This window comes from Lactobacillus amylolyticus DSM 11664 (genome assembly GCF_000178475.1).
Taxonomy (GTDB): domain Bacteria; phylum Bacillota; class Bacilli; order Lactobacillales; family Lactobacillaceae; genus Lactobacillus; species Lactobacillus amylolyticus.
Window position 1 is genome coordinate 1 of the sequence record NZ_ADNY01000036.1, and the last position, 51104, is coordinate 51104.

At 38.4% G+C, this 51104-nt stretch carries 51 protein-coding genes and 1 pseudogene; 10 read left to right on the forward strand and 42 right to left on the reverse strand.

The genetic code is table 11. The features are described 5' to 3' along the window. Positions 1-119: 119 nt before the first annotated feature. Positions 120-1133, forward strand: coding sequence for an NAD(P)/FAD-dependent oxidoreductase (locus HMPREF0493_RS04440; RefSeq protein WP_006352101.1), 1014 nt, complete (start codon positions 120-122; stop codon positions 1131-1133). Between the two features lie 8 nt (positions 1134-1141). Continuing rightward, the gene (locus HMPREF0493_RS04445) at positions 1142-1792 is read left to right on the forward strand and encodes a VTT domain-containing protein (RefSeq protein ID WP_006352102.1); all 651 of its coding nucleotides are present in this window, start codon (positions 1142-1144) and stop codon (positions 1790-1792) included. A 19-nt stretch (positions 1793-1811) separates the two neighbouring features. On the opposite strand, the gene HMPREF0493_RS04450 is transcribed toward HMPREF0493_RS04445, so the two are convergent. From HMPREF0493_RS04450 to HMPREF0493_RS04475, 6 genes are all read right to left on the reverse strand, one after another. Continuing rightward, positions 1812-2411, reverse strand: a complete 600-nt coding sequence (locus HMPREF0493_RS04450; RefSeq protein ID WP_006352103.1) for a TIGR01906 family membrane protein — start codon at positions 2409-2411, stop codon at positions 1812-1814. Then, on the reverse strand, positions 2395-3177 hold the full coding sequence (locus tag HMPREF0493_RS04455) for a TIGR01457 family HAD-type hydrolase (protein WP_006352104.1): 783 nt from the start codon (positions 3175-3177) through the stop codon (positions 2395-2397). Before HMPREF0493_RS04455 ends, HMPREF0493_RS04450 begins: the two co-directional genes overlap by 17 nt. A gap of 2 nt (positions 3178-3179) precedes the next feature. Continuing rightward, positions 3180-3758: a YutD family protein gene (locus HMPREF0493_RS04460; protein ID WP_006352105.1), complete on the reverse strand. Its 579-nt coding sequence runs from the start codon at positions 3756-3758 to the stop codon at positions 3180-3182. Beyond that, on the reverse strand, positions 3759-5135 hold the full coding sequence (locus tag HMPREF0493_RS04465; RefSeq protein WP_006352106.1) for a bifunctional metallophosphatase/5'-nucleotidase: 1377 nt from the start codon (positions 5133-5135) through the stop codon (positions 3759-3761). It abuts the gene before it with no gap. An 11-nt stretch (positions 5136-5146) separates the two neighbouring features. Then, on the reverse strand, positions 5147-5479 hold the full coding sequence (locus HMPREF0493_RS04470) for a hypothetical protein (RefSeq protein ID WP_040457211.1): 333 nt from the start codon (positions 5477-5479) through the stop codon (positions 5147-5149). An 86-nt stretch (positions 5480-5565) separates the two neighbouring features. Next, positions 5566-6567 carry a substrate-binding domain-containing protein gene (locus HMPREF0493_RS04475; RefSeq protein WP_006352108.1) on the reverse strand — a complete coding sequence of 334 codons (1002 nt, stop codon included), beginning with the start codon at positions 6565-6567 and terminating at the stop codon, positions 5566-5568. A gap of 169 nt (positions 6568-6736) precedes the next feature. On the opposite strand from HMPREF0493_RS04475, the gene HMPREF0493_RS04480 reads away from it, so the two are divergent. Next, positions 6737-7843: an aminopeptidase P family protein gene (locus tag HMPREF0493_RS04480; RefSeq protein ID WP_006352109.1), complete on the forward strand. Its 1107-nt coding sequence runs from the start codon at positions 6737-6739 to the stop codon at positions 7841-7843. Between the two features lie 78 nt (positions 7844-7921). After that, a pseudogene (locus HMPREF0493_RS08355) lies at positions 7922-9094 on the forward strand (IS3 family transposase). A 61-nt stretch (positions 9095-9155) separates the two neighbouring features. On the opposite strand, the gene HMPREF0493_RS04495 reads toward HMPREF0493_RS08355, so the two are convergent. Next, positions 9156-9512, reverse strand: a complete 357-nt coding sequence (locus tag HMPREF0493_RS04495) for a hypothetical protein (RefSeq protein ID WP_006352112.1) — start codon at positions 9510-9512, stop codon at positions 9156-9158. Positions 9513-9537: 25 nt separating this feature from the next. Further along, on the reverse strand, positions 9538-9963 hold the full coding sequence (locus HMPREF0493_RS04500; RefSeq protein ID WP_040457212.1) for a DUF948 domain-containing protein: 426 nt from the start codon (positions 9961-9963) through the stop codon (positions 9538-9540). A 110-nt stretch (positions 9964-10073) separates the two neighbouring features. Between HMPREF0493_RS04500 and HMPREF0493_RS04505 the strand changes: the two genes are divergently transcribed. Further along, on the forward strand, positions 10074-10922 hold the full coding sequence (locus HMPREF0493_RS04505; protein ID WP_006352114.1) for a mechanosensitive ion channel family protein: 849 nt from the start codon (positions 10074-10076) through the stop codon (positions 10920-10922). A 34-nt stretch (positions 10923-10956) separates the two neighbouring features. Here the strand turns inward: HMPREF0493_RS04505 and HMPREF0493_RS04510 are convergent, their stop codons facing one another. Further along, positions 10957-11577, reverse strand: coding sequence for an XTP/dITP diphosphatase (locus HMPREF0493_RS04510; protein ID WP_006352115.1), 621 nt, complete (start codon positions 11575-11577; stop codon positions 10957-10959). Continuing rightward, positions 11577-12380, reverse strand: a complete 804-nt coding sequence (gene murI, locus HMPREF0493_RS04515; protein WP_006352116.1) for a glutamate racemase — start codon at positions 12378-12380, stop codon at positions 11577-11579. The genes HMPREF0493_RS04510 and murI overlap by 1 nt, the downstream gene beginning before the upstream one ends. Positions 12381-12466: 86 nt before the next feature. Between murI and HMPREF0493_RS04520 the strand changes: the two genes are divergently transcribed. Both HMPREF0493_RS04520 and mscL read left to right on the forward strand, forming a co-directional pair. Then, entirely contained in the window at positions 12467-12877 is a 411-nt protein-coding gene (locus HMPREF0493_RS04520; protein ID WP_040457214.1) for a YslB family protein, read from the forward strand. Positions 12878-12959: 82 nt separating this feature from the next. Then, on the forward strand, positions 12960-13328 hold the full coding sequence (gene mscL, locus HMPREF0493_RS04525) for a large-conductance mechanosensitive channel protein MscL (RefSeq protein WP_006352118.1): 369 nt from the start codon (positions 12960-12962) through the stop codon (positions 13326-13328). A 238-nt stretch (positions 13329-13566) separates the two neighbouring features. Here the strand turns inward: mscL and HMPREF0493_RS04530 are convergent, their stop codons facing one another. The 22 genes from HMPREF0493_RS04530 to HMPREF0493_RS04625 form a co-directional block, all read right to left on the reverse strand. Beyond that, a complete protein-coding gene (locus HMPREF0493_RS04530) occupies positions 13567-14364 on the reverse strand; it encodes a LytR/AlgR family response regulator transcription factor (RefSeq protein ID WP_006352119.1) in 798 nt (265 codons plus the stop codon). Positions 14365-14367: 3 nt separating this feature from the next. Then, the gene (locus tag HMPREF0493_RS09035) at positions 14368-14553 is read right to left on the reverse strand and encodes a GHKL domain-containing protein (RefSeq protein ID WP_006352120.1); all 186 of its coding nucleotides are present in this window, start codon (positions 14551-14553) and stop codon (positions 14368-14370) included. A gap of 15 nt (positions 14554-14568) precedes the next feature. Next, positions 14569-14778: a hypothetical protein gene (locus tag HMPREF0493_RS09040; protein WP_006352121.1), complete on the reverse strand. Its 210-nt coding sequence runs from the start codon at positions 14776-14778 to the stop codon at positions 14569-14571. Positions 14779-14783: 5 nt separating this feature from the next. Beyond that, on the reverse strand, positions 14784-15719 hold the full coding sequence (locus tag HMPREF0493_RS08610; protein WP_006352122.1) for a hypothetical protein: 936 nt from the start codon (positions 15717-15719) through the stop codon (positions 14784-14786). A gap of 121 nt (positions 15720-15840) precedes the next feature. Next, entirely contained in the window at positions 15841-16152 is a 312-nt protein-coding gene (gene trxA, locus HMPREF0493_RS04540) for a thioredoxin (RefSeq protein ID WP_006352123.1), read from the reverse strand. Positions 16153-16241: 89 nt separating this feature from the next. After that, positions 16242-18596 (reverse strand): endonuclease MutS2, encoded by a 2355-nt coding sequence (locus HMPREF0493_RS04545; protein WP_040457228.1) that lies wholly within the window; start codon positions 18594-18596, stop codon positions 16242-16244. Positions 18597-18662: 66 nt separating this feature from the next. Continuing rightward, positions 18663-18977, reverse strand: coding sequence for a DUF1292 domain-containing protein (locus HMPREF0493_RS04550; protein WP_006352125.1), 315 nt, complete (start codon positions 18975-18977; stop codon positions 18663-18665). Position 18978: 1 nt separating this feature from the next. Next, positions 18979-19407 carry a Holliday junction resolvase RuvX gene (gene ruvX, locus HMPREF0493_RS04555; RefSeq protein WP_006352126.1) on the reverse strand — a complete coding sequence of 143 codons (429 nt, stop codon included), beginning with the start codon at positions 19405-19407 and terminating at the stop codon, positions 18979-18981. Then, positions 19408-19665 carry an IreB family regulatory phosphoprotein gene (locus HMPREF0493_RS04560; RefSeq protein WP_004045418.1) on the reverse strand — a complete coding sequence of 86 codons (258 nt, stop codon included), beginning with the start codon at positions 19663-19665 and terminating at the stop codon, positions 19408-19410. It abuts the gene before it with no gap. Positions 19666-19717: 52 nt separating this feature from the next. Continuing rightward, a complete protein-coding gene (gene alaS / locus HMPREF0493_RS04565; RefSeq protein WP_006352127.1) occupies positions 19718-22357 on the reverse strand; it encodes an alanine--tRNA ligase in 2640 nt (879 codons plus the stop codon). A 237-nt stretch (positions 22358-22594) separates the two neighbouring features. Then, a complete protein-coding gene (locus HMPREF0493_RS04570) occupies positions 22595-23956 on the reverse strand; it encodes a DEAD/DEAH box helicase (protein ID WP_040457229.1) in 1362 nt (453 codons plus the stop codon). Next, the gene (locus HMPREF0493_RS04575) at positions 23949-24905 is read right to left on the reverse strand and encodes a DHH family phosphoesterase (protein ID WP_006352129.1); all 957 of its coding nucleotides are present in this window, start codon (positions 24903-24905) and stop codon (positions 23949-23951) included. Before HMPREF0493_RS04575 ends, HMPREF0493_RS04570 begins: the two co-directional genes overlap by 8 nt. Positions 24906-24961: 56 nt before the next feature. Beyond that, positions 24962-26083, reverse strand: a complete 1122-nt coding sequence (gene dinB / locus HMPREF0493_RS04580) for a DNA polymerase IV (RefSeq protein ID WP_006352130.1) — start codon at positions 26081-26083, stop codon at positions 24962-24964. Continuing rightward, entirely contained in the window at positions 26076-27527 is a 1452-nt protein-coding gene (gene zwf / locus HMPREF0493_RS04585) for a glucose-6-phosphate dehydrogenase (protein ID WP_040457219.1), read from the reverse strand. Before zwf ends, dinB begins: the two co-directional genes overlap by 8 nt. Before the next feature lie 108 nt (positions 27528-27635). After that, positions 27636-28094 (reverse strand): preprotein translocase subunit YajC, encoded by a 459-nt coding sequence (yajC, locus tag HMPREF0493_RS04590; protein ID WP_006352132.1) that lies wholly within the window; start codon positions 28092-28094, stop codon positions 27636-27638. Positions 28095-28170: 76 nt separating this feature from the next. Next, positions 28171-29187, reverse strand: coding sequence for a Holliday junction branch migration DNA helicase RuvB (gene ruvB, locus HMPREF0493_RS04595; protein WP_040457221.1), 1017 nt, complete (start codon positions 29185-29187; stop codon positions 28171-28173). A 46-nt stretch (positions 29188-29233) separates the two neighbouring features. After that, a complete protein-coding gene (ruvA, locus tag HMPREF0493_RS04600; RefSeq protein ID WP_006352134.1) occupies positions 29234-29827 on the reverse strand; it encodes a Holliday junction branch migration protein RuvA in 594 nt (197 codons plus the stop codon). A 3-nt stretch (positions 29828-29830) separates the two neighbouring features. Further along, complete coding sequence (mutL, locus tag HMPREF0493_RS04605; protein WP_040457223.1) at positions 29831-31714, reverse strand: DNA mismatch repair endonuclease MutL; 1884 nt, start codon at positions 31712-31714, stop codon at positions 29831-29833. 1 nt (position 31715) lies between these two features. Further along, a complete protein-coding gene (gene mutS, locus HMPREF0493_RS04610) occupies positions 31716-34289 on the reverse strand; it encodes a DNA mismatch repair protein MutS (RefSeq protein ID WP_133286320.1) in 2574 nt (857 codons plus the stop codon). A gap of 271 nt (positions 34290-34560) precedes the next feature. Next, positions 34561-36171 (reverse strand): chaperonin GroEL, encoded by a 1611-nt coding sequence (gene groL, locus HMPREF0493_RS04615; protein ID WP_006352137.1) that lies wholly within the window; start codon positions 36169-36171, stop codon positions 34561-34563. Positions 36172-36222: 51 nt separating this feature from the next. Next, on the reverse strand, positions 36223-36507 hold the full coding sequence (groES, locus tag HMPREF0493_RS04620; protein ID WP_040457224.1) for a co-chaperone GroES: 285 nt from the start codon (positions 36505-36507) through the stop codon (positions 36223-36225). Between the two features lie 197 nt (positions 36508-36704). Next, complete coding sequence (locus tag HMPREF0493_RS04625) at positions 36705-38657, reverse strand: sucrose-specific PTS transporter subunit IIBC (RefSeq protein ID WP_006352139.1); 1953 nt, start codon at positions 38655-38657, stop codon at positions 36705-36707. Positions 38658-38888: 231 nt separating this feature from the next. Between HMPREF0493_RS04625 and HMPREF0493_RS04630 the strand changes: the two genes are divergently transcribed. Together HMPREF0493_RS04630 and HMPREF0493_RS04635 are read left to right on the forward strand one after the other, a co-directional pair. Then, on the forward strand, positions 38889-40394 hold the full coding sequence (locus HMPREF0493_RS04630) for a sucrose-6-phosphate hydrolase (RefSeq protein ID WP_050776637.1): 1506 nt from the start codon (positions 38889-38891) through the stop codon (positions 40392-40394). Then, entirely contained in the window at positions 40366-41352 is a 987-nt protein-coding gene (locus HMPREF0493_RS04635; protein WP_006352141.1) for a LacI family DNA-binding transcriptional regulator, read from the forward strand. Before HMPREF0493_RS04630 ends, HMPREF0493_RS04635 begins: the two co-directional genes overlap by 29 nt. 40 nt (positions 41353-41392) lie before the next feature. On the opposite strand, the gene HMPREF0493_RS04640 is transcribed toward HMPREF0493_RS04635, so the two are convergent. From HMPREF0493_RS04640 to HMPREF0493_RS04655, 4 genes are all read right to left on the reverse strand, one after another. Next, the gene (locus tag HMPREF0493_RS04640) at positions 41393-42373 is read right to left on the reverse strand and encodes a class III bacteriocin (RefSeq protein WP_006352142.1); all 981 of its coding nucleotides are present in this window, start codon (positions 42371-42373) and stop codon (positions 41393-41395) included. A 46-nt stretch (positions 42374-42419) separates the two neighbouring features. After that, the gene (locus HMPREF0493_RS04645) at positions 42420-43160 is read right to left on the reverse strand and encodes a LiaF transmembrane domain-containing protein (protein WP_006352143.1); all 741 of its coding nucleotides are present in this window, start codon (positions 43158-43160) and stop codon (positions 42420-42422) included. Continuing rightward, positions 43157-43615: a LytTR family DNA-binding domain-containing protein gene (locus HMPREF0493_RS04650; RefSeq protein ID WP_006352144.1), complete on the reverse strand. Its 459-nt coding sequence runs from the start codon at positions 43613-43615 to the stop codon at positions 43157-43159. The genes HMPREF0493_RS04645 and HMPREF0493_RS04650 overlap by 4 nt, the downstream gene beginning before the upstream one ends. 144 nt (positions 43616-43759) lie before the next feature. Continuing rightward, positions 43760-44407, reverse strand: coding sequence for a redox-sensing transcriptional repressor Rex (locus tag HMPREF0493_RS04655; protein ID WP_006352145.1), 648 nt, complete (start codon positions 44405-44407; stop codon positions 43760-43762). Positions 44408-44551: 144 nt separating this feature from the next. Here HMPREF0493_RS04655 and HMPREF0493_RS04660 point away from each other — a divergent pair, with 144 nt between their 5' ends. Further along, positions 44552-46483 carry an ABC-F family ATP-binding cassette domain-containing protein gene (locus HMPREF0493_RS04660; RefSeq protein ID WP_006352146.1) on the forward strand — a complete coding sequence of 644 codons (1932 nt, stop codon included), beginning with the start codon at positions 44552-44554 and terminating at the stop codon, positions 46481-46483. 44 nt (positions 46484-46527) lie between these two features. Here HMPREF0493_RS04660 and tsaD read toward each other — a convergent pair whose 3' ends face one another. From tsaD to rsmI, 6 genes are read right to left on the reverse strand one after another with little or no spacing between them, the layout of a single operon-like run. After that, positions 46528-47577 carry a tRNA (adenosine(37)-N6)-threonylcarbamoyltransferase complex transferase subunit TsaD gene (gene tsaD, locus HMPREF0493_RS04665; protein WP_006352147.1) on the reverse strand — a complete coding sequence of 350 codons (1050 nt, stop codon included), beginning with the start codon at positions 47575-47577 and terminating at the stop codon, positions 46528-46530. Continuing rightward, a complete protein-coding gene (gene rimI / locus HMPREF0493_RS04670) occupies positions 47574-48155 on the reverse strand; it encodes a ribosomal protein S18-alanine N-acetyltransferase (protein WP_006352148.1) in 582 nt (193 codons plus the stop codon). The genes tsaD and rimI overlap by 4 nt, the downstream gene beginning before the upstream one ends. Continuing rightward, the gene (tsaB, locus tag HMPREF0493_RS04675) at positions 48139-48876 is read right to left on the reverse strand and encodes a tRNA (adenosine(37)-N6)-threonylcarbamoyltransferase complex dimerization subunit type 1 TsaB (protein ID WP_006352149.1); all 738 of its coding nucleotides are present in this window, start codon (positions 48874-48876) and stop codon (positions 48139-48141) included. The genes rimI and tsaB overlap by 17 nt, the downstream gene beginning before the upstream one ends. Before the next feature lie 27 nt (positions 48877-48903). After that, positions 48904-49422 (reverse strand): folate family ECF transporter S component, encoded by a 519-nt coding sequence (locus HMPREF0493_RS04680; RefSeq protein ID WP_006352150.1) that lies wholly within the window; start codon positions 49420-49422, stop codon positions 48904-48906. A gap of 55 nt (positions 49423-49477) precedes the next feature. After that, the gene (locus HMPREF0493_RS04685) at positions 49478-50209 is read right to left on the reverse strand and encodes an acyl-[acyl-carrier-protein] thioesterase (protein ID WP_006352151.1); all 732 of its coding nucleotides are present in this window, start codon (positions 50207-50209) and stop codon (positions 49478-49480) included. Positions 50210-50214: 5 nt separating this feature from the next. Then, the gene (rsmI, locus tag HMPREF0493_RS04690; protein ID WP_006352152.1) at positions 50215-51069 is read right to left on the reverse strand and encodes a 16S rRNA (cytidine(1402)-2'-O)-methyltransferase; all 855 of its coding nucleotides are present in this window, start codon (positions 51067-51069) and stop codon (positions 50215-50217) included. Between the last annotated feature and the right edge of the window lie 35 nt (positions 51070-51104).

Genomic DNA, 51104 nt, shown 5'->3' on the forward strand with positions numbered 1-51104 from the left:
AACTTTTTTATTCAAATGCAAGTCTTTTTTTATCTTTTCAATAATCAAGATTTGCTTTCTCAAAAAGCTGACTTAATTAATTTACCCTAATTTGAATATTTTGACAAGTATAAATTCAAATGAAATGTTTAGCGAATCATGTTAAAGTTGATATATCAACTTTGAAGGGAGTTTTAAAAATTAAAAAATTTGATTTGGCTATTATCGGTGCCGGACCAATTGGATTATTTGCGGCAAATTATGCTCAGCTTCATGGATTAAAGACTGTCATTTTTGATTCATTAAATGAGGTCGGCGGACAACCGCAAATGCTTTATCCTTTTAAAACAATTAACGACATTCCGGTTTACCAAGCAATTACGGCAACCAATCTTATTACTCAATTGAAAAAAGGATTAAATAAGGACACCTCAATCGTAACTAATCATTCTGTTACTCAGATTGAGAAAAGAAATGAGGAGATTTTAATTGATGATAAATACAGTACTCGCAGTTTAATTATCGCAACTGGTAATGGAGCGTTTGATCCCAAAAAATTGCCACTTAAACTTGATTCTGAAATTGAAAAAAGAATCCATTATTATGTTCGCAATCCTAAAGAATTTTCTGGAAAAACGGTCGCCATCTTCGGTGGTGGCGATTCCGCCCTTGATTGGGCGCTAGAATTATCACATTTCAGCAATATTGTTTTAGTCCATCGGCGCCCACAATTTCGCGGACTCGAATCTACATTGTCTAAATTGCGTCAATTAAAAAATGTTAAAATTATCACCCCGTATCTTCCAAAACAAATTCAAATAGAAGATAATCAGCTATCGGTCACGTTGAAAAGGATGGGCAATACGTATCTGCAGAAAATTTGCTGTGATCAAATTGTAGTAGCTTATGGGTTTAAAGCAAATAACCGCCTCATCAGAAAATGGGGCATAAAATTAACCGATGCTCGTATTGCAGTCAATTCTTCTATGCAAACCAACCTACCTGGTATTTATGCGGTCGGAGACGCTATCTCTTATCCTGGGCGCGTGCCAGTAATTGGAGTTGGCTTTGGTGAAGTACAGATTGCGATTAACGCCATTATGCGCGACCTTTTCCCTGAAAAAACATTAACTATTCATTCAACTAGTATGTAGGAGTCGTCATGCCTTTAATAGATTTTATTCTTCATATCGATGATCACCTTGTCACAATTGTTAATCAATTTGGTGCAGGCAGCTATTTAGTCCTATGTGCAATTATTTTCATCGAAACAGGACTAGTTGTCTTTCCATTCTTACCAGGTGATTCACTTATTTTTGCTGCCAGCGCTATGGCGGCCAACCCGCGTTACTCGCTCAATATTTGGCTGATTTACATTATCGTAGCTTTAACTGCCATCATTGGTGACAGTGTAAATTATCGTATTGGAAAGTGGTCAGCCGCAGCTGGTGAAAAGCACAACTGGTTCAATCGTTTGATCAATCACAACAATCGTTTGGCAGCCGAAAAATTTTTCGAACGTCATGGCCCAATTACAATCGTGATTGGACGCTTTATTCCGTTTATTCGAACTTTCGTACCGTTTATTTCTGGCGGAAGCAAAATGCATTACGGCAAATTTATTACCTACAACATTATCGGTGGTTTAATGTGGACCGGGTTGTTCACAATTATTGGTTTCTTCTTTGGCAATATTCCGGTAGTCAAAGAGCACTTCTCGATGATTGTCTTGGCAATTATCTTTGTTTCAGTAGTACCAATTGCAATTGTAGCTTTAAAGAAGAAGATTTCATTAAAAAAAGAGTTCCATTAGCGGAACTCTTTTTATTTGTTTAATAATTTTCAGCAAAGAATAATTCATAAATAATACCATCAACCGCAAAACAAGAAGCAAAAAAGCCTTCTGTCAAGACATTAATAATCGGATCAGTCGTTGGATCAAACAACCAGTTGCTATTAGAAAAGAACAACTGGTGAAAAACAATAAAAAAGCTATCAAAATTAGCAAATGCAAACGGTAAAATTACAATTGGCAAAATTAAAAATAATAAAGCCCATGTTTTATCCAGCTTAAGCATGGCCTTATTTTTTTGCTTTTTTGCGATAAAGTGCAGAACCAAACATACTATAAAAACGACGACTACCCAAATAAACAATCTTTTGCAGTAGACAAAATGCTCAGCTGCATTCTTAGATGTTGGAAAATTATCCATTTTCAATTTTTGTTTAAATGGCCATAGCAAATACCACATCAGCTGGCTATAGTTATGCATCACTTTAAAAATCGACATATGTACAATCTCATTTGTTTTCTGCACAAGCATAAAAATAAACAGCAGCGGCCAACTCGCGATAATTGCTCCGACCACACTACTAGAGAGACCAAATAAAAAATGATACAAAATAATCAGTGGATTAATATTTCTTCTCATAATTTAATTCATCTAAATTGTTAACTAAAATAGTCGGCTGTTTTTTGCCAACAATGTCCTGTTTTTGCGTAACGCCCGTCAGTGTTAAAAGTTGATCAACATTGCTGTTAAAACCAGCCCGAATATCAGTATCGTAATTATCGCCAACAATAATGGCCTCATCTTTAGTATGACCGACCTTGGCCAATGCCATTTCGACAATAATCGATTCCGGCTTGCCAATATAAAGCGGATTTTGACCACTTGCGGCAGCGACCATCGCACATTGAGCACCGTTGCCTGGAATTAATTCATCCCCGAGTGGCAAATTCAAATCCGCATTGGTACCAATAAAAGTAGCACCATTGCGAATTGCTCTAGTTGCAACTCTAACTTTGTGGTAGGTCAAATCCCTATCCATACCGACGATGACATAGTCTGGATTTTTTTCGTTAATTTCAAATTCAGGATGGCTGAGCATCTCTGACCATAGACCAATCTCACCAATAATGTACAGTCCGATTTTCTTTTGATGATTGCGCTGCAAAATATAGCTTGCAGTGGCCATTGATGGCGTATAAACATGGGCCGTATCTGTTTCAATTCCGTGCCCTTTTAATTTATCAACTACCATCTGCGGTGTACGAGTCGTATTGTTGGTCAAAAAAAGATAATCCTTCTTGGCCTCCGCTAATCGATGAACAAAACGGACTCCAGATTCAACAGTTTCATCTCCGCGATAGACTGTACCATCAAGATCGATTAAAAAAATGCGATAGTCTTTCACTGCTAATCCTTTCTCTTTTTAATTACGAAAGCATGATTACGACCTTTGCCTTTTTGAACGGCAATTGTTTTCTTCTTTGGAAAACGAGTTTGATGAACGCATCGTTTTTTAAAGTTATTCTTCAAGCGCGTCCGATGCCTATTTGAATAACGGTACTTATAATAACGCCCAGGACGTTTTTCCTGCGAGCGACTATAGTTATACTTATGTGTAGGAGAAATCAATTCTAGCACAAAATAAGCGGCCCCAGGATTGCAATATTCAATCAAGTAATCCGCAATTGCTCTCTGCTTACGCTCGATTGCAGTTCTAACAACATTTTTATAAAAACCTTTTAGACGCAAATGTTCACTCGACACATCACCCACAATATAATCGTATTGATCCAAGTAAGGATCATACTTTTTGCGCAGCATCTCTACGTCAAGTGCATTATCTTTATTAACGATAATACGATACAGCTGCTTATTGATTTTTAATTTATCATCATCTTGCGCTACGACAGCTAGTGGGTGGCGCAGAGGCTGTTCTTTTTCAAATTTGTTCTCTGTTTCGGAATTTGATCTGTTCTTTTCTGTCATTTACTTCACTTCTTGCGTTATCGGATATTTTTGTGCGAGATAATCGCCAACAACTTCGCGTAAGAACTGTGGGAATAGAAATTCGTTTTCACCAACGATCGCTAAAGTTGGGAAAAATGGAACCAATACATAATGGTCCAGACCTGCAATTTGATAATCTTTTTCTGGGTTAATCTTTTGACCATTTACATAAACGATCCGGTGGAGCTTGTCCACTTTAATCCCACGATAATACATTTGACCAAAAATTTTTCCCCTAAAGCTCATTCCTTGCAAAGGAAAATGGTCTAAATAATGGCGATTCTTTTCAATCTCCATCACCAAACGCCAAAGATCGCTGCCCTTCAGCTTCGTTCTTACTACATGCATTGGGTGTGGCAAGGCCTTTTGCAAATCAAATTTTGTTAAAGTTCCTACCTTAAAAGATGATAAAAACAGACCCGAACTCAACATTGCCAAGTCAGTATTGGCAAAATGAGCAATTGCATCAAGCGATACTTGAATGGCCGCTACTTTATCATCAGCAAATTTTTCTGGCAAATATGCAACATGATCTTGCTCTAAGATTTGCTTTCCCTGCTCAAGATAACCTTGGATAATTTGTTCATCGCCTGCTTCTTCAGGCATTGAAGCAGTACTAATTGTTGTTGGCGCAATTTTAACTACTTGATGCTGATCATTAACTTCAAGCATAATATCACCAACATAATTTCCCCACTTGCCTGTCTGCGTAATCCAGGTTTGGTTAACTTTTTCACCATTTGGAATTAAATCGTGACTGTGTCCACCAACAATCAAGTCAATTTGTGGATAATTTTTTGCTAGCCACCGATCTTTTTCTAAACCGACATGCGTAATTAAAATCAGCACATCATATTTGCCTTCAATTTCAGGCAAAACGCGATCCATCGTTTCACCCAGCATTTTAATATGCCAGTGATTAGGGCCATAAGTCATTGGATAAGCCGCTGTTAGACCAACCAAAGCAATGCGAGTGCCCTTTTTGGTAGTCAAAATTTCATAGTCTTTTGCCCACTTAGGAAAACTCTCATCTTCTTCACGCAAATTAGACAATAGAATCGGATGGTTAACATGATCAAATAAATCCTCTAAAACGGCATGTGGATTAGAAATACCTTCATTATTGCCGATCGTGCCAGCTGTGTAATGAAAATCATTCATCAATTTGATGTTGATCTGACCTTCAGTTGCATCAGTCAACGGATGTGAACGATCCATAAAATCCCCGGCATCAAAAGTATAAACTTCATCGGCATTCGGTTTTTCTTGCATTTGATGCAAATAACGTCCTATTTTAGGAAAGTGTTCAAAATGAGAATGAAGATCATTTGTGTGTAAAATACGAATATTTTCCATGAGAATTTTCCCTATCCTATCCGGTTGGCCTTTAAAACCATCTTATACGCATCTAAAATTTTACCTTTAGGCTTTTCCCATTCAACCCATTTCGGATTTTTCCAGTCATCTTCATTTAATAAAGTTTGCAGATGATAGTTTTCATTAATATACTTTTCATAAGTAATTAACGGCTTAGTTCGAGCAATATTTACTTTTAAAATCTGCACGCGCTTAATATAACCGCGGTTGGCAGCCAATTCTGCGATCCCATTTTGATCAATATTGGAAATTTCGTAATACTTACTGCCGTCCTTACGTGTGACTTCTTCAATTAAATCCAATGTTTCGTATTGATGATCCATAGCTGACATCCATTCTAAGTGCTAGTATACATGCAATTGTAACACAAAAAAGAGGTCGAACTAATCGACCTCTGCTTGGATTATTATTATTGATTTAAAGTACTTTGCTTTTTAAGCAATTCATATGGCAATTGAACGTGAATGCCGTCTACTTCTTCATTATTCATTAATTTCGTCAACATTCTCATTGCAACTGCACCCATATCGTACAAAGGCTGCTTAATTGTAGTTAAAGCCGGACGAACAACTGAAGCAATTTGCGTAGCACTTGCAGTAATAATTTCCAAATCCTTAGGAATGTTCTTGCCTGCATCCATTACAGAATTCAAAATTCCGACTGCAGTAACATCCCGAGTGACAATAACACCATCTACGCCGTCTTTTTCAAGTTGAGAATAAAGATTATAGCCGTCAGAGTAGTTATTAATTTTGGTATAAATATGCTCTTCTGCAATATCATGATCAGCTAAGAATTTACGATAAGCAGGAATTCTGTTGTCCTTATTAACAACTGTATCAGGATCGCCAACCACAATTGCCAAGTTCTTCTTGCCGTCGTTATACATTAAATTCAAAGCTTCTGTATCGGCCTTCTGATAGTCAATCGTTACTGAAGCAAATTCATCCCGGTTATCCTTAGTCCCTGCTAAAACTACTGGCGTGTTTGTCTGCTTGAAAGCATTAGCTACTTTATCTGGCAGACGATTAGACATATAGATAACGCCATCTACTTGCTTGTTAAGCAAACTTTGGATTACTTCGTCTTCTTTCATTAAACGGTTTTCAATACTGCTGATAATAATATTGTATTTGTAAAGCAATGCAATATCGTCAATTCCTTTGGAAAGTTCAGCAAAATAAAGATTGGTTAATTCTGGAACAATCAAACCAACTGTCGTTGTCTTCTTTGAGGCTAAGCCCTGAGCAACTGCATTGGGTTGATAATGCAAACGATTAATTACTGCTTCAACCCGTTCACGTGTTTCTTTTCTAACATTGCTATTGCCATTAATAACACGAGAGACTGTTGCCATGGAAACTTTAGCTTCTCGAGCAACATCATAAATCGTAACTTCTTGCTTATGCATTCTAAGTTCCACGCTTCTTTATATTTTACATCTCAAAAATACACATAGAGTAATTTAACACCAAAGCTCCGCAATTGCAAGCGCTTACTGCTTTTTTTCATTTTTTCATACTTATTCATGATATACTTGATTGAAAATATTAACAAATTTTCTTTTAGAAAGGAAAAATATGAACCTAGAAAAATTACAACAATGGCTGCAAGACAACAACCAAGATGTAGCTTATATTTCTAACCCAATTACTATTGCTTATTTCACTGGCTATGAAATGGATCCACATGAGCGAATCTTTTCTTTAGTCGCTTTTAAAGATGCTGAACCCTTCGTTTTTACCCCAGCATTAAATGTCGAAGAGGCTAAAGCGAGCGCATGGAACGGTGATGTCTTTGGCTATCTTGACTCAGAAAAACCATGGCAGATGATTGCTGACCATGTTAAGCAAAGAACTAAGGATTATCAAAATTGGGCAATTGAAAAAGACGATCTGTCAGTAGCTCATTATCAACTTTTGCATCAGCAATTTCCAAATGCTGATTTCAACGGCGATGTATCTCCATTCGTAGAAAAAATCCGTCTTTACAAGACTCCAGAAGAAATTGAAAAATTAAAAGGTGCCGGAGCCGAAGCCGACTTTGCATTTAAGATTGGATTCGACGCTATTAAGACTGGGGCTACTGAACGCAGCATTGCTGGACAGATCGATTATCAATTAAAAATTCAAAAAGGCGTTATGCATGAAAGTTTTGAAACGATTGTCCAAGCTGGGAAAAACGCCGCAAACCCTCACTTGGGCCCAACAATGAACCGAGTCAAACCTAACGAATTGGTTTTATTTGATCTCGGAACCATGCATGAAGGCTATGCTTCTGATTCAAGCAGAACTGTTGCCTATGGTGAACCAACTGCCAAGCAAAGAGAAATTTACGAAGTGGATCGTGAAGCCCAGCAAGCTGCAATTGAATCTGCCAAACCTGGAATTACGGCTGAAGAATTGGACAGCGTTGCTCGCGACATTATTACTAAGGCAGGCTATGGTGAATACTTCATCCACCGCTTAGGTCACGGTATTGGTAAAAATGTCCATGAATTTCCATCAATTGTTCAAGGAAACGATCTAGTTCTTGAAGAAGGCATGTGTTTCTCCATCGAACCAGGAATTTATATTCCAGGTTTTGCCGGTGTTAGAATCGAAGATTGTGGCGTTGTCACCAAAGATGGTTTTGAAACCTTTACCCATACTGATAAAGACTTAAAGATTTTGCCTTTAAAAGATTAAAGACAAACAAAAAGACTTCTAGCAACGAGCTAATGTAGTGACCCCCGAAATTCGGACACGGATTTCGGGGGTTTTTCTATGTTTAAATTATCTAAACAAGATAAAATTCATATTTTTAAAGAATGGACTTTAGAAGAGAAACGCGGAACCTATTTAGGTAAAAAATAAGGAGTAAGAAAAGAAATTATAAACTATTTGGTAAAACTGATTAAAATTCATGGCTTTTCCATTCTTGATAAGCCTCATACTTATTACTCCAAGGAATATAAAGAACGTGCAATCTTCGGAGACGAAGCAATTGCTGCAGTAGCTCTTGATCTTGGCTTGTCCAGTATAGGCATGCTAAGCAATTGGATTCGCTCCTACAAAGAAAATGGGTATAATGTCGTTATCAAGAAGAAAGGACGACATACTCTTGAAGAAAAGAACAAGCAAAGAGCTAGAGAAGCTGAAACGAGAAAAAGAAAAGCTTCGTCGCCAGAATTTAAAGCTTACTGTCGAAAACGCATTTATAAAAAAATCGGATGCCTTGGTGCTGAGCTCAAAGGCAGATACACTGCACCCGGATACCGGGTGGTTGCCGACCGTTTGCACAATGAAGGCTTTAAGGTTAACCGCAAAACAGTTTAACGTCTGATGAGCAAGCTGAACTTAATTGGCTATCGCATGAGACGAAGAAAACGTTATGACAGCTATGAGGGAGAGATTGAGGGCAGAATCAAGCCAGATCTGATTAAGCGCAAGTTCTTTGCCGTCAGGCCAAATATGAAGTGGTACGAGGATGTTACCGAGTTCAATTTAAGAGGACATAAGCTTTATCTTTCGCCAATTATCGATGGCTGTGCTAGAGATATAGTTGCCTACAATATTTCTCGTCATCCTAACCTCAAACAAGTAATGACAATGCTTGATGATGCTTTTACTGCTCATCCTGCGCTCAATGGTTTAATCTTTCACTCTGATCGGGGCTGGCAATATCAAAAACGAGCTTACCAGCGCGAATTAGCCATTCATGGAATAGAACAAAGCATGTCTAGAAAGGGCTGCTCTCCTGATGATGGGCTGATGGAAGGCTTCTTTGGCATTCTCAAACGCGAAATGTTCTACGGCAAAGAAACAAATTATGCCAATCCTGATGAATTAGAGCAAGCTATCAAAGACCATATCCGCTTCTACAATACTGAAAGAACCAAGACAAAACTAAAAGGACTGACTCCGGAACAATTTCGGAATCAATCCTTAGCTGCATAATATCAATAAAGTGTCCAATTTTGCTGGGTCACTACATAGAAGTCTTTTTTTAACTTTAAATTTATTCTTCAGGTGCTCCTTCATCTGAAGCAGTATCGTCATCTTTTTCAGCATTATTCAAATCATCTGCTGCTTTTTCTTCATCGTCATCATCATTGTTTGAGTCATCAATGACAATATCATCAAAATCTTTTAATTCAGAATCATCCTCAACGCTCTTTGGGAAGGATGCCAATTGATTCTTAACGATTTCAGTACCGTTATCATACTTCTTTTTAAGATCTTGAAGTTTTTCGTTGTCCTTAATTTTTTTCTTTATATCATCAAGTTGATCATTATCAACTAATAATGAGCCAGCTGCAAAACCAGCGGCAGCACCTAAAACAGCACCAACTAAAAAACTAGTAAATTTACTCATCGGGGTTTCCTCCTTTATCTTCTATTTAATCTTTACCATTGCGACGTTTGCGTCTAGCCAGCATTGCTGTTAACAATGAAGAAACAATGCCTGTTCGACCTAGATGCACATTTTTGATCCGTTTTGCCATCTTTTTAGAAGAAGCGTTAATTTCTGAAACACTTTCCCCAAGATCTGCAGCAGCTTTAACTACTGGATCAATTGTCTTCATTTTACCATTAACATCGGCTAATAAATCGTTTGTTTTATCTAATAAGTCGCTGCTTTGCTTCATCAAGCCATCTACATCTGTTGAAATTTCTTGAATTGACTTGTTAGTTGTTTGCATAGTTTTATTAACTTCTTTTAAAGTTTTTGAAGTACGCACAAGCATTGGAATTGTAAATAAAACTAACAATAGAAATGCTACAGCAGCAATTAAACCAGCGATAGCTCCATAAGAAATTACCATCTTCTGCCTCCAATAATACATCTAAAAAAAGTCTAGCATGAAAATGCTTGTTTCTCAATCAAAAAGTTATTTGTTAAGATAGAAACAAGATTTTACAAGGAGAAACTCTAATGAAAACCGCATTGCATATTGGTAAAAATACTTTTTCACTTAATTGGGATAAAATCGGCAACTATTTAATCACTGTTTTGTGGCAACTGCTCTTAACCACGCTAATTTTTTATCTTATTTCACACTTCGGCAAAAAAATAATTAATCGCTATCTGCAAAGCAAGCCAAAAAGGATCAAAAATAAACGTACTAAAACAATTACTGCATTGATCAACAGTGTTTTTCAGTATACTGTAATTTTCTTTTATCTTTTTGGCATTCTATCAATTATCGGTGTTCCAGTTGGCACCTTGCTTGCCAGCGCCGGAATTTTCTCCCTGGCGCTAGGAATGGGAGCACAGGGCTTTGTTAGCGACCTTGTTAACGGCTTTTTTATTTTGAGTGAAGATCAATTTGACGTTGGCGATACCGTGCTAATCGATTCGCAAACAGGAACAGTTACGCAATTAGGACTCAGAACAACCAGACTTAAGGCCTCCGATGGCTCTACGATTTTTATTCCCAATCGCAATATTTCGATTGTTCAAAATTTAGCTCATAACTTCATCAGCATGACGGTCAATTTGGAATTAGATGCGGGCGATAATTTTGATCAAGTCACTCAGATTATCAAGCAAGTCAATAAGGAAATTAAGCCCAGCAAAAATTTGCTTGCGACCGCACCTACGATCATCGGAGTTACTGGTCAAAATGGGCAGACAATCACTTATGCTGTTTCTTTTAAAGTAAAGCTGGACAAACAAAGCATTGTTAAAAATCTGTACTTGAGTCACTACATTGAAGCTTTGCAAAAAAGTCATATTAAATTTGCGGAGGCTTCAAGCACGATTACTACAAAATCAGCCTAAAAAAGAGTTGGAAATAAAATTCCAACTCTTTTCTCTAATCAAATTGTGCAAGCCAAGCAGGCAATTCTTTAAGCAGTTTTTTAATTGCTCTGCCACGATGTGAAATTTCATTCTTCTCATCGGTAGTCATTTGTGCAAATGTTTTTTCTTTTTCAGGAACATAAAAAAGCGGATCATAGCCAAAACCATCTTCGCCAACAGGACCTGGCATAATTTCACCAGCACATTGACCAGAAACTACTAGATCCTGATCAAAGTGTCCCGGCATTGAAACAACGATGGTCGTATTAAACTTTGCTGTTCTTTCAGCTTGTGGCACTCCGCCTAATTCTGCCAAAAGCTTGGCATTGTTATGGGCATCATTATGAGCTTCGCCGGCATACCTAGCTGAACGTACGCCAGGTGCACCATTTAATTTATCAACCATTAAACCTGAATCATCAGCAATTGTCGGCAGGCCAGAAAATTTTGCCAATTCATGAGCCTTGATTTTGGCATTTGCTTCAAAGGTTTTGCCAGATTCAATTGGATGAGGCGGATTATCCAAATCTGCGTCCGTTTTAACGATTAAATCAACTCCAGCTTGCTTGAATGCTTCCTTAAGTTCTTTTACTTTGCCTTGATTATTTGTTGCAAACAAAATTTCTCTCGTCATCACATATTCTCCGTATCTACATACTTTGCTTTTAAATCAGGCTGATCCAAGAAAGATTGCCCCATACGTTCAAATTTTTCTACGTCTCCTGTCGTGTAATATTCATGTCGAGCCACGCTGCCTGGAGCTGCAAATAAGCCATCGCGGCGCATCACGTTGAAAGTATATTGTGCAACTTGATCTGCTGGATCTACAATTGAAACGTTGTCAGGCAGTGCTTCTTCGAACTCTTTTTGAATTAGTGGATAATGCGTACAACCTAAAACAAAAGTATCAAAGTCTTTTCCTTGGAGTGGCTTCAAACTTTCCTTAACCACCCGCAAATTAGTATTGTAGTCTTCCTCTGCTTCTACAAGAGGTGCCAGCTTGGGCGTAGCCAATTCAGTTACCTCAATCTCTGGATCGCGAACTTGAATTTCATTTTTGTAAGCATGTGAAGCAATAGTCACTGGCGTAGCGGAGACAGCCACTTTTTTATTTTCAGTTGTTCTGACTGCAGCCAAACTTCCAGATTGAATGACGCCGATAATTTGTGGTTTAATTTCTTTTTGAATTGTTGACATAGCAGCTGCAGTTGCCGTATTGCAGGCAAAAATAATCAGCTTAACGTCTCTGCTTAATAAAAAATTAACACTATGCCGCGTCAACTCGATAACTTCTTCTTTGCTCTTGTCTCCGTACGGCATATGAGCATTGTCACCGATAAAAATAGTTGATTCTTCAGGCAGTTTTTTGATAACTTTTTTAACAACGCTAAAACCACCATCACCAGAATCTAGTAGTCCGATCGGACGATTATCCATAATTTTATGCACCTCTAAAGAAAAATTTTATTTTCTACTCCCACTAGTCTACGGTAAAATAAAAAAGAATAAAAGGGATGAAACTTATGCAAGATAAAACAAATCAAACAAACGAACATGTTTACTTTTTAAATCAGCTTTACAGAGACTTCCTTTTACCAGAAATTCTCGGTAAAGATACTGCAAATATCCTTTACTGGGCCGGCAAGAGAATCTCTTGGCACTATGATCTTTCCTCTTTTGACGATTTGGCTGAATTCTTTAAAATGGCTAACTTCGGCAAATTAGAAAAAGTTAAAGAGCGACGGACATCAACTACTTATGAATTAAGTGGTCAAACCGTCACAGATCGTTTAAACAGCGATAGCAAAGAATTCGCTATTGAAGCGGGAATGATCGCCGAAGCAATGCAAAAAGAAAATGGCCGCACAACTGAGTGTGAAATCAATATTTTAGATAAAGAAAACAAGGTCGAACTTGTTGCTCGCTTTAGCTAGGCAAAAAAATAGTTAAACTTTTCTTTCTTCTGTATACTTATTTACAAACAATATTTTGCAAAGAATATATAGGAGAAATAATATGATTAAGGAATTTAAGCAGTTTATTGCTCGCGGCAACGTGATCGATCTTGCTGTCGGCGTGATAATCGGAGCCGCTTTTACTGCAATTGTAAACTCCCTGGTTAAAAATTTGATTAATCCTCTTTTAGGATTAATTATTGGTCGAATAGATTTGTCTAATCTCGTTTTTAAAGTTGGCGGCGCAACATTTAAGTACGGCAGTTTTATTAATTCAATTATTAACTTTATTATTATTGCTTTCGTTGTCTTTTTAATTGTCAAAGCTGTCAATAAAATGGGGAAGGCTAACAAAAAGGCGGCTAAGCCAACTGAAGCTGATTATCTCAAAGAAATTCGAGATCTATTAAAAGAAGAAGAAACACAATAATAAAAAAGATTGAATACCAAATGGCATTCAATCTTTTTTTACGCTTTAAATTTAGGGAATGTAGTAATTAAAAGTCGAATGAGAGTTAATCAAAGTACTGAATTTTATCTCTTCTTTAGGATCTTCTTGTGTGAAGTTGATTATCTATCCCTCTCAACTCACATAAGTATCATACCCGAATTGAACGACGAAAAGTAAAAAAGGACAAATCTCGTTCAAAATTAGACGAATCTCGTAATCAATTGACTTCAATTCCATGAAATTGGTTCAAAATCTGATTAATAATGTTTTTTCTATCTCTTGAAAAACTAACTTCATCCCCATTTGGAAAACTAATTATGCGATTGGATAGATCAATCGCTGCAATATTCTCCGGATTAACTAAGAATGATTGCGAAACTTTCATCAAAAAAGCATTTTCCTGATCCAGATGCGTGATCGTCCCCTTAAACTCACTTTCACCGGTTTCCGTTACCATTTTAACCTTATGCTGAACAGAACTGTTTTCAATATAATAAATTTCATCTGCTCTTACTTTTTGCACGCGATGACCAACTCTATAGATTAAACTCTTTACTTCTACTTTTTCTGCCATTGTTAAATTATCAATAGCATTTTTGAGTGTTTCTTCCAAACGATTAATTATTTGATTCCGCGTTTGGACCTTATTAATATAATCAATTGCCCCAATCCGTCGGCGATAAGTTAACGGAGCATATTTGTCATAAGCAGTCACAAAAATAATTTGTGCATTAGAATCATGTTCTTTTATTTTTTCTGCTAAATCAACTCCATTTTTTGCTTCTGGATCATGACTCAATTCAATATCCAAGAAGTAAATCCCATTTTCGATTGTTTTTTGTTTTAAAAAAGCAATTACTTCATCAAAGCTATTAGCGATTAAGGAAATTTGCAGTTGAATTTGGTCATAGTTAGGACTGTCGTTGCGCATGTTTTGAATAGCAATCTTAGTCTGGTCAGCGAGTCTCTCTGACAACGCTCGATCATCATCGCAAACAATAATCGAATAATTCATTCTTTAATCTCCTTCCGTGTCAATAACTAAATAAAAGTCGAACCAATTATCTTTTACATTATATGAAATCGACATTTCTGCATATTTATCTTCAATCTTGGCAATATTTGCTAAACCCAGGCCAGCATGATTTTTCTTAGTGGTATAACCCTGTTCCTGAATTTTTTTGATAGAAATTTTAGACTGCACTGTTCGATTGCGAATTTAATATTCAAATTCATTATTGCCTTCAGAATAAAACATGATTTGAATCTCTGGCGTTAGGCCGCGTTTTTTTAGCAGTTTGCTTTCTTCAATCGCATTATCGCAGGTAATCCCAATAATTCTAACCAAATCCAAGGCATCGAAGTTTTGCGGCAATTTCGTAATTTCTTGGCGACATTCAAAATTATATTTAATTCCTAAATTATACATTTCTGTTAATTTAGAAATAATGATGCTCTTAATAATTTTAAATGGACATGATTAATATCCTTATACTTCAAAGATGCCTGTGAATTTAAATTGGTTTTAGTATACTGATCCAATTTTTCAATTACTTCGTCAACATTGCCCTCTTTTGCACTCAATTTAAGTGATTCAAACATATTGCGGTAATCATGACGAAAGCTTCTAAGTTCGTCTTCGCTTTTTTCGAGATAAGTCGCGTAATCCTCAAGCTGCTGCTGTTTTTCAAATTCTGCTTTTTGCTCCTGATGATTTAACAAATTACGCTGCGTGTGAACCATTCCAATATAAATCAAGATTGCAAAAATAGTTTGGAAAATCAACAAACCAATTGAAATTTGAATTACTTCAATTGGCCGGTTATCAATTCCCAAATAATAATTGATAACATCGCAGGAAAGGTAAATATAGAACAAGATACCAATGAAAATATTGCTATTTTGATCGATCAATCTTTCGCGTAAAAAACGGCTATATTTTGCAACAATCACCATTGTAATTAGGCTTAGTAAAATATCAAAGGCTTCTTCCCAGATATGCAGCTTGAGAAAGGCGATGAAGGAGCTAATTAAAAACTCACTCGCCAAAAGAAATTGATCAATTACGTAAAAGAAAAGTAGCGAACCTAAAATTAATTTATGGTTATTCTTGCGAATTATCGCAAAATACAGATACAAGACCGCTATTTCGGCATAGGTCAGCCAGGTATTAACGAAATCTGATGGACTAAATACCAAAATCACCGACATAATTAAGCAAAAAATTACCAAAAATAGTTTATCTTTCCCTGTCTTAATCGGCTGCGCTAGTTTAACAAAAACAACGACGTCTACGGCAAGGCTTAACAAGAAATAAAAAAGATCGATAAAAGCTAGAATCATTCCGTAGAAATCGATATAAAAATCCATATTTTCATTTCCTTTTATTGATAAGATAACTAATTTTAGCCCATATTTATAGTAAAAATAAAATAAGCAGTAAAAAAAGGATTAAGCGCACAAACGCTTAATCCTCTTTTTAATTACAAACTTAATCAGTATATTGATCCAAGATTGCATTCAATTTTTCTTTTGGGGTGTAACCAGTCAAACGGTCAACAATCTTGCCGTCCTTCTTGATAAGCAAAGTTGGAATAGCCATAATACCCAACTTCTTAGCAGTATCTTGGTTATCATCAACGTCCATCTTAGTAAATTTAACATCTTGACGTTCTTCAGCCAATTGATCAATAACTGGTGATTGCATCTTGCATGGACCACACCAGGGTGCCCAGAAATCAATTAAAACAACGCCATCTTTAGTTTCATCTTCAAAATTTTGGTCAGTAATTGCATCAACCATCGTTTTTACCTCCCTTAATCAATAATCTTTTTTCTTTACAAAAATACTATAACAAGTTTACTTACTTTTTACAAGTTAATTGCTTGCTTTTATTTTAAATGGACAATCGTTGCACCATTGCCGCCTTCATTAGCCGGTGCATAATTAAAACTTTTAACGTGATTGCTTGAACGCAGGTATTGCCATACGCCTTTACGAATAGCACCTGTCCCGATTCCATGAATAATTGTGACATAGTCAAGTCCGGCTAGCAAAACTGAATCGATATAACGATCCAAGTTCGTCATTGCTTCATCATAACGCTGACCACGCAGATCGAGTTCGCTATGAGCATTATTTCTTCTCAAAGTACCACTGGTTGCACGTACTTGCTTCTTTGGCGTGGTTTTTTCACCCGTTACTTTTTCAATATCGCGATCGGAAACTTTGGTCTTGATAATTCCAATCTGAACTTCATATTCATGCGCAGACAGTTTCTTGGTAATCGTCCCAGTTTGCCCATATGAGAGGACTTTTACCTTATCGCCAACATTCACATGGTGGCGGCGCTTCTCATGCTGCAAGACTTTATTATGGGCTAAATTGTTTGCCTCCTGCTGTTCAAGCTTATTAAGCTGACCTTTAGCATCAATAATCTCATTTTCTTTAATATGCTGCCGGCTGTTTTCGAGCTGCTTAATAATTTGATCAGCTTTTTTACGACGCTTAGCAACAACTTCATTAGCTCGTTCCTGGGCAAAATCAAGCTGCTTTTGAACTCGCTGATTGTACCAGTCCAGTGCCTCTTGCAGTTTTTCTTCTAATTTTTGACTGCGATCCAAACTAGTTTGCAGCCGATTACGGGCCGCCGTTGCAGCCTTTGTTTGTTCATTCAAGCGTTCAATCATCTTATTGATGTCAGAGTCACTATCTTTCATTAATCCTTGGGCATTTTGAACGACGTCTTCACGCATCCCCAATCGACGTGCAATAGCAAACGCATTACTATGCCCCGGAATGCCGATCTGCAAATGGTATGTCGGCGACAGCGTCTTGAGGTCGAATTCCATTGAAGCATTTGTTGTTCGCTCGCGATTGTAGCCATACAGTTTTAATTCAGGGTAGTGTGTGGTAACCATGATTTTGGCATCTTTTTTGCGCAAAAAGTCCAAAATGCTTATTGCCAAACTAGCCCCTTCTTCTGGATCAGTTCCCGCACCAATTTCATCAATTAAAACTAAAGTATCGGCATTGACATGCTTCATAATGTACACGATATCGTTAATGTGTGAAGAAAAAGTACTCAGTGATTGCTCAATCGATTGTTCATCACCGATATCAGCATAGACCTGTTTAAAGACGCCTACCGTGCTGCCTTCTTCAGCTGGAATAAACAGACCAGATTGCGCCATTAATTGCAATAACCCGGCAGTTTTTAAAGTAATAGTTTTACCACCAGTGTTGGGGCCAGTAATCAGCATTGTATCAAACTTATCACCTAAGCGAATATCATTTGGTACTACCTTTTCTGGATCGATTAATGGGTGCCGCGCTTTAAGCAAATTCAAAGAATGATCTTTGCTCAGTTTTGGCTGTGAGGCCTTCATTTGCTTTGCCAACTTTGCTTTAGCCTGCAAAAAATCTAATTCAGTCAGAGCTGAGGCAATCGCATTTAAGCGATCAATTTCAGTCCGTGCTAAATTTGAAAGCGACTTTAAAATGCGGTGAATTTCTTGTCGCTCTTGCGCTACCAGATTTTGCTGTCGATTATTTAAATTCAAAACGGCTTCTGGTTCCACAAACAAAGTTTGACCACTGGCACTTTGATCATGAACAACGCCACCAAATTTTCCACGATATTCTTGCTTGACTGGAATAACATAGCGATCATCACGGATAGTTACAATTCCTTCAGACAAGTACTTACTAGAATTGCCTTTGGTGTAGCCTTCCATTTTTGCTTTAATTTCTTCTTCATTGCTGCGCATATCATGACGCAGTCTGGCTAAAGCAGTAGAAGCTGTATCCAGTACTTCACCGTCATAGTCGACCGACTTTTTTAATTCATGAAACAAAGTCTCCGGTACATCAAGTTCTGTCAAAATTTCGTCAACTGAACTTAGATCAATTTCATCATCGACTTCTTCCATAAAGCCGTTAACATCATTAGCTAAAGTCAAAACCAGCAACAAATTGCCTAATTCTTTTGCATTTAAATTTGCTTTTACACCTAATCTTTTGGTACTTGGACGAACATCTTCAAAGTCTGTTAATGGTAAATTGCCCTTCACTCTCAAAAGACTGCTTAAAGCAAAAGTTTGATCCAATTGTTTTTGTACCTGCTCATAATCACCACTTGGCAATAATTGTTCTGCCCTCTTTTTAGCAGGAGCTGTGATTGCCAAACTCTTTAAACGAGCAGTGATCTGTTGAAATTCAAGTATTTCTAAAATTTTTTTGTTCATCATAGCTATTTATCTTTACATTCCAAGTAAGACAAAAAGAGACTGGCAATGCCAGTCCTTTTTGTTTTATTCACCACTTAAACGATCATCGCTCAAGAATGTATTCAATACTCCTTGAACCATATCCCATTCTTCATCTGATTCAATCTCATGCAAGTCGCTGCTTGTAACGTCGCCTGCATCATCAGCATCATAACTAAATGCTTGCACTTCGATATCCTCATCATCACCTACTGCTGCAGGATACAGAAGTACGTAAGACTTATTGTAGTCATCAGAATGGAAAGTGAATAAGATCTCATATAATTCTTCATTGCCCTGATCATCAATCAAGGTAATTTGACGGTCCTTATCACCATCACCATTAATGTTTGCTGCCATTTTAATCCTTTCGGTGTAAGTCTAAATAATTTTGCAAGATAAGTACTGCAGCCATCTGATCAATTACCTGCTTACGCTTCTTGCGATCATGAACGCCAGCTTCTTCAACTAGAACTCTTCGTGATTCCACTGTTGTTAATCGTTCATCATCATAATAAACAGGCAGATTAAACTTCTTTTTCAGACGTTCGCCATAAGCCTTGCTCCGATCTACTGAATGCCCACTTGTTCCATCCATGTTCTTTGGCAGACCTAAGACAAATCCTGCAGGATCATATTCGCGCACAATTTTCTTCAGTGGACGCATTCCAAAGTTAAATTTACTCTCATCAATTGGAATCGTCTCTAATTTTTGCGCAGTAATCCCCAATTCATCGCTGATTGCAACTCCAACTGTTTTGGAGCCGATATCTAAACCGATTAATCTCATTTACTTATCTTTGCCAAGGTAGCTCTTTACAAGCTCCTCAATAATTTCATCACGCTCATGCTTAAGAATTAAATTACGAGCATCATTATGCCGTGGGATATAAGCAGGATCCCCAGAAAGCAAGTATCCAACAATTTGATTAATTGGATTGTAGCCCTTTTCTTCGAGCGCATTGTAAACATCTTGTAGAGTATCATACACGTTTTTGCCTTTATTTTGGTTAAAGTCAAAATGCATGGTTTTATCTAATGAACTCATAATTATTCCTCCTGTCACAATTCTACTTGAAATAAGAGCCAAACTCAATTATTTAATTCTTAGAAATTTCACTAATTACAGTCTTAATAGCCTCATCGATGCCCTCTGGCTTCTTACCGCCGGCTTGAGCCATGTTTGGCCGGCCACCACCGCCACCACCAAAGATTGGAGCGGCTTTCTTAATCAAATCGCCAGCCTTAAGACCTTTATCAAGAGCCTTCTTATTCAAGCTAATAATCATGTTAGCCTTGCCATCATTCTTGGCAGCCAATACCAAGACATCAGACTTATTGCCACTTTTCCAGCTATCGGCAAGTTCACGCAAGTCGTTCATACCGCTAACGTCTGCTGTTGCAGCAATAACTGTTAAATCGCCAGCCTTTTGAACATTGTCAAAGATTTCTCCAGCCTTTGCTTGGTTGATCTTCTTAGTTAAATCTTCAATTTGCTTTTGGGCATCATGCAAGCTGCTTTCAAGTGAATCAATCTTGTCCATAATGCCATCTGGCTTAGTAGCCTTAACATGTTCTTGAATATCATCAAGTAAAGTTGAGCGGTCAGCTAAGTATTCATAAGCCTTCTTTGAAGTTACGGCTTCAATTCTGCGCATACCTGCACCAACAGCGGATTCAGAAATAATCTTGAAAATACCGATTTGGTTGGTATTGTCACAGTGAGTACCACCACAAAATTCTGATGAAAAGTCACCTACTTGAACAACACGAACTTTATCACCGTATTTGCCATTGAACAAAGCTAAGGCACCCATCTTCTTGCCTTCTTCTGGTGTAGTGACAGTAGTCTTAACTTGAATTGCTTCCCAGATCTTTTGGTTAACCAATTCTTCAACTGATTTAATTTCACGTGGAGTCATTGGTTCCATAGCTGTGAAGTCAAATCTCAAGTAATCAGGTTCAACAAGTGAACCAGCCTGGTGAGTATGTTCACCTAAAACTTGACGAAGAGCTGCGTGCAATAAGTGAGTTGCAGTGTGAGAGTGACGCAAACCTTCACGACGTTCACGATCAATCTTTAAAACATATTCTTGGCCCTTTTCAAGTGGCAAAATGATATCAACAAAGTGCAAGTTTTGATCATTAGGTGCATGTTGAACATCTGTAACTTTAGCAACTAATTCGCCATCTTGGTTGTAAATATTACCATGATCGGCAACTTGTCCACCACGTTCAGCGTAAAATGGCGTCTTATCAAATACTAAAATTGCTTCTTCACCATCAGCCTTGTTGACCAACTTGTCATTAACAACAATGTCAATCAATTTAGCATGGTCTTCTTCATACTTGCCATATTCAAATTCTGACTTGTCCTTGATATTCATCAAGGTTACATCTTGACGACCCATTGATTGCAGGTCACCACGAGCTTTACGAGCACGCTCTTTTTGAGCTTGCATTTCTTTATCAAAGCCCTTCTTGTCAATCTTAAGACCTGCATCTTGAGCTGATTCGAATGTTAATTCATAAGGGAAGCCATAAGTATCAAACAACTTGAAGGCATCCTTGCCTGAAATAGTCTTATTATCTGACTTCTTAGCCTTGGCAATTAATTCATCAAGCAAAGTTAAACCAGAATCAAGAGTTGCTTGGAATCTTTCCTCTTCATTTTGAATAACATTTTCAATGAAGCCTCTTTGATCCATAACTTCTGGGTAATGGCTTTGCATAATTTTACCAACAACTGGAACAAGTTTGTAAAGAAATGCACCTTTAATGCCCAAACGTTGACCATTCAAATCAGCACGACGAATTAAACGACGAAGAACGTAGCCACGACCATTGTTAGAAGGAAGAGCACCGTCAGCAATAGCAAAACTTACGGCACGAACGTGGTCGGCAATGATCTTGAAAGCAGTAGTATCTGCTTTGTTAACGCCGTATTTCTTGCCTGGAGTCATCTCTTCAGTTGCATGAATAATTGGCAAGAACAAGTCAGTTTCAAAGTTTGTTGGTGCGCCTTGCAAAATTGAGAGCACACGTTCAAGACCCATACCAGTATCGATATTCTTATGTGGCTGATCAACATATTTGCCATTTGGAAGGTGGTTGTATTGTGAGAAAACAATGTTCCAAATTTCAAGGTAACGAGCGTTTTCACCACCTGGGAAGTTTTCAGGGTCATCTTCAGCAACATCGTTGTTTTCTTGACCACGGTCATAGAAAATTTCAGTATCAGGACCACATGGACCTTCACCAATATCCCAGAAGTTGTCTTCTAACTTAAAGATATGATTTTTAGGCATTCCTGCCTTTTCCCATACCTTTTGTGAATCAATGTCTTTTGGATAAACAGTACAATAAAGCTTGCTCTTATCAAGACCTAACCACTTAGGACTTGTCAAAAATTCCCAAGCCCAAGTAATAGCTTCATTTCTGAAGTAGTCCCCAACTGAGAAGTTACCAAGCATTTCAAAGAAGGTTTGGTGACGAGCAGTTTTACCAACGTTTTCAATATCATTAGTTCTGATTGATTTTTGTGAACTAGTAATTCTGTGGTTCTTAGGAACAACTGAACCATCGAAGTACTTCTTCATTGTGGCAACACCAGAGTTGATCCAAAGAAGAGTTGGGTCATCTTGTGGAATAAGTGATGCACTTGGCATAATCATATGGCCATGTTCTTTAAAGAAGTCTAAGAACATTTGCCGAAACTCTGAACTTGTTAGTTTCTTCATTTTTATCTCCTAATCCAAAATAAAAAACACCATTACAGTTTCAAGGACGCTACGTGCGCGGTACCACCTTGATTGCAACAGTGTTTGTTACCTCTTGATTATCTTTAAAATTAATACTTAAAGGAGCATCCCCTAAAGCGAATTAAGCTTTTCTCACCAATTAGCTCTCTCTTTGAAATTCAACTTTAAAAGACATATCTTAAGCTGAAAATAATTGTACTACTTAGACGAAGTTTGTCAACGTCCCTGCTCACGCCGACGGCGACGTTGCCGCTTAGCTTTGCGAACCTCATGCCGCTGTTCAAGCTTGCGCTTTTGACGATTGTCTTCTTGAATAGCACGTTTGATTTTCTTCTTGTAGCCTGGCTTGCGTTTACGTTTTTCTTTTTTAACATAACCAACCAGTTTTGTATCAAGCTTGCGATTCTTAGCTTCACGGTTGTCGCGACGGCGATAATGTTTACGAGGAACCAGTTCGCCCTTTTTAATTTCAACAAAATCAAAATGAACGCCCATCTTTTCCAGCTCTTCAATTCGGTTCATCTCTTCTTCGCGAATCAAAGTAACTGCGTGACCTGGCAAACCGTTGCGACCTGTTCTGCCAATCCGGTGAATGACGAATTCCAAATTGCGCGGAACTTCATAATTGATAACTAAACTTACGCCATCAATGTCAAGACCGCGGGCTGCCAAGTCGCTGGCAACTACATATTGGAATTGCCCCTGTTCAACTTGGCGCAAAGTCCGTTTACGCTCACGTTCAGTGATGCCGCCGTGAATTTTAGCGACCTTTAATCCTTGATCCTGCAAAAACTTGGTTAATTCATCAACTTTTTGCTTTGTATTGGCAAAAACCAAGGCCAAATATGGCTGCCCCATCGTTAATAATTGATAAAGAACGTTCTTCTTATCTTTTGAACCAACATCCAAAAGATCGTTTTTTATTGTTGGCGCAATAATTGCTGGATTATCAATGATAATTTCGTCAGGATGCGCCATATACTTACGTAAAAAGTTGGCCAACTTCACTGGAATAGTTGCTGAAAAAGCTGCAAAAAGCACATCCTTTGGCAACTTAGCAGCTACTTGATCGATATCATTTAAGAAGCCCATATCCAAAGTCATATCAGCTTCATCAATGATAAAGTCCTTCACGGCATCAACAGCAAAGATCTTCTTTTGGACAAAATCCAGCAAACGACCTGGCGTTGCAATAACCAGTTGCGGTTTTTTATTTTCGATTTTTTCTAATTGACGTTCCCGGTCAGTTCCTCCAGCCAGGTGCATGATTGAAATATTCAATCCTGAAGCCTTGCGCAGGCTCTTGGCAACCTGATAAAGCTGATCGGCTAATTCACGACTAGGTGCAGTAATAATTGCTTGAACATAGTCAGAAGACAGATCAATATCATTAAAAACCGGTACTAGATAAGCATGCGTCTTACCAGAACCTGTTGCTGACTGTACAATCACATTTTGCCGTGAAAGCATGGTCGGGATAACTCGTTCCTGAACTTTAGTTGGCTTAGTAAAATGAATTTTTTCAAGCCCGGCCTGCAGTTCAGGTTTAATTCTTGAATCAGTAAAAGTATTATTCATGTTCTTCATTGTATTTTTTAGTTACCTCAACAACTTCGGCGAAGATTTGCTTTACTTCATCCATATCTTTGGCATTAGCGCCTGAAGCCAAAGCATGACCACCGCCATCATGTTTTTCAGCTAATTTGTTGATTACAGGACCCTTTGAACGGTAATGAACGCGGAAAGTACCATCTGGTTTTTCAACAAAAACATTCCAAGCTTTGATATCTTTAATTCTTCCTGGAGTAGAAACAGTAACTGATGCTTGATCATCAGTAATGCCAAGTTTCTTCAAATCTTTTTGCATTAAAACAGCATAAGCTGCGCCGCATGGATCAACTGTCATATAGTCAAGAACGGCAGCTTGAAGTTTAGCTTGAGCAAAGGTAACATCACTGATATTACGAGCAATCTCAGTAATATTAATGCCTGTTCTGGCAAGTTGAGCTACTACATCAAAAGTATGAGCGGAAGTTTCTGGATACATGAACCGTCCGGTATCACCAACAATTCCAGCATAAAGCGGATAAGCAACTTCTTCAGGAAGAGGCAATTTTTCAGCATTAATAAAATCAACAATAATTTGAGAAGCTGCTGGTGCATCTGGATCGACATAACTCATATCGGCATATGGATCGACATCAGGGTGGTGGTCAATTTTAATTAAGAAAGAACCTTCACGGTAAAGCTTGTTGGAAATTCTAGAGGTGTTGGCAGTATCAGTTGTAATTACCAAAGCACCTTCATAATCTTTCTTAGTGACCTTATCCATAGTATTAATCCAGGCTAAATCGCCTTCGTCATTTTCACCGGCACACAAAATACGTTTGTCAGGGAATTTTTCTTGCAAACTTCTAGCAAGACCAGCTTGTGAACCAATTGCATCTGGATCAGGACTGATGTGACGATGCAAGATAATAGTAGGATATTCTTTAATTTTTTCGTAGATTTCATCAAAAGTACTCATAATCTTTAACTCTCCTTAATTTTCTTACCCTCTAGTGTAACAGACAATCGCCTTTTTTATAAAGTTGAAAACAGATTAGTTTCACGATAAGTTTCTTGTTCCAAATTGGTAGCCGAGATACCGAGCAGCCGAATTCCTTGATCTAAAAATTCCGGCAAAGTCTCAAATAATGACTTTGCCTCACTATAAATCAACTGTTCATCCTGCGTCTTTTGCCGCAGCATGCGTCGCCGGGTAACCGTATGAAAATCGGTATTGCGCAATTTTAAGACGATGCAATTGGTTTGCAGATTTTTTTCTTTAAGCATCTGACTGACATCTCGTGCATAATTTCTTAATAAAGTCAGCGCTTGCTGCTGGTCAAAAATGCTAGGCTCAAACGTCCTTTCCTTGCCAATCGACTTCCGTTGTCTCTTGGCTTCAACCGGACTTAAGTCTATGCCACGTGAATGCATTGCTAATACGTAACCCATCTTTTTAAAATGATCAATTAAAAATTTGACGCTTTTTTGCTGCAAATCGGCACCAGTATTGATCCCCATTTCTCTTAAAACGGCCTGCATCTTTTTCCCGACTCCAGGGAACTTCTTGATATCCTGCTGTGCTAAAAAGGATTGGGCTTCACTGGGCAAAATGACTGTTTTTCCAAATGGTTTGGCATATTCAGAACCCATTTTTGCCAAAAACTTATTATAGGTCACGCCATATGAACAAGTTAAACCGGTCGTGCGATATACTTTTTGCTGCATGTAATTGCCTAACTGAATTGAAGAGTAATCGCCTAGTTTATTTTTCGTAACATCAAGATATGCCTCATCTAAAGAAACGGGCTCAATGATATCTGTTACTTCGTGCATAATGACATGGACTTGATTAGAAACCGCATGATACTTGTCAAAATTGGGCGGAATAAAGACTAATTTATCTGCTGGAATAAGCTGCACTGCTTTAATTGCCGGCATAGCACTGCCAACGCCATATTTGCGCGCGATATAATTTGCAGTCGTAATCACGCCATGACCATTGAAATCCCGCGGATCATGAGCAACAACTACTGCCTTATTTTTTAATTCGGGATGGTCCCGCATTTCCACTGAAGCGTAAAAAGCATCCATATCCAGATGAATAATCCGGCGATGGATGTCGTTTTTAGGTAATAAATTCTCGTTATTATTCATAAATCCAATGTTCAGTTGGAGATTCAAAAATATGGTTGCTTTCAGTTGGCCCCATCCGATATGGTGCGTATTGGACGATATCTGGGTTGCCAGCTTCGTTTTCCTTTTGCCAAGCGTCTTCTATTGCATCAATGAACATCCAGTAACGTTTTAATTCGCTCCAGTGGGTAAAGTTAGTGGAATCATTGACAAAAACATCATGGAGAAGGCATTCATAACCATCTGGCACTTCTGCTAATTCAGACTTAGAGAAAGTGTAGTCAAGATTTTCTCTTCTAATTCCTTCTTCACTAATCTTTTTACCGTTGATGGTAATAAAAATTCGACTTTTTGGATCAATTTCAATCGTAATATTGTTGGAATAAGCTTGACCATATGGAGTGTTGATATGCTTTAGCACTATGTCAATTCGGTTCTTCTTTTCTTTGAATTTCTTACCAGTTCTGAAGTAAATTGGAACATCGGCAATTGGTCCTCTTTCAAACTTAACCTTTCCTGCGACATATGTTTCAGTTAAAGAATTAGGATTTACCTTCGGTTCTTTCTTATAAGCAAAGGTGGTGTCACTACCAGCATATTGGCCTCGAACAAAGTCCTTTTTTACTTGTTCAGCATTTGGAATAATCAAGCTTTCCAACAATTCTTGCTTTGCCTTGTGAATGGCTTCTGAAGAAATATTCTCTGGTTCTGGCATTGCCAATAAGGTAATGATTTGGAAAATATGATTTTGCACCATATCACGCAAAGCACCTGAGGTTTCATAATATTCACCACGAGCTTCAACACCGAGTCTTTCAGCAAAAGTAACTTGAATATTCTTGAGATTGCCTTTGTTCCAAATATTCTTAATCAATGGATTGGTAAAACGCATTGGCAAAATATTTTGAATCATTTCCTTGCCAAGGTAATGATCGATCCTAAAGATTTCATTTTCAGAAAATGAAGCGGTAATTTGCTTATTTAATTCTTCAGCACTCTTAAGATCACGGCCAAATGGCTTTTCAACAACAATCCGGTTAAAGCCGCTGCCAGTCAAATGCTGATCGTCAATATGGGTGGCAATTGTTCCGAAGAATCTTGGTGCCATGGCCATGTAGAACAAGCGATTTCCTTGGGCACTGTAACGATCGTCCAGTTCTTGAGCCAATTCTTTTAAAGTAACATAGTGTTCAACATTAGTTACATCATGAGATTGATAGTAAAAATGACTTGTAAAGTCTTTGACATCATTTTCATCAACTTCAGTATGAGTTTCATGAATTGCATCGCTTACTTGTCCACGTAAGTATTCATGCGACCAAGGACGACGTGCAGTTCCAATAACAGCAAAATTGTCGTGAATCAAGCCTTGTTCATAAAGATTGAATAATGCAGGATAAAGCTTACGGTGTGCCAAGTCACCACTACCACCGAAAATAATCATGACAACTGGAATATTTTTCATTTTGTACCTCCACTTCATAGTCAACACATTTATTTTACAACAAGGAATTTTTTAGCAAAATAAAAAACGCCTTTCAAAGGCGCTTTTATTCATAAAATTATCTTATGATTAATCTTTCTTTTCTTCTGAATTGTCATCTGCTGGCTTTTCAGTTTCAGGCTTTGCTTCAGGTTCTTCCTTAGTTTCAGTCTTTTCTGCTGATTTTTCTTCTGCAGGAGCTTCTGACTTTTCAGTTTCAGCTGATGCTGGCTTTTCTGCTGCGGCTGGCAAAACTTGACGAATAGCCATTCTGCTGAAAGTCAAGTAGATACCATCAGCGTCAATAACAACAGTATTGTCCTTGCCATTGATTGAATCAACTTTTCCGTGCAAGCCGTCAACTAAAACAACACGGTCGCCCTTCTTCAATTGATCCATCATTTGCATTCTCTTTTGTTGTTGCTTCTTTTGCGGGCGAATCATGCCAAAGTACATGAATCCGATCAAAATAACGAAAACAACAATCATCATAATATTGCTGCTGCCACCTTGAGCATTAGCCAAAAATAAAGTATTCAAATTTTTCACCTCATAAAAATATCAATGTTAATGTCAATTACTTTTATTATACAAAAAGCAGACCTAAGATGCACTCTAATCTGTCTTATTCTTCATTTGGATTAGGTAATCCTAATTGAGCATAAGCTTTGTCAGTTGCCATTCGACCACGCGGCGTTAATAAAATAAAGCCATGCTGCAGCAAATATGGTTCATACAAAGATTCAATCGTATCAATATCTTCACCGACACTTGCTGCTAAAGTTCTGATGCCAACAGGGCCGCCACCATAGCCTTCGATCATCGTACGCAAAAGTTTGCGGTCAGTCAGATCCAGTCCTTCATCGTCAACCTGCAATTGCTTCAAAGCATGCTCCGTTGTCTTTAAAGAAATGGTATCTTCACCTTTAACTTCGGCGAAATCACGCACCCGTTTTAACAAACGGTTGGCCACTCGTGGCGTTCCCCGAGACCGACGAGCCAATTCATGAGCTGCTTCAGGAGCAATAGAAGTATGAAAGACATCGCCGGATCGTTGAATAATCTGCTCTAACTCATTTACAGTGTAATATTGCATATGCTCAACAATACCGAAACGATCACGTAGCGGCGCTGAAAGCTGTCCCGCCAAAGTAGTTGCCCCAATTAAGGTAAATGGAGGAAGTGGAACATGAACGGCATGCGTCGTTTCTCCCTCACCGATCATAATATCGACATAGAAATCTTCCATAGCAGAATAAAGTACTTCTTCAATCGGTTTAGGCAAACGGTGAATTTCATCAATAAACAAAACATCGCCAGGATCCAGTTCTGATAAAAGTGCCACCAAATCACCGGCTTTTTCAATCGCTGGCCCAGATGTACTTTTAAGATGAACGCCTAACTCATGCGCAATGACAAAAGCCAATGTAGTTTTACCAAGACCTGGTGGGCCATAAAGCAAAACATGATCTAATGCTTCATCCCTTTGTCTGGCTGCCTTGATATAAACTGCCATTTCTTTTTTTACTCGTGCTTGTCCCAAATATTGATCCAAACTTTGCGGACGCAGCGACATTTCAACTTGTTCTTCTTCCGCATCTTGCGCTTCACTTAAAGTTATCGCGTCTTCCTTGTCTACCACAAAATTCACTTCCTCACTTTTTTACAAACTAATGTTCACTATAACATTACTTCTTTAATAAAAGGGCCAATCCCTTCTTAATATATTTATCTGCACTATCGGTATCAATTTTTTCCAGTTTCGGAGTAATGCGATTGACCTCTTTTTGAGTGTAGCCTAAGGCAATCAAAGCTAATAAGGCATCGTGCAATTCTGGTGAAATCTCTTCATTATCGGCAACCGTCCGATCCAAACGATTAACATAATCGCCTAACTTTCCTTTCAAATCAAGCACAATTTGGGAAGCCGTCTTTTTGCCCACGCCCGGAAAACGCGTCAAATACTTAACTTCACCCTGCTCAATTGCTTCAGCCAAGGAGTCGCTGTCTTCAGCCGCCATGATAGCTAAAGCAGACTTGGGACCAATTCCGCTGACACTCAACAATTTCAGGAAAAGACCTTTAGCATTTTTGTCTTGAAAACCATAAAGAGTAAAGCCATTGTTATCTGAGAAATTCTGCTCAACATAAACTTTAGCCTTTTGCCCTTGATGATAAGCAAAAGGAGTCGGACTGAAAACTTTATAGCCAACGCCATTAACATCAACGACGATATAGCTTGGCGAAATTTCAGCAATCGTTCCATCTAAATATTCAAACATCTTTTATTCATCCTTTTTAAACATCTTCCGCAAGTCATTTTGACTTATTCTTACTAAAACAACTTTGCCATCGGCATCATGATATGGATCACTGCTCTTGCGCAAATCCGCTAGAAGACTGACATTTTCTCCAGCCGATAAATCAACATGACCGGTAATTTCTTTTCGAGCCTGCAAAGCAGCAATTTTAGCAAACAAGGTCGTTTCAGTCTGGTGTGCGAACGTTAAATAGCTATCCAAAATTTTTCTAACTGAGCCTTCAACATCACCATGAATCCATGTTGGATAGGAGCGCATAATAAAACTGTCTTGACCAAAATCTTCCAGAAAAATTCCGATTTTTTTAATCTCGTCAATTTTGCTTTTTATCTGTAAAAAGTCCAAGTTGCCAAATTCAAGAACCAAAGGCGTTAATAAACCTTGCTGCACAATCTTTTTTTCAAGCAGTGTCTGATAAATTTTTTCATAAGTTAAACGGCGCCGTGCTGCTAACTGATCAATCAAAAACAGATCACCATTATCTTCAGCAATAATATAGGTTTTAGTTTGACCCAAATATTGCAGTTCTGGCAAACTGGTAGCCAGCGTTTCATCCCCAGTTGAAATAACTTCCTTGTCAGACTTGCCTTTGCCAAAGGGCGTTAATTGTGTTTGTTTGGCAATATTGTCTGCCCATGTCGTGGTAATTACGTAACGATCATCCTCACGTGGAATACTTAAATCCACGTATTTCGTCTTAGCCTTTTTAGGTGTTAATTCAGTTGGCGTTACTTTTTCATGAATTTCTGGTGTTGGTTGCCTAGTGGTATTAACCACGTTCTGGTTTAAATTAAACTTTAATTGATCAACCAGGGTCTCCTGCCGATTAGTTTTTAAATTGGCAAAAGCATCGCTTTGTTCGGGATGACTGATTAAGTTATCGCTAATAGCGGCCGTGATCAAACGGCTTAGTTCTTTTTCTTTAGACAATCTTACTTCTTGCTTAGTTGGGTGAACATTGACATCAACTAATAAAGGATCGACCTTAATTGCAACCACCACAACTGGATAATGACGTGCAGTTAATTTGGAACCATATCCTTCCATAATCGCCGTGTTCAGGCGAAAGTTCCGAATATAGCGACCATTAAGCAAAATGGAAATAAAATTGCGGGTTGAACGCGTCAATTCAGGACGAGACATTAAACCCGAAACCTGAAAATCACTGTCTGCATTTTTAAAGGGAATCATCTTTTCAGCAATATGGCGACCGTAAACATTAGCTACGGTTTGGGCTAAGTTGCCATTACCCGGCGTTCTCAATAATACTTTGCCGGCATTAGACAAAGTAAAAGAAATTTGCGGATAGCCTAGCGAAATGCGGTTGACAATATCGACAATTTTCATCATCTCAGTTCGCGGACTACGCAAGTATTTCAACCGCGCCGGGGTATTGAGGAACAAATCTTTAACTGTTATCTTTGTTCCTTTTCTTGCAGCTGCATCTTCTTCAGTCTTTTTATTTCCGCCCACAAAAACTGCTTTAGTACCAATCTCATCAGCAGCTGCCGTAATCATTTCAACATGAGCAACCGCAGATATAGAAGCTAGAGCTTCTCCTCTGAAGCCTAATGTAGAAACGTTAAAAAGATCACGCTCATTATTGATTTTGCTAGTTGCATGGCGAGTAAATGCCAAATCAATCTGATCGCGTGCAATTCCTGTACCATTATCCTGAACAACGATTTGCTTTAAACCGGCATCCATAAAATCAATTCTGATTCTGCTTGCACCAGCATCAATTGAATTTTCAACCAATTCCTTAACAACACTAGCCGGTCGCTCAATAACTTCTCCGGCGGCAATTTGATTAGTTAGGGCCTCGGATAATTCATGAATTTTAGGCATTTTACTCGTCATCCTTTAAATCTTGTTGCCAATCAGCAACCATTTGCATTATTTGCAGTGGTGTCTTGTCTGCTAAATAAAGGTTAGAAATTTGATCCAGCACATCTTTTTCAGCATTTGAAACTGTTTCTGCTTCATCGTCAGTTGTCTCTTCTGCTTCTGGAGCATTTTCCGTAAACAAATTCAGCTGTTCACTGGCTGGTCCCAATTCGCTTGCACCCTGTGCTTCAAGTCGTTTAAGCAATTTAGTTGCTTCACGCAAAACGCGATGCGGCAAGCCAGCAAGTTGAGCAACGTGAATCCCATAACTCTGATCGGCTGGGCCAGGTAAGATCTTGTGCAGAAAAATCAATTTGCCATTTTCTTCAGTTGCTCCAACATGAATATTCTTCAAGTGATGCAATGTCTTGTCTAAATCAGTCAATTCATGGTAGTGCGTGGCAAATAAAGTTTTCGCACCGACTTTATCATGCAGGTATTTAACAATGGCGCCAGCTAAAGCCATTCCATCATAAGTGGCTGTTCCACGACCAATTTCATCAAATAGTACCAAACTACGTTTGGTAGCATATTGCAGTGCTTCATTTGCTTCACTCATTTCCACCATGAAAGTACTCTTACCAGAAATCAGATCATCGGCCGCACCGATTCGCGTAAAGATTTGGTCAAAAATTGGCAAGTCTGCACTGTCAGCTGGCACAAAGCTGCCCACTTGCGCCATAATCGCAATTAATGCCATTTGTCGCATATAGGTACTTTTACCAGACATATTTGGACCAGTAATCAAATAAATATCCGTATCGTCGGCCATTTTGACATCATTAGGGATGTAGGAACCAGCCGTCATTACCTTTTCTACAACTGGGTGGCGGCCACCAACGACGTCGATATTCTGGTTGGCACTGTGAAAGCTTGGGCGACAATAATTATTTTCTTCTGCAACGGTAGCAAAGCCTGTATAAACATCTAACGCAGCCAATTGATTGCCCAATTTTTGCAGAGCTGGAATATACTTTTTAACTTCTTCACGCAATTTAACGAACAAATCATATTCCAAATCAGTTGAACGAGTCTGCGCCTCCATGATGAGGTTTTCATGTTCTTTCAATTCAGGCGTGATATAACGTTCGGCATTAGTCAGCGTCTGCTTGCGCGTATAACGATCCAAGGGGACTTTGCTCTTATTGCCATTAGAAACTTGAATATAGTAGCCAAATACTTTGTTATAGCCTACCTTCAAGTTCTCAATTCCGGTTTTTTCTCGTTCATCAGCTTCCATTTGTGCCAGCCACTTTTTACCGTTGTTCATCGCATCACGGTAACGATCAAGCTGAGCATCTACGCCATCCTGAATTAAGCCGCCTTCTGTTGTTAAAATTGGCGGATCCTTAACTAAAGTAGTTGATATTAATTCAGCAACACCTTTGAGTGGATCAATTTTATCGGCAAAATCTTTTAATTCTGTACTGTCTGATTGCTTTAAAGCATCTAAAATCACTGGTACAGCTTGCAAGGAACGTGATAATTGCAAAAGTTCACGAGCATTGACATTGCCAAAAGCAATCCGTCCGGTCAATCGTTCAAGGTCATAAACGCCTTTTAAAGCATCAATAACATTTTCTCGGGTAAAGTAGTTGTCTAACAAGGATTGAACCATCTCTTGCCGCTTATTGATTTCTTCAATTGAAAGAAGCGGACGCGATAGCCACCGCTTAAGCAAACGACCACCCATTGCCGTATGAGTTTTATCCAGCACCCAGAAGAGCGAACCCATCTTTTTACCGGTTTTTGCAGAAGAAATTAATTCTAGATTATTCTGCACAGTATGCGACATTTGCAGATATTGATTTACTTCATAGCTTTTTGCAATCTGTAAGTGGGCCAGGCTGCGTTTTTGTGTTGTTAATAAATAACCTACTAATTGTTCAGCTGCCTGTCTTTCTGCATGATTCTTTAAGTTTTGTTCAACGTATGAAATTTCGGCATGTTCGCCTTCAAGCGGCGTTGGTTTAGAAACTGTGATATTTGCCTTGTGCATAAAATCTTGATTTTGTGCCGTTAATGGTCCGTTATACACAACTTCACGCGTTCTTAAAGATAAAAGTTCGTTTGAAACTGCTGCAAAATCTTTTAAGTGGGTAGTATAAATCTCACCTGTGGACAAATCACTATAGGCTAAACCAAATCCACTATTGGTCGTCACTACAGAAGTTAAGTAATTAGACTCTTTTGCCTCATTAGGTCCTTCAGCCATCATAGTACCGGGCGTAACCAACTGAATGATCCCTCGCTTCACCATGCCCTTGGCCTTTTTCGGATCTTCTAGTTGTTCACAAAGTGCAACTTTGTAGCCTTTTTCAACTAAAGTATTCACATATGAATCCACAGCTAAGTGAGGCACACCTGCCATTGGAATTGGATTTTTAGTTTTATTAGAACGGTGAGTCAAGGTTAACTCAAGAATCTGCGCACCTTTGACTGCATCGTCTTCAAATAATTCATAGAAGTCGCCGACGCGATAAAAAAGGAAGGCATCGGGATATTGCTTTTTTATGTCATAATATTGCTCCATCATAGGAGTAGTACTGCTTTTAGCCAAATGAAATTCCTCTTTCTTTTTAGCTCTTTTTCACTGTTAACTATTATACGCTAAAGATGTGGACAAAAGAAAAAAGACCGCAAATGCGATCTTCTTTCTATGTGTATAACTTTTATTGCAATGTTTTAAATTATATTCTCAAACATAAATGTTTGAGAATTGAATCTCTAAGCGCTAAAACGCTAAGAGATGAACTAGATCATTTCATGATCTAGAAATGTATCCGTAAGCGCTAAAGCGCTAACGGCTACATTCCCATATCTGGAGCTGGAGATTGTGGCTTATCTTCAGGAATATCAGCTACAACAGCTTCAGTAGTAAGAAGAAGTGCAGCAATAGATGCAGCGTTTTGAAGGGCTGTACGAGTTACCTTAGTTGGGTCAATGATACCTGCGTCAACCATGTTTTCCCACTTATCAGCAGCTGCGTTGTAACCAACTTCATTGTCTTGGTGTTCCAACTTGTCTAAGATTACTGAACCATCTTTACCAGCGTTTTCAGCAATTTGACGAACAGGTGCACTCAAAGCTTTCAAAACAATGTTGATACCAGTTTGTTCATCAGCTGAATCACCCTTAAGATCCTTAACGGCCTTTTCAACGTTAACAAGTGCAGTACCACCACCGGCTACGTAACCTTCGTCAACGGCAGCACGAGTTGAGTTCAAGGCATCTTCGATTCTGTAACGACGTTCCTTAAGTTCAGTTTCGGTAGCAGCACCAACGTGAATAACAGCTACACCACCAGTTAATTTAGCAAGACGTTCTTGCAACTTCTTCTTGTCGAAGTCTGAAGTAGTTTCTTCAATTTGCTTTCTGATTGAGTCTTCACGTTCTTGAATAGCATCCTTTGAACCTGCACCGTCAACAATAGTAGTTGAGTCCTTGGTTACAGTGATACGACGAGCTTGACCTAATTGATCAATCTTGGTGTCCTTAAGTTCAAGGCCAAGGTCTTCAGTGATTACAGTACCACCAGTTAAAGCAGCGATATCTTGTAATTGAGCCTTACGACGGTCACCAAAGCCAGGTGCCTTAACAGCAACAACGTTGAAAGTACCACGGATCTTGTTCAAAACAAGAGTTGGAAGAGCTTCACCAGTTACATCGTCAGCAATGATCAACAATGACTTGCCTTGTTTAACAATTTCTTGAAGTAATGGCAAGATGTCTTGAATGTTTGAAATCTTCTTGTCAGTGATCAAGATGTATGGATTATCAAGGTCTGCTTCCATCTTGTCGTTGTCAGTTACCATGTATTGTGATAAGTAACCACGGTCAAATTGCATACCTTCAACTACTGAAAGCTCAGTGTTGATACCACGTGAGTCTTCAATAGTGATAACACCATCGTGACCAACCTTTTCCATAGCATCAGCGATCAAAGCACCAACTTCTTTAGAAGCTGATGAAACAGCTGCAACATTAGCAATTTGATCCTTTGATTCAACCTTGTGGCTGATCTTGTGAAGTTCATCAACAGCTGCCTTAGTTGCCTTTTCAATACCGCGACGAATACCAACTGGGTTAGCACCAGCAGTAACGTTCTTCATACCTTCACGAACGATAGCTTGAGTCAAAACGGTAGCAGTAGTAGTACCGTCACCTGCGATGTCGTTAGTCTTTTGAGCTGCTTCGGCAACTAACTTAGCACCCATGTTTTCGTAGTGGTCTTTTAATTCAATTGACTTAGCAATAGTAACACCATCGTTAGTGATGTCTGGGTTACCGTAACTTTGTTCCAAAACAACGTTTCTACCCTTAGGACCAATAGTAGTCTTAACAGTATCAGCTAACTTATCAACGCCCTTTAAGAGTGAACGTCTTGCGTTTTCTGAGAATTTAATATCTTTAGCCATAGATTAGCTCCTCCTTATCTCGATTTATTTTAAAAGATTTGACTTAGATAATTACTTAACGATTGCTAAAATATCTCTTTCGTGAAGGACTAAGTACTTTTCACCTTCATATTTAACATTAGTGCCAGAGTACTTATCGTATAAAACTACGTCGCCCTTCTTAACTGTCATTGGCAGCTTTTCGCCATTTTCAGCATAAGCGCCGTTGCCAACTGCAACAACTTCACCTTCAGTTGGCTTTTCCTTAGCATTGGAAGCAAGGACGATGCCTCCAACAGTCTTTTCTTCTTCTTCTTTAACTTTTACGATCACGCGATCACCGATTGGTTCTAACACGTTTGTCCCTCCTATAATCTTAGTTTTTTTAATTTTTATTATCATATTTGTTAATTAGCACTCGTATTTACCAAGTGCTAGCTTACAAATATGATAATAACGTGTTTTCAATAAAAAAGCAAGAAAAAATTAGCACTTTTTATAAAAGAGTGCTAATTTTACTTTTTCTTTATTTTTCTAGAGGATTATAAGATTTTTTAATTATGAGCAGTAACAGCGATTAATTTATCACCATGCTTAACGCCTGCATCGCTAATTCTTTGAACGTTAGCATAGTTGGCAGTATTAGTAATAATTTCCATTACTGTTGTATCATAGCCAGCCTTCTTGACGGCTTCAAGGTCAACCGTACCCAACTTGTCTCCTTTGTTAATACGTTGTCCTTGCTTAACAAAGCTTTCAAAGTGCTGACCCTTTAAGTTAACTGTATCAAGACCGATATGAATCAATACTTCAGCACCTTTATCAGATTTAATGCCATAAGCGTGCTTGGTCTCATAAGCAATAGTAACAGTACCTGTCACTGGTACGTAAATCGTGCCATCACTAGGAACGATTGCTGCACCGTCACCCATTAATTTAGCGGAAAATACTTTATCGTTTACTTTAGTTAAGCTTTCAGGCTGTCCATCTACCGCAGCCGCAATAACTTCATCCTTTAAGCTTAATTGTTCTTTAGATACCTTTTCGGCTTTTTGATTATCTTCAGCAATTGAAGTTGCATCATTAACTGGAACATCTTGACTAGCAACTTCTTCCTTCAAATGACCTTTACCGTAAACATAAGTCAAAATAAAGGCAATGACAAAACTAATTGCAACGGAAACAACCCACATTGGAATCGTCTTTGGATAAATTGAAAGGAAGCCCAGGAAGCCGGCTGAACCTAAAGCAGCAGCAGTAACATGCATCAAGCCCGCAAAGGTAGCAGCAACACCAGAACCGATTAAAGCACAGAAGAATGGGAATTTGTACTTCAAGTTAACACCGAAAAGTGCAGGTTCAGTAATACCAAGAAGTGCAGAAACGCCAGCTGATGAAGAAAGGCCCTTCATCTTTTTGTTCTTAGTTAAGAAGTAAACTGCGAAAGTAGCAGCACCTTGAGCTACATTGGCCATACATGCGGTAACGAAGATAAAGTCACCAGAGCTTGCACCGTGAGTTTGAGCAAATTTAGCCAAAAGCTGAGTTTCAACAGCTGGGAAACTTTGGTGCAAACCAGTAGTAACAATTGCTGAGTAAGTTAAACCAAAGACACCCATTCCGAAGGCACCAGTTGTATTGTAGAGCCATACGATGGCATTAGTAATCGCATCAGATACGCCTTTAAAGACAGGGCCGATGATCGTGTAAGTAAGAAAACCGGTAATCATCAATGACAGAAGTGGTGTGAAAGTAAAGTCAACGGCTGATGGCAGCCACTGGTGCAATCTCTTTTCCAGAATAGAAAGTACCCAAACAGCAACCAATACTGGAATAACTTGATATTGGTAGTTGATTTGAGCAACATGCCAACCCCATAAGTCCCAGAACTTAGTTGCACCGCCTAAGTTAGGCGTGGTCATAATCATACCGACGGCTGTACCTAATAATTGGTTAGCACCAAATCTCTTGGCTGCCGACATACCAACCAAAATTGGCATAAAGATAAATGGCGCAGCGGACATGATTTGAATCATACTTGAAAGTCCGGCAATACTTGGTACCATTTGAACAACTGACTTGGAGCCAAACAAACCTGGCGAAGTCAAGAAGTTGTTCAATGCCATAAGCAAACCACCAGCAACTAAAGCTGGAATAATTGGAACAAAGATATCAGACAAGAGTTTAATGAAGTCCATTACTGGGTTCTTCTTTTGACCCTTGACAGCAACCTTCTTTAAATCATCAGTTGATAGTTCTTTCAAGCCAGTAATTTTGATTAATTCATCATAGACGTCATTAACGTCCCCTGGCCCAATAATTACCTGATATTGACCATTAGTCTTAAATGTTCCTTTAACATCAGGATCATTATCTAAGGCCTTTTGGTCAATTTTTGAATCATCCTTTAAAACCAAACGCAAACGAGTAGCACAATGCGCAGCGGCAATGATGTTATCTTGATGAACATCTTTGATAACTCGTTCTGCTACTTTCCTGTGATCCATAACTTTCCTCCCTCAAAATTATGTAAACGCTTTATCTTTAAAGTCATTAAATTATAATAGCGCATTCTAAAAATATGTCAATCGTTTATCATATATTTTCATCTTTTTTGCTATGATATTGTATAAGCACTGATTCTTTAGCAATCAGCTTAGCTGATAACCGTTTGACATAGCTTACTGTTTTTAATAAAATGATCTTAAAAAGATACCGCTTTCATGGAGGATGTTATTATGGAATGGACTCGAGAAAAACGTTACTTGCCTTATAATCAGTGGAGCGCTGAAAAACTATTGGATTTGCAAGCAAAAGCAGCCAATTCGCCTGCACAGATGCATTATCACTTGCATCCCATCTCAGGATTAGTCAACGATCCGAATGGCTTTTCTTATTTTAATGGCGAATATCACCTTTTTTACCAATCCTATCCTTTTGGGGCCGTTCATGGTTTGAAATCATGGTGGCACTTCAAGTCTTCAGATTTAGTTCACTGGGAAAATTTGGGCTTGGCAGTTAAACCTGACTGTAAAGCCGATTCTCATGGGGCTTATTCTGGTTCTGCAATGCAAATTGGCGATCGTCTTTTCTTAATGTATACTGGAAACCACCGCGATGAAAATTGGATAAGAACGCCATATCAAATTGGAGCCTGGATGGATAAAAATGGCAATGTCAGTGATAAGCATGTTTTATTCGAAAAACCAGCAAACATTACTGAGCATTTCCGTGATCCACAAATTATTAAGAAGAACGGACATTATTATGCAATTTTAGGTGCACAGGATCAGGCAGAAAAACATGGACACATTGATGTTTGGAAATCTGACAATTTAACTGATTGGCACGAGTTAGGATTTTTGCATTTTACTGATCAAACAATGGGCTATATGATCGAATGTCCAAACATCGTCAACGTTGACGGCAAAGCTGTCGCCATTTTCTGTCCTCAAGGACTCGATCAACAAGTCGCAAACTACCGCAATATTTATCCAAACATGTACGTAATTGCCGACCAAGCTGATTTTGAAAAAACGCAATTAATCAATCCTGGTAAATTGCACAATCTCGACGAAGGCTTTGATGTTTATGCCAGTCAAGCATTTAATGCACCAGATGGTAAAGCTTATGTTATCAGCTGGGTAGGCTTGCCCGACACAACTTATCCAACCGATAATGAAGAATGGGCCAACTGCTTGAGTCAAGTTAAAGAACTCTCCATTAAAGATGGCAAATTGTTACAGCAGCCTGTTTCTTCAATTAAAAGTTTGCGCGGTCAAGAGGAACAAACCAACTCACAATTAATTAAAGAAAAAACCAACGGACAATATGAATTAGCAATGACCATTAAAGCTGGTCAAAATGGTAAACTTTATTTAGCAGCAAGCGACGATTTAAGTCAGAATGTCACTCTCAGTTTTGATACTGCCAAAGGCTCATTAACTTTAGATCGTTCACATAACGCTCAATCCGTTTCAGAAAAATATGGTCAAACACGTAGCATTTTGCTAAAGCAGGATGCTGATCTTAAACTAGACATTTTTGTTGACCATTCTTTAATCGAAGTATTTGTTAACGATGGTGAACATGTTTTAACCGGAAGATTCTTTAATGATCCTGACAAGCAAAAAATTTGTTTCGATCACAAGATTGACTACACAGGCCAATTCTGGAAAATGAAAACCATCCTTTTTAAAGTAAAGGCGATCAAAAATGGCAGTAAAACTCACCGATGTAGCTAAAAAGGCCGGAGTTTCTGCAACCACAGTTTCGCGTGTAATTAATAATTACGGATATTTAAGCGAAGCAACAAAGAAAAAAGTATTCGCAGCTATGCGTGAATTAAATTACAAGCCCAATTCCTTGGCTCGCTCTTTGCAAGGCAAAAAGATGAAGCTAATCGGCGTAATTTTTCCAAGCATTGCTAACCCATTTTTTGCGGAATTGATTCAAGATATCGAAGCTGAACTTTTTAAAAAGAACTATAAAATTATCCTTTGCAATGCCGGTAAGGATAAAGAAAAAGAACGTGAATACATTAAGATGCTGTTAGCTAACCAAGTTGATGGCATTATCGCTGGTGCCCACAATTTAGGAATTGATGAATATCAACGCTTAGGTTTGCCAATTGTTTCTTTTGATCGTAAGCTTTCCGATAATATTCCGATCGTTAGCTGCGATAACTATCAAGGAATTCAATTGGCTGTACATGATTTGATTCAAGCCGGCTGCACAAATATTTATTTTCTGGGAAACAAATTAACTAAAGGCAATCCAACGGACAAACGTCTAAAGGCTTATTTGGATACGATTAAATCATTAAAAATGACGCCTCATCTTTGTTCAGTAGCATTTTCCGATTCTCCTGTTTTAAAAAAGATGACAATCCATAAAATGCTGACGCATGATCATCCGGATGGCGTAGTTTGTACAGATGATCTAACGGCAATTTTGGTTTTGCAAGAAGCAGTCGAGCTAGGTATCCAGGTACCAAAGGATTTAAAGGTGACTGGTTTTGATGGGACAAAAGAAATTCAAACTTATCATTCCGAATTATCTACAATTGCTCAACCGATTTCGGACATGGCTATCCTGCTTGTTAAATTATTGCTAGAACGCATTAATGATCCACAAAAACCACTTAGCCAGCACCAGTATCAACTACCCGTTCGCTTAATTAAAAGTAAAACCACAGCATAAGAAAAACTTCTTAGCATCGCTAAGAAGTTTTTTAATACCTTTAATTGCCAAAGCCTTCAATCTTGTAGACTCTATTCTTTAAAGTCTTAAGATCGTTCTTTCTATGATATGCGACAGTCAAATAAATTTCATTTGGACTTACGACCTGTACACTCTCAAATTCGGTAACATAGCCCAAAGTATCAACTGTATGATCATGATCAAGGTTGGCTACTTCCCATTCATCAGGATTGCTTGAACCCCATGGAATCTTGACAATCTGACGTGGATGTCCTTCTTTAGCCATCCCTAAGAAATTAGCTTTTGGCCCTAATTGACAAGAAACATAAACATTGTTGTCTTGATCAATATCATAGCCCTGAATTGATGAAATTGTTTGATTAAAACTAGGAATTGTAAATGCAACTAAACAATGCAAATTTTGAATATTGACATCAGACGCACTAGCTTCGGCATTATCCAAAGCTTCATTAACTTCATTCAAATCATAAAGAGCAAAATGACCTACATGATTTAAATCAATGCTTGCAATCAATAAACGCTTGTAATCAGGGGAAATGGCTGCCTCAAGACGTTCTAGCTCTTTGCCTGGGTAAGCAACGCTGCCATCGCCAAAGCCTGAACCGGCACGGTTTAAATATGACAGACGTGGCATTTCGGTATTGCTGTCATACTGAACGCTACCGCCATTAATGTTTACTCGTGCAATTTGCGTATCCCATAAGATATGACCATGTTTCTTAGGCTTGGTTCCGATAAAGTAGTTGCCTGGCTTTCCTGAGTAAACCCAAGTCTGGGTATGACCGCCAGCCATCCCTGATAAGTAAACAATTGGATTATCTTCATCAAAGAAAATGTGCTTCCGGTTTGCTTCTGCTTGATAGACAATGATATCTGTTTGTTTATGCAAAAGCTGCAAAGCAAAGATTTGATTATTGACTAAATTGGTTGCTTGCACTACGACATGATGCAAATTTTCCAATTCATACATTAAGCTTAGATTGACGTTTTTTTCGATCATTAATCTGCTCTTTCTATATTTAAAACAACTATACCAATACTATATTCTAAATGTATCTAACATCAATATCGCTCATGCTAGCACGCCCTTGAATAATCAAGGTAGGACCGCCACCATTGGAAGTTCCCTCAATTTGAATATTGCCAAATGTTTGACCCAAGTTGTCTTTTACCTGCCAAGACAAAGGCACATAAATATTCAGTTCAGTCATTGTAACGTTTAAATCCATTACTACCGTATCACCAGCAGCCTGTGCATCATCTAAGTAGAGATTGATATCACCCAACTTGCCATTGACTTCAATCGTCTCTAATTCTTTTGAGTGAATGTAGCGCGAAGTATCGGATAAAGTCTGATCAACAACCACGTGAGACCCTTTTTCGTTACTCACCGTATCAGTAAAGATATGATCTGAAATACTTTCTCTTTTGTTCCTAAAATCCTTAATTTTCTTATTTGCGTAAACCACCGTATGAAATCGATTGCGAAAAATAATCCCCAATCCGATTGAAATAAGAACCGCGGCAAGCAAAATCGTCCATGGTACTAAACGTTCAATATGCAATGGCTTAGCATAAACCATCAATAAAAAAGCAATAGAAAAGACGCCTTCCGTAATTCGCCGATTAATCACGCTGTCAATTGAGCCTAAAGCAAAAATAATTGTTCCTACAATAGCCCAAAAACCAATTTTGTAGCTCAAAATTCCCATTTGGTTAACAACTACCAATGCTGCAGCTGCTAAAAAGAAAATGCCCCAAAAAGAGCGCCAAAGCTTGTTTCTCATGATAATTGTCTTCTTTCTTCTAATCTGTCTCTTAAGTCGCGATAATAATGTCTTGAAACGTATACTGTTTTATATGAATTTTGAAACCTAATCTGGCAATTTGAAATTGATCTGGTTAAAGAATATATCTGATCTAAATTTAGAATTGTAGATTTAGCAACACGCATAAAATTACTGCCCAACAGTTGTTCTAGTTCATATAATTTATACTTTACTTGATACGCTTGCGTTGTAGTATGCGCTATCACGACCTTGCTATCGGTCTCAAAGAAGAGAATCTGATTTAGATTTAAATAATAAGAAGTATCGTCCTTAGTCACTTCAAGCTGTTCAGGAGATTCCTCATCTGCCTGCAGCCGTTTGTACAAGCGTTCAATTTTCTCATTCATTTTAGGCGCAGTGATCAAAATCTCAGGTTCTTTTTGATTAGGATCGATTTCCAATCTTATTTTCAAATCTTCTCCCCTCCTTTTTTCGACTTAATGATATTAAAACAGCTTTAATCATGGAAAACTAGCCTTTTAAACTAAGTGGTCATTTTTATCAACCAAGTGGTAAAAAAAGACCGCCAAAAGTTTGGCGGCAATTTTTATTCAATTTTAAAAGTCACTTTCCTTAGCTTTATCAGAATCCAAGAAATAGATTAAAGTTTGCAATTCAGTTGCCAGGTCGACATTTTGTACTCTGACATCAGCTGGTGCTGATAATCTAATTGGCGTAAAGTTCATAATTCCTTTAATTCCAGCCTCAACCATATCATCCGTTGTCTTTTGCGCAGCTGATGATGGCACTGTCAATATAGCAATTGAAATTTGCTGATCACTTAATTGCTGCTTTAAATCGCTCATATCGTAGACGGGCACGCCGCTTAAGATATGACCGGTGATTTCTTTATTAATATCAAAGGCACAAGAAATTCTAATATTATTGCTGCGTTTAAAGTTGTAGTTCAGAAGAGCTCGACCCAAGTTACCAACACCAACCAAAGCTACATTGGTTAAAGTGTCTTGGTTCAAAATCTTCTTAAAAAAGGTCAGCAAGTTTTTTACATCATATCCGTATCCACGTTTGCCTAAAGCGCCAAAATAAGAAAAGTCGCGTCTGATAGATGCGCTGTCGACTTGCACAGCTTCAGATAATTCAGTTGATGAAACTTTTGCCTTGCCTTCTTCATTTAAAATGATCAGGTAACGGTAGTATAACGGCAATCTCTTTGCTGTTGCTTTAGGAATTTTAATTTTGTCCATTAATGAAGCCCCCAATGTGTTTCATGTTTGTGAATCAATAATCAAGCATCTATATCATACGCGGAAATATAGGAACTTTGCAAGTGGATTTTTCACAAACAAGCTTTTTTCTGCTTATGGTAAAATAATGACAGGTGAAGAATTATGATTATTGCACAAGGGCACGATCTTGAACAGCAATTCGGTGCCAATACTTTATTTAAAAACGTTAATTTCTCAATTGATTCAAATGCCAGAATTGGGTTAGTCGGTCCAAATGGTGTCGGTAAAACTACTTTGCTTAAAATTATGACCGGTCAGCAAGAGCCAACTCATGGCGAATTTACTGTTAATAAAAACATTGAGGTCGGTTATATTGCTCAGGAAAATGCATTAGATGAGGACAAAAGCATTTGGGATGAAATGGAAACCGTCTTTTTGCCATTAATTAATCAGGGCAAAAAATTAACTCATATGCAAGAACAAATCGCTGATCATCCTGAAGACAGCGACCTGCTTAAACAATATGATCAAATGCAGTTTCAATTTGAACAAAATGGCGGCTATACTTACCAATCAGATATTAAAAGTATTTTGAATGGGTTTAAATTCCCCAAGGATACTTGGCAAAAGCAAATCGGTAGCCTCTCTGGTGGTGAAAAGACCAGATTGGCATTTGTTAAACTATTGCTGAAAAGGCCGCCATTGCTTCTGTTAGATGAACCTACCAACTATCTTGACTTAGATACTTTAGACTGGTTGGAAAGCTTTCTTAAAAATTATGAAGGCGCAATCCTTGTCGTTTCCCACGACCAATATTTTTTGGACCATCTGGCAACGCAAATCTTTGAACTTGAATTTGGCAAGCTAACTGCTTTTAAAGGCAATTATTCTCAATACCAGAAGCAACGCCAAGAACGCGATAAAGAGCAAGAAGCAGCTTACAAAAAGCAACAAGAAGAAATCAAAAAGGACGAAGAGTTTATTCAAAAGAACCTCGTTCGGGCTACAACCACTAAGCGAGCACAGAGTCGGCGCAAAAAGCTGGAAAGGATTGAACGAATTAAGCCGCCAAAACATAAAAACAAGGTTAGAATTAGTTTTAGCAGTGATCGCCCATCCGGAAAAGAAGTCTTGATTTTAAATAATTTAACGATTGGTTATCCCGAAAAGACCATGGTGCAAGATATTTCCTTCCAAGTAAACAAGGGAGATCGCGTAGCGATCATCGGTCCTAACGGTATCGGCAAATCAACTTTGCTTAAAACAATTATGAAGCAGCTCAAGCCTAAGGGCGGTTCAATCAAATATGGTGCTTCCCTTGACATTGGCTACTATGATCAGGAATTGCAACGTCTTGATCCTGGCAAAACAGTGCTAGATACTGTGTGGGATCGCCATAAGACAATGCCAGAGCGTGATGTGCGGTCAATCTTGGCTAGCTTTCTTTTCACAGCAAAAGATATTGATAAGACTGTCGGCCAGTTATCTGGTGGACAAAAAGCTCGACTAACATTAACAGTGCTTTCACTCGAGCATGACAATTTCCTGTTAATGGATGAACCAACGAACCACTTGGACATTGAAGCCAAAGAAGTGCTCGAACAAGCCTTAAAAGATCACGATGGCACCCTGCTCTTCGTTTCTCACGACCGTTACTTTATCAATCAACTGGCAAACAAGATTGTTTCCGTTCGCGACGGTCATGCTAAAATCTATGAAGGAAACTATTCTTACTACCTTGACGAAAAAGCAAAACAAAACGCAGGACTAACTCCAAAACAAGATGGAACCACTCCTCAAGAAACTGAGCCAGTAAAGAAGATCAGTGAGCAAAAATTATCTTATCAAGAACAAAAACAGCGTGATTCGCAAAAACGTAAATTGCAACGCGCGATGGAAAATGCCGAAAAGGAAATTGAAGAACTGGAAAAAAAGCAACAAGAGGTTCAAAATGAAATGGCAAAACCAGAAATTGCTACTAATTTTGATAAATTAGGGCCTTTGCAAGAAAAATTATCTGCAATCCAGGAAAAACTTGATCAAGCCAATAGTGATTGGGAACAAGCAATTACAGATCTTGATAATTTCGAATAAAATAAAAACGACTTCACTTCTGAAGTCGTTTTTTTGTCTAAAAATTAGTTCAACATACTATCAGCATATGGCAGTTCAAGCGATGGATCAGCATTCAAAGTTAAATCCGCAAACTTGCCAGCATTGTAAAGATTGTAAGCAGCCGCTCCAATCATTGCTGCATTATCGCCACAAAGCTTAATATCTGGCAAAATCACCTTAGGCTGCATTGTCTTTGGCAACTTGGCAATTTCACTACTCATCCGGTCGCGCAAACCATGGTTGGCGGCAACCCCACCACCCATAATGAAAGTCTTAGGCCGATATTGCTTCAATGCCCGAATGGTTTTATGAGCTAAAACATCAATTACTGATGCTTGGAAACTTGCAGCTAAATCATACTTATTCAATTGTTGGTGAATTTGATCAGCATGGTGACAAGTGTTGATAAAAGCACTCTTAAGACCTGAGAATGAGAAGTCATAATCATCGTCTTCCATCATTGCACGTGGAAAATGGAAAGTATCTTTGCCTTCGTGAGCCCAAGCGTCAATTGTTTTACCTGCTGGATAGTTAACCCCAAGTACACGACCGATCTTGTCATAAACTTCACCTGCTGCGTCGTCACGGGTATCGCCAATGATTTCAAAATGAATTGGATCTTTCATTAAAACAATCTCGGTATGACCACCAGAAACTTGTAAAGCCAAAGCTGGATATTCAATTTCATCTTTTAATTGGGCAGCCATAATGTGTCCCATAATATGATCAACACCAATTAAAGGAATACCAGTTGCCATTGAAGCTGCCTTTGCTGCACTAACGCCAATTAACAAAGCCCCAACCAAGCCGGGACCATAAGTAACGGCAATTGCATCAATATCATTCCAACTGGCATTTGCTTCAGCTAGAGCTTCTTTCGTAATTTGACTAATAACTTCAATGTGGTGCCGACTAGCGACTTCTGGAACAACGCCGCCAAAACGCTGGTGACTTTTAATCTGCGTAGCAACAATTAAGCTTTCAATTTCACGACCATTTTTGATAACCGCCGTTGAAGTTTCATCACAAGAACTTTCATAGGCTAAAATGCGAACGTCTTTTTTCTCACTCACAGTGTAAACTTCCTTTTTCTAATTCGATGAGGTTTTAACCATAAAACCATATTGACTGCATCGGTATGAGTATCCTGATAATAATTTTTTCTAACAAAAGTTGCTTCAAAACCTAATTCTGAATACAGTCTTTTGGCCCGATCATTATCAATTCTTACTTCCAGACTGACACATTCACAGTTATTCTGTCTTGCCCTTTCAATCATTAATTCCAATAGCATATGACCAATGTGCTGGCCTTGATATTTAGGAACGACCGCAATATTGGTAATATGCGCCTCGCGGGGATGGAAACGCGCTCCGATAAAGGCAACTAAGGTTGAGGCCTCATATACAAACAAATAGAGTGAATTTTTGCGCTTTCTTAATTCCGTTTTAAAGGAAAAACTGCTCCAAGGGGTTTGACCAGAATAGACTTCTTTTTCCAAAACCAATAAGTCCGGAATATTTTCATCTGAAGCTAGCATTACCTGTAGACGATTATTCCCTACTGTCGTGACAAAAGGAGTAAAATCCATCGAGATTTGATTACTTTCCGGATGAAAGAATTGGTTTAATGTTTTAAACTTCTTCAACATAATCACTATCCGGACCGAAAGGCTTCCCCGTCTTCTTATGCCAATCTACTTCAGCTTGCGTTCTGCGCAAGTATTTCGGCAACAATTTATCAGGGTCAACTGGCTCTGCAGTTTCAGCTAATTGACCAATTAAACCAGCATGAACACCATTTTGCTCATCTTTACCATAGGCAAAATCAACGCCTAAGGCTTTAATTTTATCTTCCTGCTTATCTAAACCGCTGCCTAGCAACAACAGATGCCTATCGTTTTCCTTCAAATAATCCTTAATGGCTTGCAATAAGGTATCAATATGATAATGACCATCTGGAATTACATTTTGCGGAATTTGATTTTTATCTAAAACATATGCAGCGGCAAAATAATTATCGTTGCGGGCATCAAGTGCAGTCACAATTAAATCATCGCCAGAAGCTGACTTGGCCAATGCTTGCAAAGTGGAAATACCAACAACATCCTTATGCAAGATGCTGGCAAACATCTTAATGGTTGTTATTCCGATTCTCAATCCAGTATATGAACCTGGCCCAATTGCAACAGCAAAGCGGTCGATATCTTGCAAAGTTAACTGATTATCTTTTAAAATTTCATCAATTAACGGATCAAGGTGTTCGCTGTGGTTGCGCTTATCTACTTCATTTTTTTCGGCAATAATCTTTTGACTGTCATTTAAAGCAACGCTCAAATTGCTGGTTGCTGTAGAGACACTTAAGATTTTCATATTATTCTTTCCCTTTTATTTCTAAAATCACTTTTTTATTTTAACACGAGAAACGGACTGCAAGACAAAGTAGACGACGATCATTTGAATCCAAGGAACGATAATTTCTTTAGGGGCGCGCTGAATCAAAGCTGCCTTAAGATCCAGGCCATACATTATGTGAATCCACATTGTATTCATGCCAATATTGACAATGAGGTCAACTAATAAAGTCGCAACTATAATCCGCCAGATTTTCACTGGCTGCTGGTAGAAAAACAAACCATATATAAATGGTGCGACCATTGCTGTTAGCGTAAAACCAATAAAGAAGCCGCCCTGTTGCCCAAAAATTGCGGAAGCAATCAAGTCACTGATACCGCCACCAACGGCTCCCCAAATTGGGCCAAACAGATAAGCAAGCAAAACACTGCCGATAAAACCAAGACCGACTTTTACCGTAGCTGGGCCGAATGAAAATTGTTCCAAAACAACTTTCATGGCTACGATTAATCCCAACAAAATCAATTCACGCAAATAGATCTCAAACCATTTTTTAATACTCATTGCTGGTAATCCCCTTCATAAAAAAGCATGACCATTTTGTCATGCATTAATTTAATCATATCTTACGCCAGCCAATCTCACAAACAGCTTGCTCTTTTCCGTCCTCATTTTCAATAGCGTGATAGGACTTAACTGGCTCTTTGCTTAGTGTCATGCAGGAATAAGTTACTTGACCATAGCGAACTTCTTTATCAAATTTAATGTCAATTGTCTGAATCAGATGCGTTTTTAAAAAGTCGCGATCAAACATATCGATAAACCAGTTAAAATAATGGCTATTGGTCAAGTGATGGTTTATATCCAAATCATCATAACGTACGCGATACTGCCGCTTTTCATCATATTTATCTAATGGACGCAGGCGCGGAAAACGTGGCATCTTTTGCAGAAGCGGAACGTCAAAATCATGCATCATTTTCTCATCAACCGCAGTCAGCTTTCGCTTCTTCAAGTCAAACATGATCCATTGGCTATGAACTTGAACTAAAGAATTGCCATCTTGATCAGCAATCCCGAAATCACGATATTCAAAAAAGCGGTTATAACCGGCTGCTTCGGTGCTCAAAATTACATGTTCGCCTGGTTTGGGCAAAGAAGAAATCTTAATTTGATATTGAGTTACTACCCAACCTAGTCCGCGCTTGAGCAAATCCGCAATTCCAGCGTGTCCTTTATCAAGTTGATGTTCGGAAACCTGCATAAACAAGTCGATCATGACGGGGATTTTTAAATGCTGATTTTCATCGCAATCACTATATTCAATTTGATATTTTTCCGTGTACTTCATTTTTCCTAGCCTTGATGATATTGATCATACAATTCGTTTTTAGAAACATAATGCTCTTTGGCAACTTCCTTGATCGCATCTTTCTTGCTTTCGCCTTTTTGTACCAAATCATTAACTAATTTGATTAAATCTGGCCAAGAAAGCTGTTTAGGAGCTTCAGTATTAGGTGAGATCAAAATAACAAACTCGCCTCGTGGAACATTTTCGGCAAAATAGCTGCTAACTTCCGCAACTGTGCCGCGAATAAATTCCTCATGAATTTTCGTCAGTTCTCTAGCAGCCACAATTTGACGCTCTGCTGGCAAAACTTCCGCTAATGTTTTCAAAGTTTTTGCTAAACGATGCGGTGCTTCATAAAAAATAGAGGTTCCACGAAAATCCCGCATTTTTTCAAAGTAGCCCTTTTGCTCCATTGCTTTGCGTGGCAAAAAGCCATAATAAGTAAACGGCTGCGCATCAAAACCAGAAGCAATTAACGCCGTAGCAAACGCAGATGGCCCTGGCAAAGGAACAACGGGGATATTATTATTAATGCACTCTTGCACCAAAATATAACCAGGGTCGGAAATGACCGGCATCCCTGCATCACTAATTTCCGCAATCGTAGCACCATCTTGCATTAATTTAATTAATTCAGGCGCTCTTTCTTTTGAATTGTATTTATGAAAAGAAATCATATGATTGTGGACACCAATTTTTTCAAGCAAAATGCCACTCGTTCTCGTGTCCTCGGCTGCGATGTAATCTGCATCCGTTAAAACTTTTTTTGCCCGAATCGTAATATCTTCTAAATTTCCAATTGGAGTCGGTACTAAAAAAAGTTTACCGCCATCTTTGGTATAACTACTTTGCCGTTGCATTGTCTCCGTCCTTTTTAATGCTTCTTCTTTTCACC

Coding starts and splice junctions, on each gene's coding strand:
- HMPREF0493_RS04440 (WP_006352101.1), top strand. CDS start 120: ATGAAATGTTTAGCGAATCATGTTAAAGTTGATATATCAACTTTGAAG.
- HMPREF0493_RS04445 (WP_006352102.1), top strand. CDS start 1,142: ATGCCTTTAATAGATTTTATTCTTCATATCGATGATCACCTTGTCACA.
- HMPREF0493_RS04450 (WP_006352103.1), bottom strand. CDS start 2,411: ATGAGAAGAAATATTAATCCACTGATTATTTTGTATCATTTTTTATTT.
- HMPREF0493_RS04460 (WP_006352105.1), bottom strand. CDS start 3,758: ATGACAGAAAAGAACAGATCAAATTCCGAAACAGAGAACAAATTTGAA.
- HMPREF0493_RS04465 (WP_006352106.1), bottom strand. CDS start 5,135: ATGGAAAATATTCGTATTTTACACACAAATGATCTTCATTCTCATTTT.
- HMPREF0493_RS04470 (WP_040457211.1), bottom strand. CDS start 5,479: ATGGATCATCAATACGAAACATTGGATTTAATTGAAGAAGTCACACGT.
- HMPREF0493_RS04475 (WP_006352108.1), bottom strand. CDS start 6,567: ATGCATAAGCAAGAAGTTACGATTTATGATGTTGCTCGAGAAGCTAAA.
- HMPREF0493_RS04480 (WP_006352109.1), top strand. CDS start 6,737: ATGAACCTAGAAAAATTACAACAATGGCTGCAAGACAACAACCAAGAT.
- HMPREF0493_RS04495 (WP_006352112.1), bottom strand. CDS start 9,512: ATGAGTAAATTTACTAGTTTTTTAGTTGGTGCTGTTTTAGGTGCTGCC.
- HMPREF0493_RS04500 (WP_040457212.1), bottom strand. CDS start 9,963: ATGGTAATTTCTTATGGAGCTATCGCTGGTTTAATTGCTGCTGTAGCA.
- HMPREF0493_RS04505 (WP_006352114.1), top strand. CDS start 10,074: ATGAAAACCGCATTGCATATTGGTAAAAATACTTTTTCACTTAATTGG.
- HMPREF0493_RS04510 (WP_006352115.1), bottom strand. CDS start 11,577: ATGACGAGAGAAATTTTGTTTGCAACAAATAATCAAGGCAAAGTAAAA.
- murI (WP_006352116.1), bottom strand. CDS start 12,380: ATGGATAATCGTCCGATCGGACTACTAGATTCTGGTGATGGTGGTTTT.
- HMPREF0493_RS04520 (WP_040457214.1), top strand. CDS start 12,467: ATGCAAGATAAAACAAATCAAACAAACGAACATGTTTACTTTTTAAAT.
- mscL (WP_006352118.1), top strand. CDS start 12,960: ATGATTAAGGAATTTAAGCAGTTTATTGCTCGCGGCAACGTGATCGAT.
- HMPREF0493_RS04530 (WP_006352119.1), bottom strand. CDS start 14,364: ATGAATTATTCGATTATTGTTTGCGATGATGATCGAGCGTTGTCAGAG.
- HMPREF0493_RS09040 (WP_006352121.1), bottom strand. CDS start 14,778: ATGTATAATTTAGGAATTAAATATAATTTTGAATGTCGCCAAGAAATT.
- HMPREF0493_RS08610 (WP_006352122.1), bottom strand. CDS start 15,719: ATGGATTTTTATATCGATTTCTACGGAATGATTCTAGCTTTTATCGAT.
- trxA (WP_006352123.1), bottom strand. CDS start 16,152: ATGGTTGATGCAATTACTGACCAAAATTTTGAAGATGAAACTAAAGAT.
- HMPREF0493_RS04545 (WP_040457228.1), bottom strand. CDS start 18,596: ATGAACAAAAAAATTTTAGAAATACTTGAATTTCAACAGATCACTGCT.
- HMPREF0493_RS04550 (WP_006352125.1), bottom strand. CDS start 18,977: ATGGCAGCAAACATTAATGGTGATGGTGATAAGGACCGTCAAATTACC.
- ruvX (WP_006352126.1), bottom strand. CDS start 19,407: ATGAGATTAATCGGTTTAGATATCGGCTCCAAAACAGTTGGAGTTGCA.
- HMPREF0493_RS04560 (WP_004045418.1), bottom strand. CDS start 19,665: ATGAGTTCATTAGATAAAACCATGCATTTTGACTTTAACCAAAATAAA.
- alaS (WP_006352127.1), bottom strand. CDS start 22,357: ATGAAGAAACTAACAAGTTCAGAGTTTCGGCAAATGTTCTTAGACTTC.
- HMPREF0493_RS04570 (WP_040457229.1), bottom strand. CDS start 23,956: ATGAATAATACTTTTACTGATTCAAGAATTAAACCTGAACTGCAGGCC.
- HMPREF0493_RS04575 (WP_006352129.1), bottom strand. CDS start 24,905: ATGAGTACTTTTGATGAAATCTACGAAAAAATTAAAGAATATCCTACT.
- dinB (WP_006352130.1), bottom strand. CDS start 26,083: ATGAATAATAACGAGAATTTATTACCTAAAAACGACATCCATCGCCGG.
- zwf (WP_040457219.1), bottom strand. CDS start 27,527: ATGAAAAATATTCCAGTTGTCATGATTATTTTCGGTGGTAGTGGTGAC.
- ruvA (WP_006352134.1), bottom strand. CDS start 29,827: ATGTTTGAATATTTAGATGGAACGATTGCTGAAATTTCGCCAAGCTAT.
- mutL (WP_040457223.1), bottom strand. CDS start 31,714: ATGCCTAAAATTCATGAATTATCCGAGGCCCTAACTAATCAAATTGCC.
- mutS (WP_133286320.1), bottom strand. CDS start 34,289: ATGATGGAGCAATATTATGACATAAAAAAGCAATATCCCGATGCCTTC.
- groL (WP_006352137.1), bottom strand. CDS start 36,171: ATGGCTAAAGATATTAAATTCTCAGAAAACGCAAGACGTTCACTCTTA.
- HMPREF0493_RS04625 (WP_006352139.1), bottom strand. CDS start 38,657: ATGGATCACAGGAAAGTAGCAGAACGAGTTATCAAAGATGTTCATCAA.
- HMPREF0493_RS04630 (WP_050776637.1), top strand. CDS start 38,889: ATGGAATGGACTCGAGAAAAACGTTACTTGCCTTATAATCAGTGGAGC.
- HMPREF0493_RS04635 (WP_006352141.1), top strand. CDS start 40,366: ATGGCAGTAAAACTCACCGATGTAGCTAAAAAGGCCGGAGTTTCTGCA.
- HMPREF0493_RS04640 (WP_006352142.1), bottom strand. CDS start 42,373: ATGATCGAAAAAAACGTCAATCTAAGCTTAATGTATGAATTGGAAAAT.
- HMPREF0493_RS04645 (WP_006352143.1), bottom strand. CDS start 43,160: ATGAGAAACAAGCTTTGGCGCTCTTTTTGGGGCATTTTCTTTTTAGCA.
- HMPREF0493_RS04655 (WP_006352145.1), bottom strand. CDS start 44,407: ATGGACAAAATTAAAATTCCTAAAGCAACAGCAAAGAGATTGCCGTTA.
- HMPREF0493_RS04660 (WP_006352146.1), top strand. CDS start 44,552: ATGATTATTGCACAAGGGCACGATCTTGAACAGCAATTCGGTGCCAAT.
- rimI (WP_006352148.1), bottom strand. CDS start 48,155: ATGTTGAAGAAGTTTAAAACATTAAACCAATTCTTTCATCCGGAAAGT.
- tsaB (WP_006352149.1), bottom strand. CDS start 48,876: ATGAAAATCTTAAGTGTCTCTACAGCAACCAGCAATTTGAGCGTTGCT.
- HMPREF0493_RS04680 (WP_006352150.1), bottom strand. CDS start 49,422: ATGAGTATTAAAAAATGGTTTGAGATCTATTTGCGTGAATTGATTTTG.
- HMPREF0493_RS04685 (WP_006352151.1), bottom strand. CDS start 50,209: ATGAAGTACACGGAAAAATATCAAATTGAATATAGTGATTGCGATGAA.
- rsmI (WP_006352152.1), bottom strand. CDS start 51,069: ATGCAACGGCAAAGTAGTTATACCAAAGATGGCGGTAAACTTTTTTTA.